The organism is Actinoplanes sp. NPDC026619, assembly GCF_040638295.1.
Taxonomy (GTDB): Bacteria; Actinomycetota; Actinomycetes; order Mycobacteriales; family Micromonosporaceae; genus Actinoplanes.
This window is the reverse complement of the sequence record NZ_JBEZYA010000027.1, coordinates 1-56168: the sequence shown is the minus strand read 5'-3', so window position 1 is coordinate 56168 and position 56168 is coordinate 1. Positions and strand designations below refer to the sequence as shown.

Below are 56168 nucleotides of genomic sequence, written 5' to 3'. Positions count from 1 at the left end.
CCAACTGGCTCTCGTGGTGCGCGCGATCATGGACTGGTCCGTCGCGCTGGCCGGCCCGACTTCGTCCGGATCTTTCCGGTACAAATTGACCCGCGGGGTAACGGTGATCACCGAGCCGGTCCTCGCTCCGGTGCGCCGGGTGATCCCGCCGCTGCGTCTCGGCGGCATGGCAATCGACCTGGCCTTCATCATCGTCTTCTTCGCGGTGGTGCTGATCCGTTCCCTGATCGCCTGAAAAAGCCCATTCTGGATCCATGACTGTCACCTTCACCGCTGACGACTACGCCCACCGGATGCGGCGGACTCTCGAGTCCGCCGCATCCGCCGGTTTGGCCGGGGTGCTGGTCGGCATCGGCCCCGACCTGGCCTGGCTGACCGGTTACCGGCCGACCGCGGTGACCGAGCGCCTGACTCTGCTCGTGCTCACCCCCGACCAGCCGCCGACGCTGATCGTCCCGGCCCTCGAACGGCCGGACGCGGCGGCCGCCCCCGGCGCGCCCGCGCTGACCCTGCTGGACTGGTACGACGCGAGCGACCCCTACCGGGTGGTCGCGCCGCTGCTGCGCCCGGCCGGCCGCTACGGCATCTCCGACTCCACCTGGGCGATGCACCTGATCGGCCTGCAGGAGGCGCTGCCCGGCACGACCTACCACGCGTTGTCGGTGTGCCTGCCGATGCTGCGTGCGGTCAAGGACGAGCACGAGCTGACCCGGATGGCCGCGGCGGGCGCGTCCGCCGACGCCGCCTACGGCGAGATCCTCGGCGCGCGTTTCGCCGGCCGCCGGGAGACCGAGGTCGCCGCCGACCTGGCCGCGCTGCTCCGGAAATTCGGCCACGAACAGGTCGATTTCACCGTGGTCGGCTCCGGCCCGAACGGCGCGAACCCGCACCACGAGGCGGGCGACCGGGTCATCGAGAACGGCGACGCCGTGGTGCTCGACTTCGGTGGCCTGCTCGACGGCTACGGCTCCGACACCACCCGCACCGTCACCGTCGGTGAGCCGGGCGACGAGGTCCGCGAGGTGCACGCGATCGTTCGCCGCGCGCAGCAGGCCGCGTTCGAGGCGGTCCGCCCGGGCGTCCCGTGCGAGGAGATCGACTGGGTGGCCCGGCAGGTGATCCGCGACGCCGGCTACGGCGAGTTCTTCATCCATCGCACCGGCCACGGCATCGGCGTCACCACCCACGAGCCGCCGTACATGGTGGCGGGGGAGAAGCAGCCGCTGGTCCCGGGCATGTGCTTCTCGATCGAGCCCGGCATCTACCTGCCCGGCCGGTTCGGGGTGCGGATCGAGGACATCGTCACGGTCACCGCGGACGGCGGCCGCCGGCTCAACAACACCAGCCGTGACCTGGCCGTCGTCGCCTGAATCCTGAAGTCGGGCCGGGAGCTGCCGATGGACGGGCGTGACGTACCTCGCCCTGCCGCGCCCGCCCGGCTTCAAACCCCGGCATGCCCGGAAGAGCAACCCCATCCGGACGTACGCCACCGCAGGCGTGGCCGCCGTCGGGGTGGTGCTGGCCGTCGGCGTCTACCGCTCGGGAACCGGCACGGCGGCCGCCGCGCAGACCCGCACCGCGGTGCCGGTGACCGGCCAGGTCAGCGGCCTGACCTGCGCGAAAGCCACCTCCTTCGGCCACCCCGCGGGCACCGCCTGGAAGCTGACTTTCATGATCAGCAACCCGGACGCCGAGAAGGCCACCTACGACGTCCACTGGTCGCTGCTCGACTCGCACGGCGCCGGCATCGCGACCGGCGTCGCCACGGTCGCGGGCGTCCAGGCGCGATCCGTGACGACCCACTCCGGCGTCTACCACCTCGACAGCGGTGAGACCTCGGCCTCCTCGCAGGCGGTCCTCGGCGAGAAGATGACCTGCAAGCTGGGCCAGGTCCAGCGCCTGGCCGGCTGACTTTCCGGGCAAGAGAAAGCCCGCCGCGGCGCTGGGGTTCCGGGCGGGCTTTCTGGCTTGCGGTACGGCCCTAGGAAGCGGCCTTCGGCTGGGTCAGGTCGTAGACGGTGCTGCCGCCCACGGTCGTTGCCGTGTAGTTGTCCGCGACCCACTGGCTGATCGACTGGCCGCCGCTGTCGCCGCCGCGGCCACCGAAGCCACCGCCACCGCCCTGGCCGCCGCCGATGTAGTAGCGGACCGCGCCGGCCTTCACGTAGGCCTGGAACTCGGCGAGGGTCGGGGACGGGTCGCTGCCGGTGAAGCCGCCGATCGCCATGACCGGCCGGCCGCTGCCGAGCTGCAGCGGCGCCGCCTGCATCGAGCCGTTCGTGGCCGCGGCCCACCGGGTGTTCGTGGCCTTGAGCAGCGCCACCACCTCGGCGCTGGCACTCTGCCCACCACCGAAGCCACCACCGGTGCGGCCGCCACCAGCACCGTTGCCACCCGGGAAGCCCGAACCGTTGCCCGGCCCACCGTTGGCCTGCCCACCACCGTTAGTGCCACTATCGTTAGTGCCACTATCGTTAGTGCCACTAACGTTAGGCGGACTAACGTTAGTGCCACTATCGTTCGTGCCAGTGCCATTCTGACCGCTACCGGTCTGGCCACTGCCGTTCTGGCCGCCGGGTGCGTTGCCGCCGCCGGGGAAGCCGCCCTGACCGTTGCGGTCGCCGCCCGGGAAACCGCCGCCGTTGCGACCGCCTCCCGGTCCGCCGCCGAAGCCGCCACCGGTCGATACTCCCGAGGGCCCCGAGGTCGGAATCGACCCGCTGTGTGCGACCCCGGCCGTGCTGACACCCCAGGCGGCCGTGGCCGCTCCGGTAGCCGCGACGGCCACGGCGGCAACCGCCACCAAGCCGGCCCGGCGGAGCAGTTTCGCTGGGATGAGCAGCGCCGCGCCGGCCACGATCCCGGCGATCAGCACGAACCAGCGCAGCCCCGGCGCCCATGAGACCCGGCCGAGCAGCACGTAGTCCCAGACGCCGGTCACCACGACCATCGCGGCGAGTCCGACGCGGGCGAGGATGTTGTCCTTCCAGCCCCACAGCACCCGGGCGCCGATCGCGACCAGCGCCGCGATGCCCGGTGCGAGGGCGACCGTGTAGTACGGGTGCACGGTGCCGCTCATGAAGCTGAAGACCAGGCCGGTGACGACCGTCCAGCCGCCCCAGATGACGGCCGCGGCGCGGGTGCGGTCGGTGCGCGGGGCCCGTGCCGTACCGATCAGGAGTGCGACCAGCGCGATCAGCGCGGCCGGCAGCAGCCAGGAGATCTCCAGCCCGAAGCTGTCGCCGAACATCCGGGTGATGCCGGTCGAGCCCCCGAAGCCGCCACCGCCGCCACCACCGCCCCGGCCGCCGCCACCGCCACCGTTGCCCTCGCCGCCGAAGATCCGGCCGAGTCCGTTGTAGCCGATCGCGAGCTGCCAGAGCGAGTTGTTGGTGGAGCCGGCGATGTAGGGCCGCGAGTCGGCCGGCCACAGCGAGACCAGCAGCACCAGCCAGCCACCGGAGACGATCAGCGCGAGACCGCCGATGAGCAGGTCACGCAACCTCTTCCAGAACGAGGTGGGCGCGGCGATCAGGTAGACCAGCGCGAACCCGGGCAGGACCAGGAAGGCCTGCAGCATCTTGGTCAGGAAGCCGAAGCCGAGCAGCACCCCGACGAGCGCGAGCCACTTCCACGACGCGGTCTCGACGGCGCGGACGGTGGCGTAGGCCGCCCCGACCATCAGCAGCACGAGCAGCGCGTCGGGGTTGTTGAAGCGGAACATCAGCACCGCGACCGGGGTGAGCGCGAGCGTCAGGCCGGCGAGCAGGCCGGCCGCCGGGCCGAACCAGCGGCGCACCGCGGCGTAGAGCAGGGCCACACTGGCCACGCCCATCAGGGCCTGCGGCACCAGCATCGCCCAGCTGTTCACCCCGAAGATCCGCATGGACAGGCCCATCACCCACATCGCGGCGGGTGGCTTGTCGACGGTGATGGCGTTGCCCGCGTCGAGGGAGGCGAACAGCCACGCCTTCCAGGACTGGGAGCCGGCTTGTGCGGAGGCCGCATAGAACTCGTTCGCCCAGCCGGAGGCGGAGAGATTCCACAGGTAGAGCACCGCGGTGCCGGCGAGCAGCACCCAGAGTGCGGGCCGGGCCCAAACGGGATCGCCGAGCCAGGAGCGGCGCCGGGGCGACGGCGGCTGCTCCTGGTTCCCGACGGCCTGGGCAGGGTCGAGGGTCAACGTCATGGTTGCCACTTTTGCCCTGAGTGCTACGCGCTCTCTAGGAGCAGGCTGTGAGCACGCTGTAGATCTCTGCTGAGGTTACGCGGGGATTACGCCCGATTTGAGGACCCGTAACGCCGTCGAAACGGTCTCGGCCATCGCCGAGCGCGCCGAGGCCAGATATCGACGCGGATCGACCAGATCGGGCTGGTCGCCGAGGGTCGCCCGGACCGTCCCGGTGAACGCGGTGTTCAGCGCCGTCCCGATGTTGATCTTCGACATGCCGCCACGCACCGCCCGGGACAGCTCGTCGTCCGGCACCCCCGACGACCCGTGCAACACCAGTGGAACCGGCACCGCCGCGGCGAGCCGCCCGATCAACTCGTGGTCGAGGCGGGCGCTGCGGGTGGTCATCGCGTGCGACGAGCCGACCGCCACGGCGAGAGCGTCCACCCCGGTCGCCTCGACGTAGGCGGCCGCCTCACCCGGGTCGGTGCGTGCGCCGAATGCGTGCGCCCCACCCTTGCCGCCGATCTCGCCGAGCTCGCTCTCCACCCACAGCCCCACCGCATGGCAGCGGAGCACGGCCGCCGCGGTCGCGGCCACGTTCTCGGCATAGGGCCGGCGGGAGGCGTCATACATGACCGACCCGAACCCGTTGGCCGCCGCCTGCGCGAGCAACTCGTCGGATTCCACATGATCGAGATGCAGCGCCACCGGCACGCCGGCCGAGGACGCGATCGCCCAGGCGGCGGCCGCGATCGGCGCGAGCCGATCGTGATGAAACCGCACGGCGTTCTCACTGATCTGCAGAATCACCGCCAGCCCGGCAGCCTCGGCCCCGGCCACGATCGCCTCGGCATGCTCAATGGTGATGACGTTGAAAGCGCCGACCGCGCCGCCTGCCGCCCGAGCGGCCGCGACCAGATCACCGGTGGGTGCCAGCACGGAAACCTCCTGATGCAGATGCCGATACGGCGGCCTGTTCGCCGTGCGACGGTGTGGTTTGTCCGCTTGGTGGCGGCGTGCCCCGGCCGTCCGAAGGCGGCGTGACCCGGCCGTCCGAAGGCGGCGTGACCCGGCCGGCTGATGCCGGCGCGGCGGACATGGTGGCCAGGGTCTGCCGGTAGACCTCGGGGTCGAAGGCGCCGGCGACCGGCGCCGCGACGGCCGCCGCGCTGAGCGCGACGGCGTCGGCGAGAAGCGCCGGCCAGGGCGTGTGGTCACGCAAACCCCGGCTGAGCGCGGCGACGCACGCATCGCCGGCCCCCGTCGGGTTTCCGTCGAGCGGCACGGGCGGAGCGCACTCCCAGACCTCGTCGTTCGCGACGGCGATGAGTCCGGCCGCGCCTCGCGACACGACGACCGGGCCGGCCGCGAGTGCACGGACGGCCTCGAGGATCGCCCCAGCGCTCGAGGCAACGATTCCGGCACCGCCCGGCCCGGCCTGGGCGGCACTTGCCGCCGCCCCGCCGGGCGCGATGGCGGCCCCGCCGGGCGCGGTGGAGGCCCCGCCGGGCGCGGTGGAGGCCCCGCCGGGCGCGGTGGAGGCCCCGCCGGGCGCGGTGGAGGCCCCGCCGGGCGCGGTGGCGGCCCCGCCGGGCGCGGTGGAGGGCCGGCTGGGTGCGATGGCGGCGAGTTCGTCGGCGTTGGGCTTGGCCAGGGTCGGGCCGGCGAGCAGGCCGTGCCGCAGGGCCGGGCCGCTCGTGTCGAGCAGGGTGGGGACGCCGGCCTGTTCGGCGAGGGCGATCAGCGACGCGTACGCATCAAGCGGCACGCCCGGCGGAAGCGAACCGCTGAGCGCGACCACCGTGGCCGGCCCGAGCAGTTCGCGGAACTCGTCGACGAACAGCGCCCACTCGGCCGCCGTGACCGTGGGGCCGGGTTCCCAGAAGCCGGTGGCGTCGCTGCCGTCGACGACCGCGACCGTGCGGCGGGTCTCGCCGCCGATCCGCACGAAGCCGGCCGGCACGCCCTCGGCGCGCAGCAGTTCGGCGACCCGCGCGCCGGTCGCGCCGCCGAGCAGCCCGGTGGCGAGAACCGGCTCGCCGAGCGTGTGCAGGACGCGGGCCACGTTCAGGCCCTTGCCGCCGGGCCGCTCGGCCACGGTGGCGACCCGGTGGGTGCCGTGCGGCACGAGCGCGTCGACGGTGTAGGTGAGATCGAGGGCGGGGTTGAGCGTGACAGTGACGATCATGATAATTGCCCCGTCTCGGGCGAAATATTGACCGAACGTGCCTGTAGTAACCAGCGATCGGCTGGGTAGCGTGCTGCGGGTTCAGGTGGACGGGCAGTGGAGGCCGGCATGGTCGAGTTCGACGTTCTGGTAGTGGGCGACGCCAACCCCGATCTGTTGCTGCGCGGCGACGTGCGGCCCCGATTCGGCCAGGCCGAGCAGTTGCTCACGGCCGCTGACCTGGTGCTCGGCGGTTCGGCGGCGATCACCGCGGCCGGCTGTGCCCGGCTCGGGCTGCGCACCGCGCTGCTGGCCGCGGTCGGCGACGACGTGTTCGGCGGGCTGGTCCGGGCACAGCTGTCGGCGCTCGGTGTGACGCTGCTGGCCGCCGACGGCCGGGGCGCGCCGACCGGCCTGACCGTGGTGCTGTCCGAACCGGACGATCGCGGGATGCTGACCCTGCCCGGCACGATCGCCGCGCTGCGGCCGGCCGATGTGACCGACGACCTGCTCACGCTGGCCCGGCACGTGCACGTGGCCTCGTTGTACCTGCAGCCGGGCCTGGCCGCCGGCCTCGCCGGGGTGTTCGAGCGCGCCCACCGGAAGAACACGACCACCTCGCTCGACACCAACTGGGACCCGGCCGAGCGGTGGGAGTCGATCGCGGCGATCCTCGAGCACACCGACGTGTTCCTGCCGAACGCCAACGAGCTGCGCGCGATCGCCGGCCTCGACGACACCGACGAGGCGGCGTCGAAGCTGGTCGCCAGCGGCACGACGGTGGTCATGAAGAACGGCGCCGCCGGGGCCAGGGCCTGGTGGCCGGGCGGCAGCTGCGACGCCCCCGGCCGCAGCGTCGACGTGGTCGACACGACCGGGGCCGGCGACAGCTTCAACGCCGGGTTCCTCACCGCGAGGCTGGCCGGCGAGAACATGGAAACCGCGATCGGCTGGGCCGCCGTCGCCGGTTCGCTGAGCACCCGGGCAGCCGGTGGAACGGCCGCCCAGGCGACCCGGGCGGACATCCTCAACCCTTGATGCCGGTGAAGGTCATCGTCGCGATGAACTTCCGCTGCGCGAACAGGAACGCCAGGATCAGCGGCATGGTGGCCAGCACGTTGCCGGCCATCAGCTGCGACCATTCGGTGCGCCGCATGCCCTGGAAGTTCGCCAGCCCGACCTGAAGCGTGAACGTGTGGTCGTCGGAGATCGCGACCAGCGGCCACAGCAGGTCGTTCCAGCTCCACAGCAGGGTGATGATGGCCAGCGTGGTGAGTGCCGGCTTGGCCAGCGGCAGCACGATGCTGCGGAACGTGCGCCACCGCCCGCAGCCGTCGATCAGCGCCGCCTCCTCGAGCTCGGCCGGCAGCCCGAGGAAGAACTGCCGCATCAGGAAGATGCCGAAGGCCGAGGCGAGCCACGGCACGTACGCGGCGGCCAGGGTGTCGACGATGCCGAGCCGGGCGAACATCAGGTAGGTCGGGATCATCAGGAGCTGGATCGGGATCATCACGGTCGCCAGGATCAGCACGAACGCGAGACCGCGGCCGGCGAACTTGAGCCGGGCGAAGCCGTAGCCGGCCATCGAGCACAGCGCCAGGTGGGAGACGACCGCGATGCCGGAGACGATCACCGTGTTGGCGAACCAGCGCAGCGCCGGCGTCTCGCTGAACAGATGGCGGTAGCCCTCGAGGTGCAGGCTGGTCGGGATCAGCTTGGGCGGGAACTGGTTGATCTCGGCGCTGGTCATGAACGAGGTGAGCAGCATCTGCACGAGCGGCAGCACGAAGATCAGCGCAAGCGGCATCAGCAGGAGGTGCCACGGCGAGAAGGGAAGCTTCCAGCGCATCAGAAAACCTCCGACCCGCGGCGCCGTGAATACCAGATGACCACCAGGCTGAGCAGCAAGGTCGTGAGGAACAGGAGGTACGCGGCGGCCGCGCCGTACCCCAGCCGCTGGGTTTGAAAGGCCAGCTCGTAGATGTAATAGACGATCGTCTGGGTGCTGTTCAGCGGCCCGCCGCGGGTGGTCGTGTAGATCAGGTCGAAGAGCTGCATCGCGGTGATCGTCTGCCAGATCGCCGCGAACACCGTGACCGGCCGCAACTCCGGCAGCGTCACGTGCCGGAACACCCGCCACTTCCCGGCGCCGTCCATCGTGGCCGCCTCGACCAGGTCCCGTGGGATGTCCTGGAGCGCGGCCAGGTAGATGACGGTGGTGAAGCCGACCTCACCCCAGAGCGCGATCAGGCAGATGATGTAGATCGCCTGGTGCGGGTTCTCCAGGAACTGCTGCTGCGGGATCCCGAGGTGGCGCAGCACGTCGTTGGCCACGCCGAACTGCGGGTTGAAGACGAAGCCGGCCAGGATGCCGGTGGCCGCCGCCGACGCCACGTAGGGCACGAAGATGCAGGTGCGGTAGAAACCGATCAGCCGGATCTTCTGGTTCAGCGCGATCGCGATGAGGATGCCGAGCACGATCGAACCCGGCACGAACAGCGCGGTCAGCAGCAGCGTGTGCTTGGTCGCCGCGATCATGTCCGGGTCCTGCACCAGCAGCCGGTAGTTGCGCCAGCCGACCTGGGTGGCCGGGGCGATGCCGTTCCACTTGGCCCGGGAGATGAAGAACGCCCAGACCGCCGGGAAGATCGACAGGCCGATGACGATCAGGGTGGCCGGCCCGGCGAAGGCCCAGCCGGTGAGGTTCCGCCGCAGAGCGCGGCCGCGAGGGCCGCGCGCCGCAGGCGTCGGAACATGGGTGCGCGGCGTGGCCGCGAACGTGAGGGCCATCAGTTCGTGATCGCGTCGACGGACTTCTTGGCCGCCTCGTCCAGGGCCGCCTTCGGCTGGGACTGGCCCTGCAGCACCTTGGCGATCGCGTCGCCGACGTTGCGGGACAGCACCTCGTAGCCGGGCGCGGTCGGCCGGGCCTGCTTGGCGTTGGCCAGGTTGGCGAAGAACTTGTCGCCGCCCGGGTAGTCCTTGACGTAGGCGGCGTACTCCGGCGAGTCCTTCTCCGACGTGCGCAACGGCAGGTTGCCGACCGCGAGGTTCCACTTCGGATCGACGGCGGCGCTGGTCAGCCACTTGGCGAAGTCGCGGGTCGCGCCGGCCCGGTTCACGTCGCCGTGATCGAACAGCACCCACAGGTCGGGACCGGAGACGGTCTGGTGATCGCCGTTGTAGCCGGGCAGGTCGGTCACGCCGTACGACAGCTTGGCCTCTTTGATCTCGAGCAGCGACCAGGGGCCGGAGAGCATCATGCCGACGTGTCCGCTGTTGAACAGCGGCGCGTACTTCTCGTCGGTCTGGTCCAGGTACATCGACTTGTCGTCGACCGCCATCTGCCGCAGCGTCTCGAGCGCGGCCACCCCGGCGTCGGAGTTGAAGGCCGGCTTGTCGCCGTCGAGGATCTTGCCGCCGTGCTGCCACAGCATCGGCCACAGGTGCCAGGTGGTGTCCTCGCTGCCGGAGACCGAGTACGCCGTACCGTACGTATTCGTCGATTTGTCGGTCAGCTTCTTGGCCGCGGCCCGGAAGTCGTCCCAGGACCACTGATCGGTCGGATAGGCCACCCCGGCCGCGTCGAACAGCTTCTTGTTGTAGATCAGCGCCAGGTTGTCGACCAGCGCCGGGATCCCGATCACCTTGCCACCCGACGTGGCCACCTCACGGGCGGCGGCCGGAAAGTCATTCCATTCAAAGGCCGGATCATTGACGTACGAGGTGAGGTCCTGCGCCTTGCCACTCGCGCCCAGGTCACCGGCCCAGTTCCCGTACGCGTAGGACATGTCCGGGTAGCTGTTGCTGGTGAACCCGGCGGACAGCTTGGTGAGCAGGTCGTCGGTGGTCGGCGCCCCCGGCGACACCTTGATCGTGACGTTCGGGTGCGCGGTGTGATAGTCCGCCGCGAGCTGTTCGGCGACCTTCTCCTGCTCCTCGGGTTGCCCCGTCCACCAGGTGATCGTGACCGCGGCCTTCGGGTCGTAGCCGGCGGCGGCGTCCTTGCCGGAGTCGGTCGTTCCGCCCATGCAGGCGGAGAGGGTCATCGCGGCGCCGAGGCCGCCTGCCAGCAGCCGGAACGACCGGCCGCGCCGAAGGTTGGTCATTTTCGAGCACCTCGATGTTCGTCTAGGGCATCAGGGGGTGAGGACGACGGATCGGGTGAGCAGTCGGGGGCGGTCAGGGTCAAGACCGCGGTGCGCGGCCATCGCCAGCGCGAAACGCTGGGCGAGAATCAGCTGAGCGAGAGGATCTTGCTTGCTTCGGTACGTCGTGGCGCCCGCCGCCTGGGCCACGTCGTCCAGCTCCCGGTCCGTCTCGCCGAACGACCAGACCAGCGAGTTGCGGCCGGCCACCGCGACCGGGCCGTGCCGGAAATCCTTGGCGGGGTAGGACTCCGAGTAGGCCTGAGCCGACTCGCGGACCTTGAGCGCGGCCTCGTGAGCCAGCCCGACGGTCCAGCCGGTGCCGAGGAACACCAGGTGCTCGATGTGCGCCGGGTCGGCCGGCAGTGCTGCCTCGAGCGCCTTTCTCCCGTCCGCGATGATCGGCTCGATGTCCTCGCCGAACGCGTGCCGGGCCAGCGCCAGCGTGGTGGTCGGGAACCGGGTCTGCACCACGCTGCGCTCGTCGGCGAAGTCGAGCACCAGCCGGCTGTCGGTGAGGTCGTCGATCGGCTCGCCGCGGACCGCGGTGATCGCGACCGTGCGGGTCGACGCCGGGATCATCCGCATCGCCTCGAGCACCTCGGTCGAGGTGCCGGAGCGGCACACCGCCACGATCCGGTCGTAGTGCCGGCGAGGGAGGAATTCCGACGCGCAGACCGCGTCGGTCTCCCCGAAGCCCGCTCGCTCGCGCAGCTCGGCGATGGCCTGCGCGACGAACCAGGACGTGCCGCAGCCGAGCAGGAGCATGCGCTCGCCGGGGGCGATCAGCTCGTCGCGGGCCTGGTCGGTCAGGGCCAGGCTTTGCTGCCAGACGTCGGGCTGGCTGGCGATCTCGGCCGCGGTGTCATTCATGTCCGAGGATTATGCTCGTTTGCTTTCGCTTCACAAGATCTGCGCATCAAACGAACATTCTCAGATGAGCGCTTCGGGCAGGAATTCGCGGTGGGCCGCGGTCAGCTCATCGCACAGCTCCCAGATCTGGTCCACAGTGAGCGTCGCCGCGGTGTTCGGGTCGACCATCGCGGCCTGCCGGACCATCCGCTTGTCGCCGGTGAGCGCGGCCTGCACGGTCAGCTGGCCGACGTTGACGAAGCTCCGGTTCACGGCGGCGCACTGGGCCGGAAGATCACCCACCCGCTCCGGCCGTACGCCGAGGCGGTCGACCACGCACGGCACCTCGACCGCGTAGCCCTCCGGCAGGTTGCTGATCAGGCCGCGGTTGGCGACGTTGCCGTGGATCCGGCGCATCGTCCCGGTGACCATGCTGTGGATGACCTGCGGGGCGTACTCGGTGGCGTCCCTGGTCAGGTCGAGCTTCTCGCCTTTCTGCAGCGCTTCGCGCGTCGCGTGGTACTCGGCCACGTTGTCCGCGCTGATCTGCAGGTAGTCGCCGACCGGGATGCGCAGCCGCTCGATCTCCTGGTCGTGGTGCAGGTACCACGGCACGTATTCCGACGAGTGCTCGCTGGTCTCGGTGGGGAAGTAGCCGAGCCGCTTGTACATGTCCATCCGCACTCGTCTTTGGAGGTCCGGGCTTCGCTGGAGGAGCTCGTCGAGCTTCGGGTAGAGCGACTCGCCGCGGTGCTCGAAGCGCAGCAGCCAGGCCTGATGGTTGACGCCGGCGCCGGTGTAGTCGATCTCGTCGAGCGGCACGTGCAGCAGTTCCGCCAGGTCGTGCACCGTCCAGAACACCGAGTGGCAGAGGCCGACCGCCTTGACCTCCGGGGCTTTCGCGGCGAGGTAGGCGATGTTCATCGCCATCGGGTTCGTGTAATTGAGCAGCCAGGCATCCGGGCAGATCTCCGCGATGTCTTTTGCTATCCCTTCCAAGACCGGAAATGTCCGGAGTGCTCGGAAGATGCCGCCGACCCCGAGTGTGTCGGCGATCGTCTGCCGCAGGCCGTACTTCGCCGGGATCTCGAAGTCGCGCACGGTCGCCGCGTGCATGCCGACCTGGATCGAGTTGATCACGAAGTCGGCATCCTCCAGGGCTCGCCGCCGATCCAGCGTCGCCTTGATCATCGGGTGGCAACCGAGCTGGTCAGCGGTCTGCCGGGCGATTGCCTCGGCCGTCGCCAGCCGCTCGGCGTCGATGTCGTGCAGGGCCAGGGTCACGTCCCGCAGCTCGGCGAAGGACAGGATGTCGGCCAGCAGCTCGCGGGTGAAGACCACGCTGCCGGCGCCCAGGAAGGCGATCACAGTCATGGGCGGATTCTTGGCGTACGCGCCAAGAACGCGCAATAGCAGTTGATGTATCGCTTGGAAACGGACTATGTTGACTGCTCGTTTGATCATTGATGACTTTGAGGGATCCATGAGTTCGCTCCGCCGGGCCGACCGGGTGTCGGCCATCCTCGAGCGGGTCGCCAGCAGCGGCTCGGTCGACGCCGGCCACCTCGCCGACGAGTTTGCGGTCTCGCCCGCCACCATCCGCCGCGACCTGCAGGTCCTCGAGGACCAACGGCTGCTGTCACGCACCCACGGCGGCGCCGTCGCGGTCGACGTCGCGTACGAGTTGCCGGTCCGCTACCGCACCGGCCAGCACCGCGAGGAGAAGGCGCTGGTCGCCAAGACCGTCGCCGCGCTGCTGCCGAAGGGCCCGCTCACGCTCGGCATGACCGGCGGCACGACCACGCATCTGCTGGCTCGTCTGCTCGCCGAGCGGGTCGACCTCACCGTGGTGACCAACGCGCTGAACATCGCGGCCGAGCTCGCCCTGCGCCCGAGACTGAAACTGATCATGACGGGCGGGGTGTCCCGCACCCAGTCCTACGAGTTGGTCGGGCCGATCGCCGATCAGGCGCTCAAGGGGCTGAACATGGCGGTGGCGGTGGTCGGGGTCGACGGCATCAGCGCCCGTGGCGGCCTGACCACCCACGACGAGATCGAGGCGAACACGAACGCCACGATGATCCGCCGCGCCGACCGGGTGATCGTGGTTGCCGACGGCTCCAAAGTGGGCAAGATCTGCCTGGCCGGCATCTGCCCGGTAACCGACGTGGCCATGCTGGTCACCGACGCGAGCGCCGACCCGGCCGGGGTGGAGGCGATCCGCCGAGTCGGCACCGAGGTGGTCGTCGCCGGCACCTCGTAACGAGGGTCATGCTCGCGGTTTGCCACGTGCTGCGCTGTACGGCGTACACAAATCGGTTGAAGCTCTTGATCGAAAAAATCGGGCAGATCGTCGACGGCGCCTCGATCCGGTACGTCGATTTCCGGACCGGCGCCGAGTCGATCTTCACGGTGTCCAGCGATTCGTCGGCCGATCACAGCGACGGCGACGACGCCTTGGTCGACGCGTTCCTAGCCGCCGTCGCCGCCGGAGACGCGTCGCTGATCCGTTCGGACGCCGCCACCAGCCTGGCCGGTCATCACGTGGTCTGGGCGGCGGAGCCCGCCCGGCGCACCGGCACCGTCGTCACGCTCGGCTAGCACCTCGGGCCGGCGCTGGGCCGGGACCGCGCCGCCCGGCGGGGCCGGGTGGTACCTCTTGGCCAGCCGCTGCCCCGGCAGCTCGATGTAGCGGTGGGTCAGCCAGGAGAGGCCGAGCAGGCCGGCCAGGAAGCCGGCCGTCGCGAGGATCTCCGCCGGGCCGTGGATGTGGTCCTGGAACCACTGGCCGGTCAGGTCGATCACCGGGACGTGGATCAGGTAGAGCGAGTAACTGACCAGGCCGATCCAGGCCAGGGACCGCGGGACGCGGCGGTGCCGGCAGGCGAAACCGATCGCGAACGAGCCGCCGATGATCAGCAGGGTGATCACCGAGCGGGTCATGTACTGCGGGGTCAGCGCGTTCAGCGACCTCAGCTCGGCGAACCAGTTGACCAGGCACGCGGCCCCGACGACGGTAGCCGCCGCGGCCGCGTGGCGCTTCGGGATCTGGCCCTTCTCGGCGCGGTAGATGGCCGTGCCGGTGAACATGACGGCCGGGATCAGCAGCCCGTCGAAAGCGTGTGACGGGTGCTGGTTGGTGATCATCAACGTCAGGACCAGGGCGATCAGGGTGACCGCGCCGGCCACGGCCACGGCCCGCCGGCGGCTCAGCAGCCCGGCCAGCCCGGCGATCAGCACGACGGCGATCGCCACCGGCAGCAGCGGGGTGACCAGTTGGCGCGGGGTCAGCGGCACCGTGAGCACCGCGGCCACTCCGAAGGCGGCCGCGATCGGCGCGCTGGCCCGGTGCAGCCGCAGCACGAACAGCGACGCCACGAGCAGGTAGAACGCCATCTCGAAGGTCAGCGTCCACATCACCGGCGTCACCAGGTCGTAGCCGGTGAACTGGGGGAGCATGGTGAGGTGCGCGACGGTGCCGGCGACCGGGTGCTTCACCAGGTAGGGCGCGACCGGCAGCACGATCACCACGGCGACGCCGACCGCCAGATAGAGCGGATAGAGCCGGGCGAGGCGCGACACCCAGAACCGGCGCAGATCGCCGTGCCGCTCCAGGGACGCCGGGATGATGTAGCCGCTCACCAGGAAGAAGAGCATCACCCCGGCGACCCCGGAGTTGATCCAGTTGGAGGTCGCCGCCCGCACCTCGGTCAGCTGGTAGTGCGTGAAGTGCGCGTAGACAACGAGCAGAGCCGCGACCGCGCGCAGCGCATCCAGCCAGGCCATTCGTTGGTGCGCTGCGGCGGGCATCCGCGAAGGATACTCAGTAACCCACTTTGAAGGTTGCGTCCTGCTTCTCGCTGGCGGTGCTGATCGGGTCGATCCGCAGCACGTAGTTGGAGTGCCGCAGGTATCGATCCGGGTAGTTGTACGAGCGGAACGACGTCCAGGAGCTGTCGGCCAGGCCGGCCACCTTGGTGAACGTCGCGTCGGCCTTGAAGGCGGCGGTCCCGTCGCTGGCCGCGAGCTGGATCGCGTAGCTGTAGTGCCGCAAGTACATGGTCGGATAGTTCACCGACTGGAACGACACCCCGGTGCTGTCGGCCAGGCCGGGCACGATCTTCCACTGCTGGTCCTGCCACTGGTCGAACGGATACTCGTCGATCCGCCCGACGTTGCTGTAGTGCCGGATGTAGCGGCCGGGGTAGTTGTACGACTTGATCCGGTTCCAGCTCGGCGTGCCGGTGGCGAGCAGATTGCTGAGCTCGGTCGCGGTAAGCGGCGTGACGCCCAGGTGCTTGGAGTTCAGCGGCTGGGTGTAGCTGCGGTCGTTGAGCAGGGTCCAGCTGCCGGTGGACAGCGCGCTGGTCGACCAGGCGAAGAACCGCCCGTTCGGGCTGTAGGTGTCACCCCACAGCGTGTACCCGTTGCCGGACAGCGCCGGCACCAGCTGCGGCGCCTCGACGCCGCGGCCCGGGTTGATCACGCTGGTGTAGGTGGTGAAGCTGCCCGGGTTGAGCGTCGACGACTTGGCGCCGAACAGGCCGCCGGTGCCGCGATAGTAGAAGTAGTTCACGCCGCCCTGGCTGACCAGGTTGCCGTCGATGACGTCGGTGCCGTTGTCGAAGAACACCTGGCCCTCGGTGGCCGTCTTGAAGTCGGACGTGTAGCTCACCATGATCACGTTGTGGCCGCCGACGACCGATGAGTAGATCACGCCGTACTGGCTGCGCGAAGCGTCCCAGAACGCCTCGGGCGCCCACGAGTGGGTGGCCAGCGAGTTGACCTTCAGCCGGCGGTAGTTGGTGAAGGTGCGCAGGTCGGTCGAGTCCCAGACGTGGATGTACTGGCTGTTGTAGGTCCAGTCGGTGCCCTTGAGGTCGGTGGCGATCACCTCGAACGTGCCGTCCTGTTTGCGCAGGATGAAGGGATCACGCAGACCGAGCGCCCCGGCCGTGGGGGTGGCGACCGGGTTGTTCTGGTTGATCGGGGTCCAGTTGAGGCCGTCACTGCTGACCGCGATATGCAGGCCGTAGTTGGCGGCGGACATGTTGGGGGATTCGGTGAAGTACGCCATGGCGTAACCGGCGTAGGTGGCTGCGGCGGCGGGGGAGGCCGAGCCGAAGACCACGGCGAGAACGACGGCGAGGACCGCGCCGGCGAGTTTCCGTGTAGAGGACATGGTGAACGTTAACAATCACCACTTTCAATGGAAAGAGCCGATGCTCTCCATCCCCGTGTCGTACCGCTTCCAGGTTCCCTTACCCGCCGACTTGGCCGCATACATCGCCACGTCCGCCCGCCGGATCACTGCCGAGACCCCGTCGCCCGGCTCCGCGCCGGCCGCCCCGATGCTGGCGTTGGCGACGATCATCGCCCCGTCGACGGCGACCGGCTCGGCCAGCGCGGCGAGCAGCCGCTGGGCGGTCTGCTCCGCCTCCGGCCCCTGGCAGTCGTGCAGCAGGATGCCGAACTCGTCGCCGCCGAACCGCGCCGGCAGATCGCCGTCGCGCACCGCGGCCCGCATCTTGTCCGCCACCGAGATCAGCAACTGGTCGCCGGCCGCGTGTCCGAACGTGTCGTTCACCTGCTTGAACCCGTCCAGGTCGATGAGCAGCACCGAGGTTCGCGCGATGTCGGTGTCCAGCGCCGCCTCGACCTGCTCGTGGAAGTGCGTGCGGTTGGCCAGCCCGGTCAGCCCGTCGGTCAGCGCCTGGTGGCGCAGCCGGGTCTCGTGCTCGCGGAGCTTCTTGATCAGGTCGGTGTTGTCGTGGAAGGCGACCAGCTGGCGCGCGGCGACCAGCGTGCAGATCACCCCGAGCCCGACGACCACGCCCCACAGCCGGAAGTCGACGCCCTGCGGCAGCACCACGATGAGGGCGCTGAACGCGATCGCGATCGCGCCGTACGGCAGCAGGCTGTAGGGCTTGCGGCGCCGCTCGGTGAACGGCGCCGGGTCGACCTTGGCGATCACCAGTTGGATGCGCGGGCCGAGCGCGATCAGCAGCGACGGCATCAGGCGGATCAGGTAGATGGAGGCGGCCAGCGCGCCGCCCGAGTCGGGGGCGACGAAGAAGCCGAGCGCGGTGAACACGGCCGCGCACATCATGGTGATCGCCGAGGCCTTCCGCATCGGCGCGTTCCCGCTGAGGATCATCTTGACCGCGGCGAAGCAGCCGGTGATGGCGGCGCCCGCCGCCGCCAGGGTCGCGGCCAGGCCGGAGAAGTCGCCCTGCCCCGGCTGGGCGGCGAAACACCAGGCCACCACCGCGCCGGCGACCAGCACCGAGGCCGAGTCGAGCCAGTACGCCAGCCGGGTCCGCCCGGTTCGTCCCGGATGTGGGTGCGCCAGCATCGCGGACACGATCACCACGAGCCCGAGCGCGAAGCAGGTGGACTGCACCAGGCCGCCGGTGGTCGACCAGGTGCCCGGCGGGTCGACGAAGGTCAGGACCGTCTGGAAGGTGTCGCCGAACAGGAACATCGACCCGACCCCGGCCAGGATCCGCCAGAACCGCCGGACCGCCCCGGTCGCGATGCGCGAGACCTGCCAGGACGAGATGACCAGCAGCGAGTCCAGCGGGAGCTGGAACGTCCAGAAGACGCGCACCTGCTGGTCGGTGTTCGAGGCGAAGAAATAGAAGAGCACCGCCGCCAGCCCGGTCCACAGGATGGCGCCGCTGAGCAACGGATCGCGAATCCAGCTCCGCAACCGCTCCGCACCCTTCACAGCCGTCCTGATCGACCGTTGAGCGCTCGGCTTGAGGAGGAGTTGTTAATTCGGATCTTTGCAAGGCCATCCAAAGCTCTGAACTGGCATTAGTCACAGCCGCCACACAGGTTCTGCAAGATCTTTCAGAAACTCATTGACGTATTTGAAACCTTCGAGCATTCTCGTCGTAACTTCCTTCGTCCCCCGGCACCCCTGAGGAATCCCCCATGAAACGAAGCCTGCGCGTGATTGCCGCCGGCGCCGTTCTCGCGGCGAGCGGACTGGTCGCATTCACCGTCCAGACCGTCACTGCCAGCGCGGCCGTCTCCCTCAACAACAGCGATGTGACCGCCAACCTGTGGAGTTGGAACTGGAACTCCATCGCCAAGGCGTGCACCGACCAGCTCGGCCCGGCCGGTTACGGCGCCGTCCAGGTCGCCCCGCCGGCCGAATCGATCAGCCTCGCCACCAGCGACAACGGCGCCCACCCGTGGTGGGAGATCTACCAGCCGGTGTCGTACAACCTGACCAGCCGGTTCGGCACCCGCGCACAGTTCTCGACCATGGTCAGCACGTGCCACGCGGCCGGCGTCCGGGTCTACGCCGACGCGGTCATCAACCACACCGCCGGCTCGAACAACACACTGACCACGACGTACGGCGGCAGCACCTTCAGCCCCACCGGCTACACCTACCCGGCGGTGCCGTATTCGTACGACGACTTCCACCACGCGAACGACGGCTACTGCAGCGATGACGACGCCGTGATCGACGACTGGAACAACACGTCCGAGGTCCAGAACTGCATGCTGCTCTCGCTGTCCGACCTCAAGACGCAGAGCAGCACGGTCCGCACGAAGATCGCCGCCTACCTGAACGACCTGATCGGGCTCGGCGTCGACGGCTTCCGGGTGGACGCGGCCAAGCACGTCGCCAAGGCGGACTTCGCGGCCATCCTCGCGCTGCTCAACAAGACCACCGCGGAGAACAAGGCGCCGTACGTCGCTCAGGAGATCTTCACCGGCGCGACCAACAGCGAGCTCCTGCCGTCCGCCTTCACCTCCAACGGTGACGTGCTCGGCTTCTCCTACGCGATGGGCCTCAAGACCCAGTTCAACAACGGCACGCTGAGCAACCTGTCGACCCTCCCGTCGTGGAGCCTCGACGCGACCAGCGACCAGACCGCCGCGATGGTCACCAACCATGACCTCGAGCGGGACGCCACCACGCTGCGGTACATGGACGGCACCAAGTACACGCTCGCCAACTACTTCCTGCTGGCCTACCCGTACGGTCAGCCGTTCGTCTACGACGGCTTCACGTTCCCGACCTCGAACACCGGTCAGTCCCCGCCGGCCGACTCGAGCGGTTTCGTCACCGACACCAACTGCACCAACGGCGCCTGGCAGTGCATCACCCAGTCGACCGGCGTCAAGGGCATGGTCGGCTGGCACAACGCCACCGCCTCGGTCACCACCGCCTCCGACTTCACCAGCACCAACAGCAACGTGATCGGCTTCCACCGCGGCTCGCTCGGCTGGATCGGCCTGAACAACTCCAGCAGCGCCTCCACCGCCACCTACACCACCGGCCTCGCCAACGGCACCTACTGCGACGTGATCACCGGTGGCGCCACGAGCACCGGCTGCGCCGGCACCTCGGTCACGGTTTCCGGGGGTACGGCGTCGGTGACGATCCCGGCCGGCAGCTCGGTCGCCATCCACGTCAACGCCAAGTCCGGCGGCGGCTCCACCACCTCACCCACCACCGCGCCGACGACCTCCACGCCCACCACGTCGCCGACCACCGCCCCGACGACCAGCCCCGCCTCGGTCGCGACGACCTTCAACGAGTACGCCACCACCACCTGGGGCACGAACGTCTTCGTGGTCGGCAACGCCGCGGCCCTAGGCAACTGGAACACCGGCAGCGCGGTCGCGCTCTCCTCGGCCGGTTACCCGACCTGGTCGGTCACGCTGAACCTGCCCTCGGGCACCGCGATCGAGTACAAGTACATCAAGAAGGACGCCTCCGGCAACGTCACCTGGGAGTCCGGGAGCAACCGGACATTGAACACCGGTGCGGCGGCGACGTACATCGCCAACGACACCTGGAAGTAGCCGGATCTGCCCGCCGGTCGTGGCGCAGTCGCCCACGACCGGCGTGGCCTGCAGTGCGGCGAGCGCATCAAAATTAATGAAGGGTTATTGTGACCGCATGCGTGCACGTCTCTCGGATATCGCCCGACAGGCGGGCGTCAGCGAGGCGACGGTTTCGCGCGTCCTCAACGACCGTCCCGGCGTCTCGGCCGACACCCGCCAGGCCGTCCTTACCGCCCTCGACGTCCTAGGCTACGAACGCCCCGAACGCCTCCACAAGCGCAGCGCCGGCCTGGTCGGCCTGATCGTCCCCGAGCTGGAAAACCCGATCTTCCCGGCGTTCGCCCAGATCGTCGAGTCGGCCCTGGCCCAGACCGGCTTCACCCCCGTGCTCTGCACCCAGACCCCGGGCGGCGTCACCGAGGACGAATACCTCGAGATGCTCCTGGACCGGCAGGTGAGCGGCATCGTCTTCGTGGCCGGCCTGCACGCCGACACGACCGCCGACCACGACCGCTACCAGCGCCTGATCGACCGCCCGCTGCCGATCGTGTTCGTCAACGGTTACGCCGACGGGATCTCCGCCCCGTTCATCTCCTGCGACGACAAGCAGGCGGCCGAGTCGGCGGTGTCGCACCTTGCGGCCCTCGGACACGAGCGCATCGGTTTCGTCTCCGGGCCGGAACGCTTCCGTGCCGTCCAGCGGAAGCTCGACGGGTACCACAGCGCTATGCGTCGGCACGTTCCTTCCTATAACCATCGCGCCCCTGACGAGTTGGTGGCGTTGACGCTCTTCGGCGTCGAGGGGGGCGAGGTGGCCGCCGGCCAGTTGCTCGACCGCGACGTGACCGCTGTGGTCTGTGGTTCCGATCTGATGGCTCTGGGTGCGATCCGGGCCGCGCATCGGCGTGGCTTGCAGGTTCCTCGGGACATCTCGGTGGTGGGCTTTGATGATTCGCCGTTGATCGCGTTCACCGATCCGCCGCTTACCACGCTTCGCCAGCCGGTTGCCGCGATGGGCAACGCCGCGGTCCGGGCCCTGGTGGATGAGATTCATGGTCATGCGGCTCCGCGCTCCGAATACGTCTTTCCGGCTGAGTTGGTGGTTCGCGGCTCCACCGCCGCCGCGCCGGCCCGGCGGATCACCAAGCAGGCCCAGATCCCGGCCGCTTAGGACCCTGGGGCGCTGCCCCAGACCCCGGCCACGCGCTGCGGAGATCAATCTCTGGCTGGCGTGCGTCTGGGGATGAGCTGGGATTCCGCATGATCAGAATCGGGTAGGACAAGCGGTGGGGACGGCACCCGATGGCGGTTGGGTGCCGTCCTCCCCCTCCTTGAGTGCGGTCCTTGGTGGGTCAGGTGAAGCGGGCGGCGATCCAGGTGGCTACCGCGTCGGCGGAGAGGATTACCGCTGAGTCGTGGGTGGCGCCGGCCAGTTCGGTGTAGGTCACTGGCTGGGTGTAGGCCTGCAGTTCTGGCAGCAGCAGGTCGTGGGTGATGAACTGTGGCACTGCCTCGTCGTCGCTGCCCTGGACCACCAGGATGGGGGCGCTCGGCGCGGTCTGGGCGGGGTTGTCGTAGTGGGCGAGTTTGGCCACCACCGCGGCCGGCAGGGCGCCGCCGGTCAGGAGTTGGGTGGCGGTCAGGTTCTGGTAGGAGGCGAGGATCTCCATCAGGCAACCCGTGGTGAGGACCGAAGTCTTCGTCTTTGCCTGGGTGGCCAGCACCGTGTTCGGGTTGAAGGTGGGGTCGACCGCGGACAGGCCGTAGAGGCCCATCACCAGGTAGCCCTGGCCGGGGGTGCCGGGGATCAGGGGCGCCAGTGCGTCGACGTTGGACACCGGGGCGATCGTGGCGGTGCCCTTCAGCACCAGGTTGCCGTCGTAAGACGGGGCCAGCTGGCTGGCGAACAGCGCGCCCTGGCCGCCCTGCGAGTGGCCGTCGATCGCGTACTGGGTGGAGAGGGCCGAGTCCTGGTTGCGGGCGGCCTTGACGCTGTCGATGATCGAGCGGGCCACGCCCGCACCGACCAGGTAGGGGTGGGACTGGGGGGTGCCGAGGCCGGGGTAGTCCGGTGCGGCCACCGTCCAGCCGCGGCTGAGCAGCGCGGCGACCGCGGTGCGGGCCTCCGGCCAGAACACGTTCTGGTTGGTCGACGGGGCGCACTGGTCGGCCAGGCCGGTAGTGCCGTGCGCCCAGGCGACCGTTTTGTTCTTCTTGCCGGTTTTGGGGGTGAGGATCAGGCCGGTGGCGGGGATGAGCGTGCCGTTGGCGTCGGTGGTGAGGTACTGGATGCGCTTGCCGGTCGCCAGTGGCGTCAGCTCGGGCGGCAGGGTGGCCGTCGCCGAGGTGAGCACCATCCCGGGCAGGGAGGCGGCGGAGGCCGCTCCGGCCGGTGCGGCGACGCTGCCACAAACGGCCAACAATGCGACCAGTAGTAAGCGCGGACTTGTTTTCACGCGTCTTCCATTCCCGTGAGTAGGGCTGATGATCAGAGCCGGGCCAAAGCGTATGGGGATTACCGACGCCGGTTGAAGTACGCAGATGCGTAGTCCTTCTGGTACTGGTCTCCGAGTACTGATCGGGAAGCCGACCGAAAACCGAAACGATTGCCCCCGGATCACCCAAACCATTCCGAGTTATTCGGGCCACCTCAAATTCAAGATCAAAACACTTGAGGGGTACGTCGTGAGCCCGCACTTTCGCAGGCCGGGCCGCTGCTCGGCATCCCCGCGAAGATCGTTGAACGGCCGTCGCGAACGGCCACCCAGTGTCCTCATTCTGTCGTCTCGTGACTGCCGAGTACGACCGATTCGGATAAGTGGCCCGGTGGGCCGGCCGAGGACCCGCACATCCCCCGCTAGCTGCCCGGACCTTCCCTCCGCACGGTGCGTAGCGGCCGGAGCGTCGCCAAGGATGCATTTTGATCGACCGCCGGTGACCGCGCTCGAAGTGACGTTGAGTGCACGCACGCATCTTCGGTGCCGAAACGGGGTGATTGGCGTGCTTTCGCGCTCCGCGAAAAGCTGCGTGGCCGCCGACGAACGCACCTTTGTGCAGGTGGTGGGGGTGCGGATCCGGATGATCGTCGGGTTAGGACGGCGGGGCCTCGTCGCGCCGGCCGCGCAGCTACCGTACGGGCCGATGGGCGCCCGTCGACGGTGCCTCCGGCGCTGAGCCGGGCAAGAGAAAGTCCCAGGTAAATAGCATCGCCGGCCGCTATCGAGGCGGCCGGCGACGGTTGCTTTCAAGATCTTTGCCGGAAGATCCCTGGGTCAATTGATCACCACTGATTGATCTCTGTGAGGTGGCCCGAAATCGTCGTCGGGAGGCAATGGAGGGCGTGGCAACAATTGGTCGCCGCCCCGCAACTTGCACGGTTCAGAGCACAGTGGAGCCTGCTTCCGACGATTGGCACACCAAAATCGTCGAACACGGATTGTGTTTGCGGCGTCACTGTTCGTACTCTGTTGGGCACTAGATCATTGATCGGTATGAGTGCGAGCAAGCGGGCCGTGTCCCGCGGGGGAGCAGAACATGCTTATCAAAGTCGTCGACCAGATCGTGGATGAAGATCTGCACAGCGCTGCGTGGCGCCTGTACCAAGACGCGTTCGACGAGCTGAACACGCTCGCGGTACAGCGGCACATGATGTTCCCGTCGGAGTTCGACGAGGTCATGCTCGACAGTCGCGTCAGCAAGTATCTGGCTCTCACCGACGAGGGCCAACTGTGCGGTGTCGCCACGTACACCAACGATCTCGATGCGGTCCCACTGATCGCACCTCAGTACTTCGAACGGCACTGGCCCGAACACTACGCGTCGCGGAAGATCTGGTACATCGGCTTCGTCGCCGTTGGTCCGGAGCACCAGGGGCGCGAGGCGTTCGCGCAGCTGGTGGAGCAGATGTACCTCGTGGCAGCCACCCAGAACGGTCTGGTCGGCCTGGACATCTGCAGCTACAACGACGATGTCCGCCACATGTCCCGTATCTTCCGGCTCATGATCAGCCGGGTCACGGACAACATGCGGTTCAGCCGGATCGACCAGCAGTCCTTCTGGCTCTACGAATTCCCGACCGCCGCATAAGCGTCTGTCGGCCTCAGTCCATCGGCGGCCTCCACATCGTCCAGAGCGGCGGCCCGTCGGGTAGGTCGATCACGGACCGGACCTGGTATCCGTGTCGCAGGTACAGCTCGCGGTTGCGTGGGTCGTTCGCCTCGAGATAGGCGGGCAGCCCGGCCGCGTCGAGCCGGCGGTGATGCCGGCGGAGAAGCGTGCTGCCCAGCCCCTGATTCTGCTGATCGGGGCGGACGGCGAGGAAAGCAAGATAGTGGTGCGGCGTGGTGGGGTGTTCCGCCTCCAGCGTCGCGTCCAGCAGACACATTCGATCGTGCGCCTCGCCGGCGATCTCCTTGAGCCGGCGCTCGTAGTCGATCGGCGACGGCAGCGCGGCCGTGAGCGGGAACCACAGGGCGGCACCGGTCAACCGGCCGGTGCCGTCCTTGGTCGCGTAGACCTCGCCCCACCGCAGGGTGTGCTCCACGAAGATCGTGAAGTACTCGGGGCTGGCCGCGTGGCGCACGCCGTCGTCGGGTTGCAGCCATCGGGCGACCGGCCCGTCGTGCATGGCGGCGGCGACAAGATCGGTGAGCTCGCCGGCGTCGACGAGTGCGACACTGCGGATCACCAGATCATGGACGGCGTGTGTCATTGCGCGCTTCTCCTTACTAATAGGGGTAACCACGAGCGCCGACCGGGTCGCCGTGCAGCTGCTTGGTGGGCCACTGGATGTCGGAGAGGATGCTCGTCCGGCCGTCGGCACCGCGGCCGATCTGGGCATAGACCTCTGGACGGGCGGCCCGCATGATCGCGGCCCAGATGAAGCCGAGTGCGGCCACACCTAGATAGAGCACCGGGATCAGCCACTGGAACGGTGAATCGCCGTCGACCTGAAGCAGTTCGCCGAAGCCGATCACCGTGGCGGTCAGCACGACGGACAGGAGCAGGAAGGACATGAACGGCGCGAGGTAGGCGCGCCACACGTTCTCCGACCTCCGCCCGCGAGCGAAGAAGCCGATCACCGCGGCCGACGTCGCCCACATCAGGATCAGCACGCCGAGGCCGCCGATCGTGGTGAGCCACGCGAACACGTAGACGAGGGGCTCGGCGCCGGCTATCGCATAGGCGCTCAGCACCACGATGGCCAGCACGCTCTGGGTGATCGAGCCGGCCAGCGGCGCGCCGGTGCGCGGGTGGGTGCGACCCCACACGGCCGGCAGCACGCCCTCACGGCCGAGCGCGAACTGATAACGGGACACCGCCGCGTGGAACGCGAGCAGCGCGGCCAGCACGCTGGTCAGGAACAGCAGGTAGCCCATGTCGACCAGCGCCACCGGCAGATGCTTGCTGACCAGGAAGAAGACCAGGTCGGTCTGATGCTGGGAGGCGGTGGCGGCGATGTTGGCCGGGCCCGTGGTGACGGACATCGCCCAGGCCGAGACCGCACACAGCGCGCCGGCCAGCAGCACCGCCCAGTGGGTGGCCCGGCCGATCGTCTTCTTCGGGTCCTTGGTCTCCTCGGAGAGGACGACCGTGGCCTCGAAGCCGACGAAGCCGGCGACGGCCAGCACCAGCAGGGTGCCGACGACCGGAGTGAACAGTGGCTCCGGATTGAAGGGGGAGAAGTCGACGTGCCCGCCGGCCGGGTGCGCCACCATCACGACGTCGTAGAGCACGACGATCGTGATCTCGGCGACCAGCAGGACGGCCAGCACCTTGCCGCTCAGGTCGACCCACAGCAGGCCGAGCACCGCGACCACAAGCCAGGCGGCGATCGCGCACACGTACCACGGGGTGACCAGGCCGAACTCGGCGAGGATGCCGGAGGCGGCCGAGCCGAAGAGACCGAACAGGCCGATCTGCATCAACGAGTACGCCGGGAGGGCCACGAACGCGGCGCCGACACCGATCACCCGGCCGAGCCCGTGGCTGATGTAGGAGTAGAAGGCGCCGGAGTTGACGATGTGCCGGCTCATCGCGACGAATCCGACCGTGAACAGGGAGAGAATCCCGGCTACCGCCACGTACGCGATCGGCACCGCGGTGCTACCGATGATCGCGTAGATGGCCGAGATCGCTCCGATGATCACAGTCAGCGGCGCAGCTCCCGCCACTCCGAAGAACACCACGGACGGGACGCCGAGCCGGTTCTTGGCCAGCGCCCGCGCCACGATGTCCGGCTCGGCGGGTTCCTTCTGCAGCATTAACATCCTCCCGGCCCATTGATCTGAGTTGTTGCGCCGGAGGTGGTGCCGCCCGATGGCGCTCACCGCCGACCGACGGTCAGGACCGAGCCGACGGAGGCCTCGGTGAATTCGATAAGGTCGCGTAGGTCGCCGGAGAGCGCGTTGACCGCGTTCGGCAGCGAGTGGAAGGCCTGCCGGTGCATCTCGAAGTCGTAGAGCACGTGCCGGGTCAGCCCGGTCGCGGCCACGAGTCCGACGAGCACCCGGTCGGTCAGGCTCAGTTCGATGCCCCGGACCAGCAGGTTGGCCAGACGGGCGGGTGCCCAGGCGGCCGCGTTGCGCTGTTCGGCGCTGTTCGGTAGATAGACGGTTTCGGTGGAGAGCATGCGCCGGCGGGTGATCAGATCGACCGCTCCCAGGCGAACGAGCCGCTCGCCGACCCGGACTTCGGCGTCCTGCGAGAGGAACGCGAGCCAGGTGCGGACATCACGGTGTTGCGGCTGGGCGATGAGCAGGTCGAGAATGTCGTGCGCCAACGCGTCGGCCGGGGGGTGTCGATCGAGGATGATGAGGTCGCCTTCGGCGATCCCTATCCGTCCTTCGAGGATCAGCTCGCCCAGCAGCGCTGCGGCGAGCCCCAGGCCCGTCGCGCGCGGGTGGAGTCGGGACCGGCCTGTCCGGTCTTGATGTGCGATCAAGAAGTACTGGTCAGCCAACACGCTGCCACGCCCCTTAGACCCGTGTAGACCCAAGCTTTGAGGGATCACTGTGAGTACAGGAAGTCAATACTCGATGTCTGCCGCATCATGTACCCAACATCAAGGTCAATACAAGAAGTACTAGACTTCTTGTTCAGGGCTCGAGTCCACGTTGGATCATGGGTCGGCCGGTCATAGGATCGGTTACCTGAGGAAACCTGAAGGCCAAGGGGAGTCCAGGTGTCCGTTGACGAAGGTCCCACGCTGCGACGGCGGCGACTGGGCGCAGAGTTGAAACGGTGTCGCGAAGCGGCCGGATTGACGCAGGAGAATGTCTCGCGTCATTTCGAGTGGCATGCTGCCAAGGTCACGCGGATCGAGACCGCGCGCGTCGCGGTGACCGCACGCGACGTGCGCGATCTGCTCGATCTCTATCACGTCCGGGACGAGGCCTACCGCGAGGCGCTGATCGAGCTTGCCCGCATGTCCCGCGAGCGCACCTGGTGGAGCGACTACCGCGATGTCATCCGGCCGGGCAACTTCGTCGGCTTGGAGGCGGGCGCCTCCTCGATGCTGACCTGGGAGCCGAGCATCGTGCCCGGCCTGCTGCAGACCGAGGCCTACATCCGGGCGCTGATGCGCACCGGGCGCTCGTTCGACCCGCCGCACGAGATCGACCGCCGGGTGGCGTTGCGGATGACCCGGCAGGGCCGGCTGACCGAGCGCCGCCCGCTGGAACTCACCGCGCTGGTCGACGAATCGGTCGTGCGCCGCGTGATCGGCGGTTCCGAAGTGATGGCGGAACAGCTACGTCATCTAATCGAAATGGCTCAATTACCGAATGTAATCTTGCAGATCCTGCCGTTCGGTTCTGGAGAACACGCGTTCCTCGGTGGACCGGTGGCGCTATTGGAGTTCCACGGCGTAGACGCGCAGATGAACCATGGGATATCCAGAGCGGAAACCACCCATCTGGATGTTGTCTATCTTGAAGGTCTTGCGGGAGACTCTTACGAAGAGCAACCGGCCGAGGTTGCCCGTTACCGAAAAGAGTTCGAGCGATTGAGCGCGAAGGCGCTCGACCATCGCCAGACAATCAAGATGATCGAGAGCCTGCTGGTCGCTTAGGGCTCCGAGACAACCACATATCCTAAGGGGGTGCTTGAGGTTGCTCGCGCACCATCTCAACGCTGCTGTCTGGAAAAAGGGCAGTCGCAGCAACGGCAATGGCGGTAACAACTGTGTCGAGGTTGCCTTCCTCGACACAGGCGTTGCCGTCCGAGACAGCAAGGACCGGTCCGGCCCGGCTCTCATGTTCACGCAGGACGAGTGGATCGCCTTCGTGGGCTCGGCCAAGGATGGCGAGTTCGACATCGTTTCCTGACCCGAGAGCCTACCGATAGGCACGCACCGATGGGAAGTGCTTACGCAAAGTCAACTTCTCTTCGGGGCGGACCTAGCGGGGATGCTGCAGCGCCCCTCACGGGGCGTTGCAGCGCCGATACTTGACGTATTTGTGGAGCCCATTTGCCGAGGTCACGGCGACTTGGCAGGTTCACTGTGTTCAAATTGACAGACTCAGATGGCCGAAATTAACGCGAGAGAGCTTTCGGAGACGCTCTCGCGAAACTAGGTTTCTCCATGTGGAGCTGGAGCTGCGCCATCTTCGAATGGTGCTTGCCATCGCCGAAGCGGGCAGTGTGACCAAGGCCGCTGCGGCGCTCGGTCTCGCCCAACCGGCCCTGACCACCCAGCTTCAGCGCATTGAGCGGATCCTTGGCGGAGCTCTGTTCACCCGCGACCGCCGTGGCGTCCTGCCGACGCCGCTCGGCGATCTCGTGCTGGCTCGCGCGCGGGTGCTCATCCCGGCCGTGACCGGCCTTCACGACGAGGCCAGCGAGCTCATCACGTCCGGCGGCACGGCCCGATACCGGGTCGGAGCCACCAATGGGCCGATCGTGGCCGGCCTGGTCCGGCGGCTCAACGACGCCCATCCCGGCGGCCCGGTCTCGATTCGCTCGACGTCGTCGGGCAACGAGATCGCCCAGTCGGTGGTCGAGGGGCGACTCGACTACGTCGTGGTCGGTGCGTGTGCCAACCCGCCCGCGCTCCTACCGCCCGGCCTCAACTGGCAGGTCGTCTCCGTCGACGCGGTCTGGGTGCTGATCAACGACCGGCACCCGCTGGCCGGCCGGGACGAGATCGCGCTCAGCGAGCTGGCCGATGAGCAGTGGGTCGGCGCGCCCGGCGACGGATGCTTCTACGAGTGTTTCGCGGCCGCCTGCGCCCGCGAGGGCTTTGCCCCCAAGGCGCCGACCGAGATCGCCGTCAGCAGCGCGTTCGACCTGGTCGCATCGGGGGACGCGGTCGCTCTCAGCCAGGGCACGGTGCGTTCGCTCGAGGGCGCCGTCGCGGTTCCGCTCGCCGGGGTGCCGCTGCGCTGGCGGCATCTGCTCGGCTGGGACCCGGAGGCCCAGGCGGCCGGGCAGGCGGCCGAGCTCTATGGGTACGCCGTGGAGACCTACCTCGAGGTGCTCCGCAAACGGCCCCGCTACGCGCGCTGGCTGGCCATGCACCCGGAACTCGGCGTGCAGAAGTCGGTTTCGCTCTTCCCCGGAACGCGGCCGGGTCGCCCCGGCCTCAGCGGCCGGAGCGACCCGAAGATCGCCTAGCAGTTGCTCAGCAGGTGCCGAGCATGCTGGTCAGCGCCGTCTTCTCGGCGCTCGTGACGGTCAGCGCCCAGACGTACTTCACCCGGACCCAGGCCCGCGCGTAGGTGCAGTAGTAGCTGCTCAGTGGCGGCTTCCAGGAGTCCGGCGACTGGTCGCTCTTGGACTGGTTCACGTTGTCGGTGACCGCCCACAGCTGCGGGTCGGTGAGGTCGTTCGCGAACGACTCGCGCTTCGCGGTGGTCCAGCCCCAGGCGCCGGAGATCCAGGCGTTCTTCAGTGGGACCATGTGGTCGATGTCGACGTCCGACGCGGCCGTCCAGGTCGCGCCGTCGTACGGGCTGTACCACTTGCCCGAGGTGGCGGCGCAGGCCGAGCTGACCACGACACTGGTTCCGTCCCGCTTGAGCACGGTCTCCCGGGTGTTGCAGGTGCCGGAGATCGTGTCCCAGGTCGGGAACAGGTCACGGTCGTACGTGGTGGTGTGCGTCCAGGCGGCCACGGTCAGGCCGGCGAGCTGAGTCTTGGCCGCCGAGGCGGTCGGGATACCGGGCGGGGTGGCGAACGCCGGGCTGCTGCCGAACCCGAACTGGAGCAGGGTGGCCAGCAGCGCGGTGGCGAGAGCCGAACGAAGGAAGGTCTTCAACGGGGGATCCTCCGGGTTGGTCGCTGTTGACCAGGAGTCTCGGCCCAGAGATCGACCACCGTCTAATACCAAATCATATATTCAAGAACAACTATGGGACGGGACGACGACGCTCGAATGCAGGCCGCATTCACCCGTTGGGGTGTAACCACCAATCGGCTGACACCAATTCGGCAACCAGGGTCTCGGTCAACAGGCGTACCCGGGAATCGTCGTCGTGCCGGAAGCGGACCGCGGTGGCCGCACCGGGTGCCTCGCCACCTACCGCCACGATCGTGGAACCGCGACTGTGCAGCCATTCCAGAGCCTGATCGTCATAACGTGAACCGGGGAACAACAGCGCCCGGTAACGCAGAGTCTTTGTCAGATATACGTCTACGTGTGCCCAGTCGCCGGTCTCGCAACCGTCGGCCGCGACCCGCGGGCCCTCGCGGAACATCAGCGCCGACTGCAGGGCCGAGGAGATCCGCTCGACCGGGGCCATCGGGTAGATGCCGTCGCCGCCGCCGAGGAGCTCGTGGCAGCGGGGGAGCCAGGTGTCGCGGCGATCCAGCAGATCTTCGGTAGCCTCGGCGGCCCGGACGACCAGGGCCGCGGTGTCCGCCGACCGGCCGCCGGTGAGCCGGCCGGCCAGGGCGTCGAGCAGCGCCTGGGTGTGCTGGAAGGACCGGCAGGCCACGCCGCCCGCCTCGACCCCGGCGACCATGTCCACGAGGTGGGTCGCCTGTTCGGCGAGCGGCGATGACGGATCGTTCGTCATCGCGACGAATCGCGGCAGGCCGGCCACGGCGTCGAGCGTCTCGCGGCTGGTCCCGGACGCGGAGATCGCCACGATCAGCGTGTCGTCATCCGGATAGTGGAAGCCGCCCGCTGCCGACGCATACTCCGCGGCGGCGTCGATGCCAGCCGCGCGCAACCGGCGGGCCGTCACCTGGGCCGCATAGCGTGAGCTGCCCATACCTAGGAAGACCACGCGCCGGGCCGGGCCGAGGAAGGACCATGGATCGTCGGTCGCCAGCCGGTCGGCGAGCGCGCGCAGCGATGCCGGCTTGGCCTCGAGGTCGGCTTTGAACAGTGCCGGATCCAACGTGATCACCCGTACCAGGATCGGAGGACGCCCATGGGCGCGTATCGCCAGCGGGGCAGGAAGCGGGCCGCGTAGATCAGCTCGCGGCACTCCTGCTCGATCTCGAACGGGCGCAGCAGAGTCTCGTCGAGCAGGTGCGCGAAACCGTGCCCGGCGAGACCGGCTCGGTACGCGATGAGCAGGGAGTCCGCGGCTTCGCGACCCCAGTCGAGGAGAGCCGCGCGGTGGCGGCCCTCGGTGCGGCGGTTCGCGATCTCGGCGACGTGCAGGACGCTCGTGCGCAACTGGGCGAGGTCGCGGACGACCGGCTCGGGACGCGGTTCGACTGTCGGATTTCCGTCGAAGTCGGTCACCGCGTAGCCGCCCCGCCAGCGCAGCACCTGCCCGACATGGAGATCGCCGTGCAGCTCGATCGAGGGCGCCGGGCTGACGTAGCCCGATAAAGCGGAAATGTCGGTTCGGATGCGCGGCGCGACCGAGCGGAGCCAGCCGCCTTCGGCGTCATCACCCACGCAGGCCAGGGCCTCAGCAAGAGAGGAGGGCGCAGCAGCGGGCGGTGCACCGGTAAGGACAGACGGGATCGCCGGGGTGGCCAGGGCGGCGTGCAGGTCGGCGGTGAGGGCGCCCAGGTCGGGGGCGAAGTCGGCTGGTGGGCCGCCGTCCAGCCAGGAGAGCAGGGCGTTCGTGCACCAGTCCCAGCCGTCCTCGGCCTGCGGCAGGAAGCCGGTGACCAGGGCGACCAGCGCGCCGTCGGCGAACAGGGCGGCGTGCGGCGGGGGCATCCGGGTGAAGCCGGCCGCGGCCAGGTGGGCCAGCAGGCGCGGGGCCCGGGCGGCGGGCTGCGGCGTGCGCATCCACTTGACCACCACGCGCTCGCCGACCACCACCGAGACGTTGGTCTGGTCGACGGTGATCGGCCGCTCGTCGCCGGGGACCGGGTCGAGCGGCAGATAGATGCGCAGGTCATGGCCGGGTGGCGCGACGCCGGCCACGATCGCGTCGACCAGGCCGGCCGACGCGCCCGGAGCGACCTTCACGCGGCGGCTCGCAGTGGGTTGCCGGTGACCTGACGGGCGTACGACAGGATCAGCTCTTCCGCCTCGCCGGTGCGCAGGGTGGGATGGCGGGCGACGATGCGATAGCCGTACGCGTCCTCCAAGGCGACCAGGTTGCGCGCCAGCGTGAGCGAATCGGCGGTGAGGGCGAAGGCGCCGTGCGCCGAGCCGGTCTCGAGGATCGTCTGGTACATCGACACCTGGCGGTCGAAGAGCGACGTGAGCAGCGCGGCGTAGACCCGGCTGCGGCCGGCCAGGCCGCCGAGCTCGCACAGCAGGCGCACATCGGCGTCGTCCGAGTCGACCGGCAGGCCCGAGCGGATCGTCACGACGAGCTTCTCGGCCGGATCGGTCAGGCCGGCGATGCGCCGCATCCGCGCCTCGTAGAAGCGCTCCATCCCGGCCTGGTTCGCCTCCAGCAGCAGGTCGCTGAGGTCGGGGTAGTGGTAGAGGACCGCGCCCGAGGTGAGGCCGGCCTGCTCGGCGACCTGGTTGAGCAACACCCCGTCGGGCCCGTGCCGGAGCATCGCGCGCTGGGCCGCCTGGATCAGGTCGGCCCGCCGTTCGGTGCGGGTCTTGCGGGTGGCCATCTCTCACCTCCTCGTCAACAAGGGTGCATCACCATAGGCTCTGCATATTGACTCTGCGCAAGGGCGCTTGTTGAATTCACCTTCAACAAGCGGAGCCCGGGGAGAGTCGATGTCGCTGACGGTCCTGTTCATGCCCGAGAGCGCCTACGGGCCGACCAACAACTGCATCGGCATCGGCGACGTGCTGCGCCGGCGCGGGCACCGGGTCGTGTTCGCCGCCGAGGCGTCCTGGGCGGGCAAGCTCACCGCGCTCGGCTTCGAGGAAGATCTGGTCAACCTGGCTCCGGCGCCGGACGAGCCGCAGGACGCCGGTCAGTTCTGGAAAGACTTCATCCGGGACACCGCGCCGGAGTTCCGCAAGCCGACCATCGACCAGCTCGAGACCTGGGTGAAGCCGGTCTGGCAGGAGCTGATCGACGGCGCCCGCTACTGCCAGCCGCAGTTGCTCGACATCATCGCGCGGGTCAAACCGGACGTGATCGTCGAGGACAACGTGGTCGCGTTCCCGGCGCTGAACACGGCGGGCGTGCCGTTCGTGCGGATCGTGTCGTGCAACCCGCTCGAGGTGAAGGGGCCGAACATCGCGCCGGTGTTCTCCGGCTACCCGGCCGACGACCGGAGCGAGTGGGCCGACTTCCTCGCCGAGTACGACCGGACGCACCGGCCGATGTGGGAGCAGTTCAACGACTGGGTGGTCGAGCAGAGGGCGCCGGAGCTGCCGGACCTGGAGTTCATCGGGGAGGGCGACCTCAACCTGTACGTCTACCCGGAGGTTCTCGATTACCGGAAGTCGCGGCGGCTCGGGACCAACTGGCTGCGCCTGGAGTCGTCGGTGCGGGAGACCGACGATTCCTATCAGTTGCCGGCCGGTTTTGCCGACGGCCACAAGCTGATCTATTTCTCGCTCGGGTCGCTGGGCTCGGCCGACGTCGAGCTGATGCGGCGGGTGATCGCGGCGCTCGCTGCCACCGACCACCGGTACATCGTCTCCAAGGGGCCGCTGCACGCGGAGATCGAGCTCGCCGACAACATGATCGGGGCCGAGTTCCTGCCGCAGACGTCGATCATCCCGCTGGTCGACCTGGTGATCACGCACGGCGGCAACAACACCACCACCGAGGCGATGCACTTCGGCAAGCCGATGATCGTGCTGCCGCTGTTCTGGGACCAGTACGACAACGCCCAGCGCGTGCACGAGACCGGCTACGGCATCCGGCTCGACACCTACGGCTTCAGCGACGCCGAGCTGCACTCGGCGATCGACCGCCTGGTCGGCGACGACGCTCTGCGGGTCCGGATCTCGGCGGACGGCGAGGCCATCCGGGCTGCTGACGGAGTACGCGTGGCAGCCGACGCGATCGAGAAGCTCGGACTGGAGAGCAAGTGACGGCGCTGGTCAACCCGGCTTCCGGCGTACACCTGGAAGAAATCCCGGACAGTGATGTCGCCGATGTGGCGAAAGCGGTCGGCCGGGCTCGCGTTGCCTTTGAGCAGTGGCGGGAGGCCACCCCGGGGGAGCGGGCGCGGGTGCTGTTGCGCGTCGCCGACCTGGTGGAACGGGACGCTGCCGACCTGACCCGGATGGAGATCGAGGAGACCGGGAAGCCGCTTCCGGTCATGCGCGACGGCGAGTTGACCTTCAGCGTCGACAACCTGCGGTTCTTCGCGGGGGCGGCCCGGTCGCTCGACGGGACCGGGGCCGGGGTGCTCTCGTCGGGGTACACCTCGATGCTGATCCGGCGGCCGATCGGCGTCGTCGGGTCGATTGCGCCCTGGAACTTTCCGCTGGTCATGGCGGTCTGGAAGATCGGTCCCGCGGTCGCGGCCGGCAACGCTGTGGTGATCAAGCCGGCGCCGCAGACGCCGCGGTCGACGCTGGCGCTGGCGCGTCTCTTCGAGGAGGCCGGGGCGCCGGCCGGGCTGGTCGGGGCGGTCACCGGTGGTGCTGCGGTCGGGTCGGCGCTGGTCCGGGACGAGGGCGTCGACATGGTCAGCGTGACCGGGTCGACCTCGACCGGGCGGGAAGTGATGCGGGGCGCGGTCGACGGCCTGAAGCGGGTGCACCTGGAACTCGGCGGCAAGGCCCCCGCGATCGTGTTCGGCGACGCCGACCTGTCGGAGATGGCGGGCGGGGTGGCGATGGGGGCTACCTACAACACGGGACAGGACTGCACGGCCGCGACCCGCGTTTATGTTGAAAAATCGGTCTATAAGGATGCGGTGGCGGCGTTGGAAAATGCGCTGCGGCGGATTCGGCCGGGCGATCCGTGGGCTGCCGACACCGACATCGGGCCGCTTGTCTCCGCCGTACACCGTGATCGGGTTGCCGGTTTCGTCTCTCGGGCCGTGGCTGCTGGGGCTCGGGTGGCGGTCGGCGGGCGCATTTCCGACGGACCGGGATTTTTCTACCCGCCTACGCTGGTGCTCGACGCCGACCAGCGCAGCGAGATCGTGCAGGACGAGATCTTCGGGCCGGTGATCGTGGTGGTGCCGTTCTCATCCGAGGACGAGGCGGTGCGGCTGGCCAACGACACGCGGTACGGGCTGGCCTCGTCGATCTGGACCCGGGACGTGGGCCGGGCACTGCGTGTGGCGCATCGGCTCGATGTGGGCGTGACCTGGATCAACGATCATCTGCCGATCGCGTCGGAAGCGCCGCACGGCGGGGTGAAGGGGTCCGGCTTCGGCAAGGACATGAGCCAGGAGTCGCTCGGGGAGTACTCCGTGACCCGGCACCTGATGATCAAGCACGCGGCGCCGGCGGCCCGGGACTCGTTCCGCCCGGCCTGACCTTCCCTCGGGAACCTGACGACTTTTCCCTCTGAAACGGGAACGGCCGGTGCCCGCCAGCACCGGCCGTTTTCCTGTTCGTTTTGTCAGATGCGACCGAAGTCCTGGGTCCAGTACGGGGCGCCGCCGGCGGTGTAGGCGACGCCGACACCCACCGCGATGCTGCCGCAGTTGAGGATGTTGGCGCGGTGGCCGGAGCTGTTCATCCAGCCGGTCACGACCTGCTGCGGCGTGCGGTAGCCCCAGGCGATGTTCTCGGCCGAGGCGCCCCGCTTCGGGTAACCGGCGGCCACCTCGCGGGCCACGAACGTGCTGCCGTTCGAGCCGACGTGGTCGAAGAAGTGCTCGGCGACCATGTCGGCGCTGTGCGCCCGGGCCGCCTTGGTCAGCCGGTCGTCGGTGCGCAGGGCCTTGCAGCCCCGGGCGGTGCGCTGCGCGTTGGTCAGCTGCACGACCTCCGCCTCGTACTGCGCCATCGTCATGGCCGACACCTTCTTGGCCGGAGCGTGCTTGGTCTCGGCGGCGAAGGCCGGCGCACTCGCGAACAGGGGAAGGGCGACAAGAGCGGCGATGACGGCGAAGCGCTTCAAGTGGTGACTCCTTCTGCGATCGGTGACTGCCGCCATTCCGATCGGGGCGAAGCACGCCGCGATGAGCCGGTAAACCGACCCGCACCCGCGGCTCACCAAGCCGCAACCCGCCGCCGTTTCAGCCTTCCGCCGGGCCCTCCTTCGGAGGCTCTTCCGGGTAGGAGAACCAGCCGGTGGTCGGGCGGGGCGCGGGTGGTGGGGGCGTGGGCTCATCAGGCGGTTGCGGGGGCCAGAGTTGCTCGCTGCGGCCGGCGGCGGCGCGGATGGCCGTGCCGTCGACCTCGGTGCGGATCTCCGCCATGCCGAAGGACGGCCAGGACAGCACGAACGTCACCGGCCCCGCGGGCGGCAGCGGGGACACCCAGTAGGTCTGATCCACGCTGGTGTCGCCGCCGCCACCGCTCTGCTGGGTGAACAGCAGCTGCTCGTCGTCCGGCGCCGAGCCCGGGCCTTCCGCTCGCCGGTCGCGTAGCGTGTCGGCCCGGCGCCCGTCGGCGTATTCGAGACCGAGCAGCAGCCGGCTCGCCGGCGGAATCGCCACGCCCGGGTGAACGTGCGCGCTGAGCAGCCCGAACAGCCCGCCCCGGGCGAACTCGGGCCGCGGCCGCCGCAGCCGGACCGCCAGCGTGAACCGGAACCCGGTGGAGAACCCGGCGAACTCGCCGATCCCGACGGCCGCGTCGGCGGTGCGCCCGAGCAGCGCCGAGATCCCGGCGCTGCCGGGGAACTCGTTCTCCGGCGCGGACATCCGCTGCTGCCACCGCTCGAACTGACCATCGGCCCACATGTGACGTCATCCCTTGCCATCGCTGTGCTGTTCCGGGTTGGGTCCACCATATGGCTCTCATCGCGTACGACCAGGGGGACGCCGCGGCGTTCGAGGCGACCCGGCACCTGTCGGACGACGGGCTTGCCGGCTGGCGCGCGGCGATCACCCGGCACCTCGACCCGGGTCCGGGCGCACGGCTGCTCGACCTCGGGTGCGGCACCGGCAGCTGGGCAACGGCGTTCCAGGGCTGGTGGCCCGACGCGGAGATCCTCGCGGTGGAGCCGTCGGCGGCGATGCGGGAGCGGGCGGTGTTCCGGCCGGTGCTCGCCGGCGACGCCGGGCACATCCCGCTGGGCGACGCGAGCCTCGACGCGGTGTGGCTCTCCACCGTCATCCATCACGTTCCCGACCTGGAGGCCGCCGCCCGCGAGCTGCGCCGGGTCCTGAAGCCGGGCGCGCCGGTGCTGATCCGCTCCGCCTTCGCCGGTCGGCACGGGGGGATCACTCTGTTCCGCTTCTTCCCGGAGGCGGTCGCGGTGCTCGACCGCTACCCGAGCGTCGCCGGCGTCGAAGCGGCGTTCGCCGCCGCCGGCTTCACCACGGCGGGTCTCGAGCCGGTGCCCCAGACCAGCGCGCCGTCGCTGGCCGACTTCGCCACCCGCCTGCGCCGCGCGGCGCACACGCCACTGCAGCTGATCAGCGACGACGCGTACGCGACGGGCGTCGCCCGCCTCCACGAGGCCGCTCGAACCGATGTCGGCCCGGTCATCGACGCCCTCGACCTGCTCGTGCTGCGCTGAGGCCGCCGGTCTAGGGCTAAGCGTCGGCGGTGGGCTTGGTGGGGCAGCCGTTCTTCTTCTGCCAGGCCTTCACCGCGGCGACCGGGGACTTCTGGCCGTCCTTCGCCCACGAGTCCAGGTATGGCCAGGGGTAGAGGGTGCCTCGCTGGTTCCACCAGTCGCCCTGCTTCGCGCACGGCGGGGAGATGCCGAAGTGCAGGTGGCAGGCGCTCGCGTCGCCGGAGTCGCCGGTCTTGCCGAGGTCCTGGCCGGTTTTCACGCGCACGCCGGGGTTGATGCCGGCGGTGACCACGGACAGGTGCGAGCCGTAGTAGCGCACGCCGTCGTCGCCCATGATGGACACTGACAGGCCGCCTCGGGTGGCGCCGTCGTTCTTCTTGGCCGTCCACGTGTCCTTGCGGGTCACGGCCAGGACGACGCCGCCGGTGACGGCGACGAACCGGTGGCCGCACGCGGTGATCACGTCGGACGCCGGGTAGTCGTGGTGGGTGTGGGCGTAGCTGTTCTTGCCGATCACCGGGAACGTGTAGGTGATCTTCGTGGCGGACGCCGACGGTGACGCGGAGGCCGAGGGCGTGGCCTTGGGGGTGGCGGACGCGATCGGCGGCGGCGCCGCGGCCGAGGTCTGCAGGCCCTGCGTCGAGCCGGCCCAGATCGGCTGGCCCTCCGGTTTGCCGGAACAACCGGCTGCCGCGGTGAGGGTCAGGCCGACGATGACGCCGCCCAGGACGATTTTCCGGATAAAGGGAAGCAAAACCACATCTTCCTGCTCGGGAACCGACGGCCAAATATAACCAGGCCACCGCACGGCGCAACCCGGCCGGACGTCACCGCCCGGCCGGGGGCGACTCAGGCCACTGACTTCGGGGACAGGGGTGCGATCGCGGTCGACGGGGGCGCCGGGTGCAGGCCGGCGCGGATCGTGTCCAGCATCGTCATGCCCTGCGCGGCCAGCGACGCGACCACACTGTTCAGGCCCTCGGCGCCGTCGAGCACCGTGACGTTGGCGCCCTGCAGGCCCTCGGCGGCGGCCCGCAGCATCTCCGGCAGCTTTTCGATGAGGGCCTGGTCGAGAGCGATGCGGCCCTGCGCGGCGGCCGCCTCGGCGGACAGCTTGGTCGCGTCGGCCTCGGCGCGGGCCAGGGCGCGGATGCGCTCGGCCTCGGCCTCGGCCGGGCGGACCACCTCGGCGATCAGCTGGGCCTGGCGCAGCTCGGCGTTGCGCTGGGCGACGACCGCCTGCTCGGCGAGCACGTCCTGCGCGGCGCGGGCCGAGGCGAGCGGGCCGGCCTGGGCGGACGTCTGCTGGGCCTGGTCGATCTCGGCCTGATATTGAGCCTTGGCGATCGCCGTCTGCCGGGCGTACTCGGCCTGGTGGCGGGCGCTCTCCTGAACGGCCATCGCGCTGGCCCGGTCGGCCTCGGCGTAGGCGATCTTCGCTTCCTGGTTGACCCGGGCCTCGTGCACGGCGGCCAGCGCCTTGATGTAGCCGGCGCCCTTGTCGTCGATGCTGCTGATCTGCAGCGAGTCGACGGCGAGGCCGATCCGGGCCATCTCGGTCTTGCTGGCGTCGACGATCGCGTCGGCCAGGGTCTGCTGCTCCCGGATGATCGACTCGACCGTCATGCTGCCGATGATGCTGCGCAGATGGCCGGAGAAGATGCGGCCGACCAGGGTCGGCATCTGCGACTGGTCGCCCTGGAAGCGGCGGGCCGCGGCGGCGATCGACTCGTGGTCGTCGCCGACCTTGAACGCGATGACCGACTGCACCGCCAGGATGATGCCCTGCTTGGTGTAACAGTCCTCGATGACCTCGGCCTCCTGCATGGCCAGGGTCAGCCGGGTGGCCTTGGAGAAGATGGGCGCGACGAACACGCCGTGCCCTGTGACGATCTTGAACGGCAACGCGTCCGCACCCCGCTGCTTGCGACCGCTGATCAGCAACGCCTCGTTGGGGGCGGGCACCCGATAACCGAACATTCTTACGACCCTCCTACGACGGGCCATGGCTCCACGTCGACCTGGCGCGCGCCACGGTTGTGAATGACGAGGACCTCGGCGCCCGCGGCGATAGCCGTCGCGGCGTATGCCAGGTAGTAGTGCGCCAAGCCGTCGACCAGCACGCGCACCTCCCCCGCGCGCTCGCCGCCGCGGATCGCGGTGATCACCGTGCCCACTTTGCCGACAAGCGCCTGACTCGCCACGACTGCATTGTGCGCTCGTTGCGCTAGATCGGCTGCCCGGCGTGCTGGAGATCAAACGACAGTTAGCCGACACCATCGGCGGCCGCCGGGGCCTACCGTCGCTGCCATGGGAGATCGGCTTCGCGCGGCGGCGGAGGAAGCGGCGGCGGATCCGGCGCCGGCTGCGCCGATCATCCGGCCGGCTGCGCCGGGCAATCGGGAGATGGCTGACAAATTGGGCGCCGGCCCGGTGGGCAAGGATGATGTCGCGGGTCTGTCCGGCTCGGCGGGCAACCGCGCGGTGGCGAATTGGCTGGGCTCCTCCGGGAGTACGCCGTCGGCCGCCCCGGCGACTCCGCAGATGCTCGGGGCCGGGACCTCCGGCGTTACCCAGGCCGGCCCGGCTGGACCCGTACACCCGGGGCCTGTTCCCGCCGTACCGGAAAAAGTGCCGGCGGCGGGACCGCAAGCGCAAGCAACGACGTCTCCGCCGAAGGCGGTGGTTGCGCCGCCGCCGACCGACTGGATCGAGGCGCTGCCCGGGCACATCAAGCAACAGATCGACAACTTCCAGCCGGAGCAGACCAAGGCCGCCGACGCCGGTGACAAGAAGTGGCTCGACGTGCGGGCGCGGAACCGGGTCACGTTCATGGAGACCATGCGCTGGGCGATGGGCAACGACGACGCCGTGATCCAGAAGCACTTTCAGGAGATCGCGCCGATCGACGTCGGCAGCGGCGGGGAGTTGTGGGCGCACATCTCGACCCGGGAGCGGCTGCTCGAGGTGAAGGCCGAGCTGGAGACGCAGGGGGTGCCGATGCCGCAGACCACGGTCGGTCTCGGCATGCGCGGCGATCACCTGGCCCGGGCGGACAAGGGGCGCGGCTGGTTCACGCATGCGGTCGGGTTCGCGGTGGACTGGCGGGCCTATCAGACGCCGAAGATCGCCGACCAGAAGCTGATCACCCTGTTCGAGATGGTGACCGGCGGCCGGCCGGACATGAAGACGAGCGTGGAGAGCGACAAGCGGATCGACCTCGAGATCAAGATGGGGCAGGGCACGGCCGACGCGGCCGAGTCGAAGAAGCTGCTCGACTCGGTGGAGTCGGAGTACAAGCGGCTCACCGAGGCGTCCGCGAAGTTCAAGACCGACCTGCTGCCGGCGGAGGCGATGGACCGGCTGCGTGCGCTCGAGAAGGCCCGCGTCGCGGTGCAGTCGGCCCAGCGCAAGCTGACCACCCTGAAGAAGCGGCGGGCGCCCCAGGCGCAGATCGCGGCGGCCGAGACGGCGCTGGCCGCGGCCAGGGAGCCGTACGAGAAGCTGAAGGCCGCGATCACGGCCGACCTGCCCAAGATCTTCGAGCCGTGGGTCAAGAAGATCGACGACAAGATCGCCGTGATCGACCAGCACTTCGCCGATGCAAACGTCGACGTCGGCCTGCTGACCAGCGACTACGGCTTCAAGGAACGGGGCGAGACGGTCGCCCGGCTGAAGCGGGCGAACGTGGTCGCGGCCGGGAAGGCCGGCCCGGACGAGGGCCGGCTGCGGCAACTGCACCAGGACGCGCTCGCGCTGCAGGCCCGGATCGAGGCGGTCAAGGCGGGCGGACTGTCCGATCCCGACCTGGACCGGGCGGCGGAGGCCACCGAGGCGGTGCTGCACGGCATGGAACCGCTCGAGGACGCGATCGGCGAGCTGCTGCCGAAGGCGAAGTTCGAGATGAAGCCGGCCAAAGCGGGAAGTGGCAAGGACACCGCGGCGGCGCTCAAGGTGGCCGCCGACAAGCTCGGGCCGCGCTTCCTCGACCTGGCGAAACGCATCGTGCCGGCGGCCGCGACCTATGACCAGAACGCGGCCGACATCCCGGCCACCCAGGAGGACATCGCGAACCGGCGGAAATATCGCGACGAGAAGACCGCGGCCCTGGGCAAGAAGAAGGTCGACGCGCTGATCGACGAGAAGTTCGACCTGCTCAACCTCAAGGCGCTCAAGGACGGGCTGCTCACCAACGCGGGTGGCTTCGTCTTCCGGGACGGCATCGACGTCAACGACCCGGCGCTCGACCAGCTGATGGGCCTGATGCCGGAGAACAAGGGCGGCTTCTTCACCCCCGATGAGGAGGGCGGTGAGAAGGAGGCCAAGGCCGGCACGTTCAGCGGCTCGCACGGTTACGGGCTGACCTTCATCTCCACGATGGTCGCGCACGGCTTCGAGGCCGGCATGGCCTGGCGCGGCGGGTCCGACCCGATGCACTTCGAGCTGGCCGAGGGCCGCAAGTTCCTGACCAGCGCGGGCGCGAGCCCGGTCGTGGCCGGCGCCGACCTGAGGGCCGAGGAGGAAAAGAAAGCGGAGGGCCGACGCTGACCACCAGCGCCGGCCCTCCGTGTGTCAGCCTCAGCTCACGTTGAGGGCGGTGTTGTCGAGCTGGAACGAGGTCGCGAGGGAAGAGTCCTCGACGCCGCTGAAGGCCAGCGTCAGGGTCTGGCCCTTGTAGGCGGCCAGGTTGAAGGACTTCTGGGCCCAGGTGGCCTTGTTCAGGTTGGAGTAGGTCGCCAGGGTGGTCGAACCCACCTTGACCGTCAGCTTGTCGTACGCGCTGGTCGTCGTGGTTTCCGACGACGTGATCTTCAGGTAGAAGCTCAGCGTCGCGGTGGTGCACGTCGACGGGATGGTCACCGACTGGGACAGCGTGTCGGTGTGGGCGGAGCCGTACCCGTCAAGCCAGGCGAAGTAGGTGCCGGCGTACGGGGTGTTGGTGCCGGAAGCGGTGGAGATCACGCCGGACGTCTGGGTCCAGGTGGTCGCGCCGCTCTCGAAGCCGTTGTTGCCGAGCAGCTGCGCCGAGGTGCAGGTGCCGCTGGTCGGGCCGGTCGTCGGCGGAGTGGTGGTCGGGCCGGTCGTCGCCGGGGTCGTGGTCGGCGCGGTGGTGGTGCCGGAGCAGGTCGGGTCGGCCGTCTGAGCCGGCACGCTGACCGCGGTCCAGGCCGCCTTGACCGTGTTGAACGCGGTGCAGTCGCCCGGGTACAGGCTCTTGGCCGCGGTGAGCGTCCAGGTCCGGTACTTCAGGTACGAAGACGACGAGGTCTTCAGCAGCATCGCGTTGTACATGATGGTGATCGCCTTCTGGATGCCCAGACCGGTGATCGTGGTGCTGTTACAGGTCGTCGACGCGGGCTGGCCGTTGCCGCTGGTGCCCTGCGCGAGCAGGTAGAACCAGTGGTTACCGGGACCGGCCGCGGCGTGCACCTCGTCGTTCGGCGTGCTGCTGGAGTAGCAGTTGTCGTCGCCGAGCGCCGACGGGTTGTACATGTTGCGGATCGGGCCGGAGCCGACCAGGTTGACCTCTTCACCCACGAGGTAGTCGGGGGCGTCGTTCGGGTTGTTGATGTACGCCTCGGTGGCCGCGCCGAAGGTGTCGGCGACGAACTCCTGCGTACCGCTGCCCGAAATGCCACCGGGGGTGGTGTCGTCGATGCCGTGGCCGAGCTCGTGGCCCAGCACGTCCGCCGACGAGATCCACTGACCGGCGGTGTTCTTGCCGATCTGGACCTGGGTGCCGTCGTAGTACGCGTTCTGGTCGTTCAGGCCGACCCGGATCGGCCACGCGCCGCCCGAGCCGTTCTGGCCGTTGCGGCCCAGCCACGCCGAGAGCATCTTGGTCTGGCCTTCACCCACGTAGAGGCCGTCGACGCAACCGGTCTCCTTGCTCGTGCCGACCCCGGTGCCCCAGACGTTGTCGGTGCCGCTGAACGTCGTGTTGGTCGACGCGTCCTGGCACTGCATCGTGGCCTGGGTGGAGGACTTCATCGAGTACGTCGAGCCGGACAGCGTGGTGTCGATCGACACCGAGCCGTTGATCCATCCCGTGCCCGTACCGGTCACGTCGGCGACGTGCTCCTGGGTGCTGACCACCTTGCCGGTGATCGCGTCCACGTAGACCGTCAGACGGCTGACGCCGTCGGCGCCGATGCCGTTGACCGTGGTCGCCCAGGCCAGGCGCGCGGCCTTGCCCTCATCGGCGACGACGGTGAGGTTGGTGCCCTCCACCTTGGACACCGACTTGAGCTGAGTCTTGGCCGTGGCCAGGGCCGCCGTGTCGGAGATCTTCGGGGTGGTGGACAGCTCGCCGATCGGGCTGCTCTGCGCGACCGAGGTGTACTTGGTCGCGCCGCTCGCGTCGGACATGACGACGAAGTCGCCACCCTTGACGGGCAGGCCCTTGTAGGTACGGGTGAAGGGGGTGTAGTTGAGGCCGTGCGAGGACTGCACGGTGTGACGCTGGAACGTGTCGCTCGCGCTGGCCTGGAGGAAAGCAGGCTTGCTGGCGACGAGTGCGTCGGCCTTCTCGGCGGCGAGTTTGACAGAGGCCGCTGGATCGATCGGCTCTGCGGTGGCCGGCCCGGCCACCGCGACCAGCGCGCCGGCGACCGCAGTGCCTGCGGCCAGCGCGATGATCAGGGGGGTTCGACGGTTCACGCGGGTACTCCTTTTTCTGCCCGGGGGTTTGGGCAGGCTCAAGGTCCGGTGGACGATAAGTCACACCAGGACGACTTGAGGTGAGACGCTAGGCATCGATGGGTATCTCCGAAACAGGGAAAACCCTTGCGCCCGGCGTGGGAGCGCTTTCCTGGGCATACTCCCTAGGTCGTACTGCCGATGTAGCCCCAGGTCGGACGACACTGCGAAGCGTGGGCGGGACGATGCCGTCATGACTGAGCGTGAGTTCCGATTCGGGGTCGTCGCGGGGCGCGCATCGTCCGGCGCGGAGTGGATTACCACCGCACGAAGAGCCGAGGAGCTGGGGTACGAGACCCTGCTCGTACCCGACACCCGGCACACCTATGCGCCGTTCCCGGCACTGGCCGCGGCGGCCGCCGTGACCACCACGTTGCGGCTCGGCACCTACGTGCTGAGCGCGCCCAACCGATCCGCCGGACTGGTCGCCTGGGAAGCCTCCTCGCTGCAGGAGCTCAGCGGCGGCCGGTTCGAACTGGGCATCGGAGGCGGGCGACCGGACGCGTCGTCCGATGCGGAGGCGCTGGGAGCCGAGTTCGGCACGCCCGGGCAACGGCTCGACCAGGTGACCGCGACGATCGAGGCGGTCCGCAAGATCGAGAACGCACCGCCGGTGCTGGTCGCCGCCAGCCGGCCGCGGATGCTGCGACTGGCGGCGGAGCACGCCGACATCGTGGCGCTCGGGCTTCCGCCGCAGACCACGGAGCCGGTGCTCGCGCGTACCGTCTCGCAATTGCGCGACGCCGCGGGCGAGCGATTCGACCAGCTCGAGTTGCACCTGAACGTCGCGGCCGTGGCCGCGACCGTCGACGCCATCCCGTCCTGGCTGTCGCGGATGGTCGGCGGGGATCCGCGGGACATGGCCTGGAACGGGGGGATCGCCTTCCTCGTCGGCTCGGCAGAGCGGATCGCTGACCTGCTCTGCCGGCGCCGCGAGGAGTTCGACGTCTCCTACATCGGGGTGAGCAGCCTGTTCATGGAACAGTTCGCCCCGGTCATCAAGCTGCTCCGCTAACCGAGCCGGAAGTCGTCGCCGAGCAGGGTGCGCAGGCGGGCCAGCGCCCGGGCATCGCGCATCTTGACCGCCGACACCGAGATGCCGAGGATCGTGGCCACCGTGTCGACGCTGTGGTCCTCGGCATGCCGCAGCACCCGATTCGGTCACACTCAGCAGTTCGCGTGGCAGTTGACCAGGGTGCGCAGCGACTGGTGGAGAGCGGCGAGCTGAGCCGCCGGCAGCGAACCGGCCGTGTTGTGCAGCTGTTCGGGATCCTTGGCGTGGTCGTAGTACTCGCGTGACCCGTCGGCATATTCGACGTACGTGTAGGCAGTCGTGCGGATCGCCTCGTACGTCGGCGGGTTGCCGCTGCCCTTCGCCGGAAAGTCCGGATCGGTGGGGTCGACGTCGGGGCCGTGGTGCTCGATCAGCGCGGTGGTACGCCAGTCGCCCGTGCCCTCGAGCAGCGGCCGCAGGCTGCGGCCGTCCACCGAGGCGGGCGCCGTCGTGCCGGCCAGGTCGGCGAAGGTGGGGCGCAGGTCGATGTTCTCGGCCGGGCCGGTCACCGTGGCGCCGGGTCGGATGCCCGGACCGGCCATCACCAGCGGCACCCGCACGTCGGTGTCGAAGGCGGTCTGCTTGCCGGGCGTGAGCCGGTGCTCGCCCATGTGGTAGCCGTTGTCCGAGCTGAACACGACCACCGTGTGATCGGCGACGCCGGCCTTCTCCAGCGTCTGCCGCAGGTCGCCGATCATGCGGTCGACGGCCTGCACCGACTGCGCCCGCTTCCGGAACGCGGTGTCGATGTCCCTCTTCTCGGCGGCGGTGAGCGGCGGCTTGCCGGCCAGCCACGTCGGCGGTTCGATCGGCAACGTGTCGAAGGCCGGGGTGCGCGGCGCGGTCAGGCCGGGGAACTTGTCTTTGTCCTCATCGGCCGGGGTGTACGGCGCGTGCGGCGCGAACGTGGCCAGCTCCACCAGGAACGGCTTGTCCGCCTTGGCTGACGCGGTGATGAAGCCTTGCGCCTTGGCGCTGATCACGTCGGTGAGGTAGTCGTGGCCGTAGTGCACGACCTTGCCGTTCTCCAGCAGGTTGTAGTTGTACTCGCCGTAGCCGTTGCCGGCCACGTCCCACTCGTCCCAGCCCGGCGGCACGTACGTGTCCTTCGGCAGATAGCCGTTGAGGTACTTGCCCATCATCGCGGTGCGGTAGCCGGCGTCGTGCAGGTCAGTGGCGAACGTCGACGCCTCCTCGCCCTTCTTCTTGAAGGTGTCGAAGCCGCCGTCGGCGCCGCCGTTGGTGAAGATGCCGGTGTCGTGGGGGAACTCGCCGGTGAACAGCGATGAGCGGGACGGGCAGCACAGCGAGTCGGTCACGGTGTAGTTGGCGAAGGACGTGCCCTCCTTCGCCAACTGCTGGACCTGCGGAAGGTACGGCAGGAGATTGGTGGACAGGTCGTCGGTGAGGACGAAGACGAAGTTGTACTTGTCTTCGGACTTCTCCGCTTTTACCGGGGCCGCACAACCCCCGGCGGTCAACAGCGCCAGGAGAGCGGCAAGCGAGCGACGAATCATGCGGCGGACGCTAGGGCGCTTGGCGGCGCCCCAGCGTTCGGGCCGCGTAAGAGTTCGGTCAGCTGTGGCTGACAGTGAGGCTGTAGAACTTCACCTTCGCGCCGTTGCTGGTGCTGTCCGACGAGGACTGGTTGTACGACCCGGCCTTGAAATACTGCTTGTACGGGTTGAACGAGCTCGGGATCGAGTAGCTGGTCTTCGTCCCGTTGACGGTCAGGTTGATCTTGTTGCCGGTCACGTTGATGACGTAGGTCCACTTCACGCCGAGCGCGACGTTGCCGACCTTGTGCAGCGTCTGCCCACCGTCCGGCGAGTTCTCGGTGCCGAGGTAGATGTCGCCGTTCGGCCGGTAGTAGAGCTCCAGCAGCGGCTTGGTCGACGAGCCGCCGGTGCCGAGGTGCACCTGGCCGACGCAGACGTTCTTGGTGACCGACGGGATGCGCAGCTGGGCGCTGAGCGTGTGGTTGCCGGCCAGCGTCCAGTTGGCGGCGCTGCCGTCACGGTTCATCTCGCGCAGCTCGGAGCGGGCATAGTTGGAGTTCGGCGTGGTCACGCCCTTCTCCGGCGCCCAGAACGTCATCGAGCCGTCGGTCTTGTCGGTCCAGAAGTAGGCCGGGTTGCTGTAACCACTGGCGCCCTTGAGCTTGGCCGGGGAGATCGTGTCCGGGCTGCCCGCCGAGCCGGTGGGCAGCTGGAGCTGCCAGATGGCCAGGTCGAAGTTGCCGCCGGGCGGCAACGCCGGGTCGAGCGCGGCGGCCGATGCGTTGGTGATGCCGAGGACGCCGAGCGCGCCGACCACCACGGTGGACAGTGCGACCGCGAGCAGCTTCCGCTTGTGCATGGGGGATACCTCTTAGCCGTCTCGGGGGTAATTGGCAAGGCGGCTAACAGTAAGACGATGCATCGACGCCCGTCCTTAAACAACCTTAAATCCGTAAACTGATGCCGATGGCCCGCACACAGCTCTACCTGGTCCGCCACGCCGAAGCCGAACCGCACGACGGAGACCTCTCCGCGCATGGCCGCGAGCAGGCGGAACGGCTCGGCCGGCGATTACGCCCGGTGCCGTTCGCGGCGATCCACCACAGCCCGCTGCCCCGGGCCGCGCAGACCGCCGACCTCGTCGGCGGCCACCTGCCGCAGGTGCCGAGGCATGCCTGCGCGCGGCGGTCGACCACTTCGGCGTCGTCGGCGACCACGATCGGCAGGAACTGCTGATCACCCACAACTTCGTGATCGGCTGGTTCGTCCGGCACGTGCTCGATGCGCCGGAATGGCGGTGGATGGGCCTCGACCAGGACAACTGCGCGACCACCATCGTGCAGTGGGAGACCGGCCGGCCCCCGACCCTGGTCAGCTTCAACGTCCCGGCATGAGGGTGGCCGCCTGCCAGACCCCGGAGATCCTCGGCGACGTGGACGCGGCGGTGGGGGTCGTCCTCGACTTCGCTTCGCAGGCCCCCGACGCCGATCTCCTGCTGTTCCCGGAGTGCTTCCTGCAGGGATACCTGGTCACCGACCAGCACGTCCGGGAGCACGCGCTCGAACCGGCCGAAGTCCTGGACCGGCTCGGCGCGGTCCGGCCGATGCTGGTGCTCGGCATCATCGAGCGGTCCGGCGACCGCTTCCACAACACGGCGCTGGTCATCGCGGGCGGCCGGCTCCTGGGCGCCTACCGCAAACGGTTCCTGACCGCCGGCGAATCGGTGTTCACCGCGGGCGACAGCGCGCCCGTCTTCGACTGCGCGGGCGTCCGATTCGGCATCAACATCTGCTACGACGCCCAGTTCCCCGAGGCGGCGGCCGCGGTCGCGGCGGGCGGCGCCCAGGTGCTGCTGTTGCCGGCGCAGAACATGATGCCCCGCGACAAAGCCTTGTGGTGGCAGGACCGGCACAACGAGATCCGCCGCCGCCGAGTCCAGGAAACCGGCATGTGGCTGATCTCCGCCGACGTGACCGGCAACCGCGACGACCGCCTGGCCCTCGGCCCGACCTGCGCCATCAACCCGGCCGGCCAGGTGGTCGCCCGGGTCCCGCCGGGCACGATCGGCATGGCCGTCGCCGACATCTGAGCCGACGACTACGCGGCGTGGCCGCGGACGGCCCAGGCGGTTGCGGTCAGGGCTATCGAGCCGTCGGGGCGGCGGGGGAGGCGGGCGTCGAGCAGGTCGCGGATTTCCCAGCGGCGGTGTGGGGCCAGGCGGGCGAGGTAGGCCGGGGCCGCGCCCTGGCCGCCGAGGAAGGGTTGCCAGTAGTCGTCGAAGTCGGTGAAGAGCGTCGGGACGGTGATCGCTCGGGTCTCCACCTCGTGCAGGCCGGCGTCGGTCCAGGCGGCGGCCAGGCCGGTGGGGCTGCAGATCGGGAAGCGCACGGCCTCGTCCACCTCCGCCGCGGCCGGGTCGACGGCGCGGGCCGCGTCCCAGAACCAGCGCATCAGTTGCATGCCGTCGGCGTAGTCCCAGACGTACGAGGCCACCGTTGCGCCGGGGGTGGCCACCCGGGTGAACTCGGCGACGGCGCGGGCCGGTTCGGGCACGAAGTTCAGGGCCAGGCCGCTCACCACCGCGCCGAACGAGGCGGGCGCCAGCGGCAGGGCGGCCGCGTCGGCGTTGACCCAGGCCGCGCCGTGCAGCGAACCGAGGAAGCTCAGTGACATGTCGGCGCCCACCAGCTGTGCGGGTGCGGCGGCCGTGCGGATCGCGCCGGTCAGGGCGCCGGTGCCGCAGCCGGCGTCGAGCCAGCGCCGGCCGGGCGCGACGGCGAGCCAAGCCACGAACGAAGCGGCCACCGGCCGGCTCCACCGGCCCACGTACGCCTCGTAAGCGCTGCCGACGCCCCACACGTCACCGCCCATACCCGGCAGGATATGTGTGTCGCCCACACTGCGCCTCTCCTGCCGGCGGTGGGAGGCTTCGGCGATGGAAGAGGTCACCGTCGCCGTTCGCGGCATCTCCCTCAACGTTCTGGTCGACGGTCCGGTCGACGGCACTCCGGTGCTGCTCGTGCACGGCAACTGTTCGTCCGCCGCCTTCTGGCAGCCACTGCTCCGGCAACTGCCGGCCAACCTCCGGATCGTCGCCCCGGATCTGCGCGGTTACGGCCGCTCGGAGGCGGCGCCGGTCGACGCGACTCGCGGTCTGAGCGACTTCGCCGACGACATCTCGGCAATTATCGACAATCCAGAAATATTCGGACAGAGCGGCAGGAAGATCACGCTCGCCGCCCACTCGATGGGCTGCGGCGTCGCCATGCAGCTGCTGATCGACAATCCGGGCCGGTTCCGGGCCGTCCTTCTCGAGGCCCCGGTCAGCCCGTACGGCTTCGGCGCCACCCGGGACCTCGACGGCACCCCGACCACCCCGGATTTCGCCGGCGCCGGCGGTGGTGGCGCCAACCCGGACTTCGTCCGCCGCATCGTCGAGGGCGACCGGGCCGACGACGGGCCGACCAGCCCGCTCGCCGTGCTCCGGACCGCCTACGTGGCCGACCCGTCGAGCCTCGGCGACGACGAGCAGTTGCTGCTCGACACCGTGCTGAGCACCGCGATCGGCGACGACAACTACCCGGGCGACAGCAAGCCCAGCGACAACTGGCCGGGCGTCTCGCCGGGCGACCGGGGCGTGCTGAACACCATGGCGCCGAACCACTTCAACGTGGCCGAAGCCCTGGTCGCCGTCAAAGAGAAACCACCGATCATCTGGGTACGCGGTGACCGCGACGCGATCGTCTCGGACACCTCGTTCTTCGACCTCGCCTACCTCGGACAGCTCGGGGTGGTGCCGGGCTGGCCGGGCGAGGAAGCGTGCCCGCCGCAGCCGATGGTCGGCCAGACCCGCGCGGTGTTCGAGCGCTACGGCCCGTACACCGAGGTCGTCTACGAGAACTGCGGCCACTCGCCGCACGTGGAGCGCCCGGCCGAGGTGGCCGCGGAGCTGCTCAAGCTCCTGCCCTAGCCGCGAGCGCAACCACTGGGCGGATCCGGGCCGCCAGGCCCGGAACCCTAGATCTGGCGGTCCCGGCCGGCGTAGATGCCGGCGATCATCTGCGGGATCATCAGGAAGATCATCAGGGCCAGGGGTACCCGCCAGCCGTCGGTGTGGTCGTGCAGCAGACCCACCAGGATCGGTCCGGGAATGGCCAGCAGGTACCCCACGCTCTGGGCGAACGCGGAGAGCCGCACCACCGTCGCCGGTGAGCTGCCCCGCAGGCCGATCATCGTCAGGACCAGTGGGAATGCCGTGTTCACGATGCCCAGCAGCACCACCCACAGCCACGGCGCGGCGGCCGGGTCCCACCACAGGCCGGTGTAACCGGCGATGCCGAAAACGGCGAGGGCCGCGGCGATGCCGCTCTGGCTGCGGATCCGGCCGGCCAGCGAGGAAAGAAAAAGACCGAGGGGTACGCCGAGCAGTGACGTGGTGGCGAACAGCAGCCCGGCCTCGTCGGCGGACAGACCGGCGTCGCGGTAGATCTGCGGGAGCCAGCCGATGATCACGTACGCCGAGGTGGACTGCATGCCGAAGTACACGGCCAGCGCCCACGCGACCGGGTGCCGGCTCACCCGTACCACATCATCGGTCTGGGTCTGTGGCCTTGCCTGAGGGGCCGACCGGGTCAGCGGGATCCAGGACGGCAGCGCGACCACCGCCAGCACCGCCCAGCAGGCCAGACCCAGTTGCCAGTCGCCACCGAACGCGTTCGTGAGCGGCACGGTCGCGGCCGCCGCAACGGTGGCGCCGAGGTTGAGGGCGACCGAGTAGAGGCCGGTCATCGTGCCGACCTGGGTCGGGAAGTACTCCTTGACGATCACCGGCAGGAGCACGTTGACCACCGCGATGCCGGCCAGCGAGATCAGGCTGAACAGCAGGAAAAACGGGACGCCGGGGACGTACGGGCGCAGCGCCAGGCCGACCGCGAGCACGGCCAGGCCGACGATGATCACCCGGGTGGCGCCGAACCGCCGGGCCAGGCGGGGCGCGGCCAGGCCGACGGTGGCGAAACAGAAGACCGGCACCGAGGTGAGCAGCCCGGCGACCGTCGAGCTCATGCCGAGACCCTCGCGGATCTCGTGCAGCACCGGGCCGATGCTGGTCACCGCGAGCCGCAGGTTGAGCGCCGCCAGCAGGAGCGCGACCACCGCGACGGTCTTGCGGCGGCGCGCGAGCGCGGATTCGGTCAGCTGCTGTTCGGCGGTCACCACTTACACATCATCGGTGTTACCAGGTGGAAACGCGCGGCCGAGTGCCTGCGATCACGTCTCCTGCTCGTGCTCCACCTGCTGGTTCCACTCGCGCTTGGAGGTCTGCCAACCGTCCTCGTTGAGGCCGCGCCGCCAGTAACCGGAGATCGACAGCTGGTCGAGCGGGATCGCGCACTCCTTGCGCAGGAACGCGCGCACGTCCTTCACGAAGTTGGCCTCGCCGTGCACGAACGCGTGCACCTTGCCGGGCGGGAACTCGGTGGCGCGGACGGTCTCGGCCAGCAGCTCGCCGACCGGCCGGGCACCGCGGTGCAGCCAGACGATCTCCGCCTCGGTCTCCACTTTTTGCTCCTCGTCGGGGCCGGCGACCTCGACGAACGCCCGCACGGTGGCGCCCGGCGGCATCTGCTCCAGGGTGGTGGCGATGGCCGGCAGCGCGGCCTCGTCACCGGCCAGCAGGTGCCAGTCGGCCTCCGGGCTCGGCGCGTAGGCGCCGCCCGGGCCCATGAACAGGACCCGGTCGCCCGGCTTCGCGCCGGCTGCCCACGGGCCCGCGATGCCCTCGTCGCCGTGCACCACGAAGTCGATCCACATCTCCGGGATCTCGGGAAGCCAGCGGCGGATCGTGTACGTCCGGACGACCGGCCACGCCTCGCGCGGCATCGTCTCGCGGACCGCACCCATGTCGAACGGCTCCGGGTAGGCGAAGCCGGGCTGCTGGAAGATCACTTTCACGTAATGGTCGGTGTACGTGCCCGCGTCGATCGCTCGCAGCCCCTCGCCGCCGACGACCACGCGAACCATGTGCGGGGTGAGCTGCTCCACGCGGGTGACGACCGCTTGGTGGGCAGGTCGCGCCGGCCTGTTCGGCATGCTGTTCCTCTTCCGCTCGTAATCCTTGGTAAGGCTACCCTCACTCGTCACGTAACCCGCACACAGCAAGCGGCCCGCTTCGAAACCGAAGCGGGCCGCCGTGCAAAGGAGCGGGTTACTGCCAGGGCGTTCCGGGCCGGCGGCGCCGGGTGAGCGCCATCAGCGAGAGGCCCGCCAGCATCATCACGACCGCGCCGCCGAGGAAGGCGACCGTGTTGGTGCCGGTCAGGGCGAGCACGCCGCCCTTCTTCTCGGTGGTGGTCTGCGCCGCTGCGACCTGGTCGATGATCGGCGCCTTCTCGCCCGAGTTCAGCACGCCGTCGTCCTGCGAGTAGGTGTAGTCGCCGGCGGCGGCCGCTTCGGTGCTCTTGCTCGCCTTCGGCTTCGCGGTCTCCTCCGGCTCACTCTCGGTGGTGTTGCTTTCGCTGCTGCTTTCCTCGGTGCTTTCGGTGGTACGGGTGGAGGAAGGCTTGGTGGTCTTCGTCGACGTCGCCGGCTTGGTCGTCGTCGTGGTCGCCGGCTTCGTCGTGGTGATGGTCGCCTTCGGCGTGAAGTCGCTCTTGGTGTCGGGCTGAGCGGCGGTGCCGGTGGCGGTCGGGGCGGGCGCGGTGGTCGGCGCCGTGGTCGGTGCGGTAGTCGGTGCGGTCGTGGCGTTGCCGCCGTTGTTGCCGCCGCCGTTGTTGTTCCCGCCCTGCTGGCCGCCGTTGTTCTGGCCGCCGCCGTTGTTGCCGCCTTGCTGGCCGCCGTTGTTGCCGCCGCCTTGCTGGCCGCCGTTGTTGCCGCCCTGCTGGCCGCCGCCGTTCGCGGTGACCCGGATGCGGACGGCGTCGATGGCCGGGGTCTCGTTGGCCCGCTCCATCATCGGCACGCGGTGCGAACCGTCACCGGCCCACGAGGCGCACTGAGCGGTGCCCTCCTGCGGCAGGCCCGCGACCTGGATGGTCACGGTGTCCGGGGCCTTGCCGCCCTTCTTGTCCTCGGTGGCCACGAAGAACGCGGGCACCGGCGACGGGTCGGGCGCCTCCTTGGTGGAGGTGAGCATCCGGCACGCGGTGTGGAAGTGGCCGCGCTCGATGCCGCCGGCCAGCACGGAGCTCTCCACGTAGTAGCCACCGGCACCGGCCGCGAGGAAGCGGTCGCGGATCAGGTTGCGGGTGCTGACCTTGAGCGTGAAGGGCGTGTTGACGTTGACCGTCTGCGGCGACTGCGTGATCAGCAGCGACGAGTTGTTGGCGGCGCTGGAGACCTCACCGAACTCGGTGGAGACACAGCGGTCGCCCTTCTGGAAGCCGTCGTGCGGCGTCAAGTTGGAGTCGACGCAGGTGTCGGTGAGGATCACCTGTCCGTTGACGACCTTGCCGGCGCCACTGCCCGCGGGCTTGTCGTTGGTGGCGGCGCTGGAGATCGTGGTGACACCGACGACCAAGCCGAGCGCGGCGATCACCGCGCCGACCGCGATGAGTCGCCGGTTGCTGCCGGATGGCGCGGCAGCACGGCGGTAAGCCGACCTACGCATGCGCGATACCTCTTCTTCGACGAATCTGCCCGGTCCCCTGACGACCGGCTCCCAGACGGTAAAAGGAAGCGCGCGTAATAGCAATTAAACAAGCGAATTTGATGAATTCTTGGCCGAGTCTTAAAGAAAAGATATGGGTCGGCCCTCGAACCCCGAGCATCCTCCGAACGGACGATGCTCGGAGTTCAACAAGATCACGATAAATTCCGCTGACCTGGGCACTTAGAAGATGATCTCTGAAGTGCCGCCGCAGGCCCCGGCTCGCCCCAGAAATGTAAACCATTCGCGACCGGGTGAACCTGAGAAGTAGCTATGAGTGTTAACGCGGCACCATTTCGGTGGCTATTACGTCAGGAATTCGGCCATTGATTGCGGGCGGCATAGGTGTCGCGCAGCGCGGTCAGGTCGTCGGTCATGATGCCGTCCACGCCCAGGTCGAGCAGGCGATCGATCTCGGCCGGCGAGTCGATCGTCCAGACGTGCACCTGCAGGCCCGAGCGGTGGCAGCAGCGCAGGAACGCGCGGTCCACCACCCGCAGGGCGCCGTGCCGCACCGGGACCTGGGCGGCGACCACCGACTCCGGCAGGCGGACCCGGAGGCCGGCCAGCGACGCCAGGCGCACGCGGGCCACCCCGCGCATGCCGAGAGACGTGGCCACCGACGGGCCGGCCAGGCGGCGCAGCGTGGCCAGCCGGGTGTCGTTGAAGGACGCCAGCAGGACCCGGGACATGGCGCCGGCGCGGCGGATGCTGTCCACCGCGGGCGCGGCGCCGGAGTCGGCCTTGACGTCGATGTTGAACCGGATCTCCGGCCACGACGCCAGCACGTCGTCGAGGCGGGGGATCGCGGCCGCGCCGGCCACCCGGATGCCGGCCAGGTCGGCCCAGCGCAACTCCTCCACCCGGCCCGGGTGGCCGGTGAGCCGTCTCAGGGTGCGGTCGTGGAAGACGACCGCCACGCCGTCGGCGGTGGCGTGGACATCGGTTTCGACGTACCGATAGCCGAGCTTGACCGCCCGCTCGAACGCCTCGGCGGTGTTCTCGTCGCCGGCCGCGGCGCCGCCCCGATGGGCGAACGCGATCGGGGTCGGTGCGTCCAGGTACGGGTGCACCCCCGGATTCTAAGCCCCTGGCCAGTGTTCTTTCCCGTAACCCTCGGGTAGCCAGGGTGTGGTCCACGGCGCTGCGGTGGCCAGGTTCTGGGTGTTGGTCCGGT

52 protein-coding genes and 1 pseudogene (1 of these 53 running past the window's edge) are annotated in these 56168 nt (G+C 69.1%); 20 read left to right on the top strand and 33 right to left on the bottom strand.

Annotated elements, in window-relative coordinates; translation table 11 throughout:
- The 3 genes in view from AB0E90_RS40985 to AB0E90_RS40975 are tightly spaced (at most 37 nt apart) and all read left to right on the top strand, a layout consistent with a single transcriptional unit that may run on beyond the window.
- Positions 1 to 235, top strand: partial view of a YggT family protein gene (locus AB0E90_RS40985; protein ID WP_360417706.1) — the 3' portion only. The gene continues 35 nt to the left of window position 1, outside the view; the window shows 235 of its 270 coding nt (coding positions 36-270); its start codon lies beyond the left edge, outside the window; it ends in the stop codon at positions 233 to 235.
- Positions 236 to 254: 19 nt separating this feature from the next.
- Positions 255 to 1370: an aminopeptidase P family protein gene (locus tag AB0E90_RS40980; protein ID WP_360417705.1), complete on the top strand. Its 1116-nt coding sequence runs from the start codon at positions 255 to 257 to the stop codon at positions 1368 to 1370.
- A 37-nt stretch (positions 1371 to 1407) separates the two neighbouring features.
- Positions 1408 to 1911, top strand: a complete 504-nt coding sequence (locus AB0E90_RS40975; RefSeq protein WP_360417704.1) for a hypothetical protein — start codon at positions 1408 to 1410, stop codon at positions 1909 to 1911.
- Between the two features lie 70 nt (positions 1912 to 1981).
- On the opposite strand, the gene AB0E90_RS40970 is transcribed toward AB0E90_RS40975, so the two are convergent.
- The 3 genes from AB0E90_RS40970 to AB0E90_RS40960 all read right to left on the bottom strand — a co-directional run bounded on the left by AB0E90_RS40970 (position 1982) and on the right by AB0E90_RS40960 (position 6362).
- On the bottom strand, positions 1982 to 4189 hold the full coding sequence (locus AB0E90_RS40970) for a glycosyltransferase family 39 protein (protein WP_360417703.1): 2208 nt from the start codon (positions 4187 to 4189) through the stop codon (positions 1982 to 1984).
- Between the two features lie 75 nt (positions 4190 to 4264).
- Positions 4265 to 5113: a class II fructose-bisphosphate aldolase gene (locus AB0E90_RS40965; RefSeq protein WP_360417702.1), complete on the bottom strand. Its 849-nt coding sequence runs from the start codon at positions 5111 to 5113 to the stop codon at positions 4265 to 4267.
- Positions 5094 to 6362, bottom strand: a complete 1269-nt coding sequence (locus AB0E90_RS40960) for a PfkB family carbohydrate kinase (RefSeq protein ID WP_360417701.1) — start codon at positions 6360 to 6362, stop codon at positions 5094 to 5096. The genes AB0E90_RS40965 and AB0E90_RS40960 overlap by 20 nt, the downstream gene beginning before the upstream one ends.
- Positions 6363 to 6470: 108 nt before the next feature.
- Between AB0E90_RS40960 and AB0E90_RS40955 the strand changes: the two genes are divergently transcribed.
- Positions 6471 to 7379, top strand: coding sequence for a sugar kinase (locus AB0E90_RS40955; protein ID WP_360417700.1), 909 nt, complete (start codon positions 6471 to 6473; stop codon positions 7377 to 7379).
- Here the strand turns inward: AB0E90_RS40955 and AB0E90_RS40950 are convergent.
- From AB0E90_RS40950 to AB0E90_RS40930, 5 genes are read right to left on the bottom strand one after another with little or no spacing between them, the layout of a single operon-like run.
- A complete protein-coding gene (locus AB0E90_RS40950) occupies positions 7369 to 8190 on the bottom strand; it encodes a carbohydrate ABC transporter permease (protein WP_360417699.1) in 822 nt (273 codons plus the stop codon). The two genes, AB0E90_RS40955 and AB0E90_RS40950, sit on opposite strands and share 11 nt — an antisense overlap.
- On the bottom strand, positions 8190 to 9131 hold the full coding sequence (locus AB0E90_RS40945; RefSeq protein ID WP_360417698.1) for a sugar ABC transporter permease: 942 nt from the start codon (positions 9129 to 9131) through the stop codon (positions 8190 to 8192). The genes AB0E90_RS40950 and AB0E90_RS40945 overlap by 1 nt, the downstream gene beginning before the upstream one ends.
- Positions 9131 to 10450: an ABC transporter substrate-binding protein gene (locus tag AB0E90_RS40940; RefSeq protein ID WP_360417697.1), complete on the bottom strand. Its 1320-nt coding sequence runs from the start codon at positions 10448 to 10450 to the stop codon at positions 9131 to 9133. Before AB0E90_RS40940 ends, AB0E90_RS40945 begins: the two co-directional genes overlap by 1 nt.
- Before the next feature lie 30 nt (positions 10451 to 10480).
- Positions 10481 to 11362 (bottom strand): sugar isomerase, encoded by an 882-nt coding sequence (locus tag AB0E90_RS40935; protein WP_360417696.1) that lies wholly within the window; start codon positions 11360 to 11362, stop codon positions 10481 to 10483.
- A gap of 60 nt (positions 11363 to 11422) precedes the next feature.
- Positions 11423 to 12715 (bottom strand): alpha-glucosidase/alpha-galactosidase, encoded by a 1293-nt coding sequence (locus tag AB0E90_RS40930; RefSeq protein ID WP_360417695.1) that lies wholly within the window; start codon positions 12713 to 12715, stop codon positions 11423 to 11425.
- A gap of 109 nt (positions 12716 to 12824) precedes the next feature.
- Between AB0E90_RS40930 and AB0E90_RS40925 the strand changes: the two genes are divergently transcribed.
- On the top strand, positions 12825 to 13604 hold the full coding sequence (locus AB0E90_RS40925; protein ID WP_360417694.1) for a DeoR/GlpR family DNA-binding transcription regulator: 780 nt from the start codon (positions 12825 to 12827) through the stop codon (positions 13602 to 13604).
- A 209-nt stretch (positions 13605 to 13813) separates the two neighbouring features.
- On the opposite strand, the gene AB0E90_RS40920 is transcribed toward AB0E90_RS40925, so the two are convergent.
- Genes AB0E90_RS40920 through AB0E90_RS40910 form a run of 3 tightly spaced genes read right to left on the bottom strand, consistent with a single transcriptional unit; the run spans position 13814 to position 18053 of the window.
- Positions 13814 to 15151: an acyltransferase family protein gene (locus AB0E90_RS40920; protein ID WP_360417693.1), complete on the bottom strand. Its 1338-nt coding sequence runs from the start codon at positions 15149 to 15151 to the stop codon at positions 13814 to 13816.
- Positions 15152 to 15164: 13 nt separating this feature from the next.
- Positions 15165 to 16523: a glycoside hydrolase family 43 protein gene (locus tag AB0E90_RS40915; protein ID WP_360417692.1), complete on the bottom strand. Its 1359-nt coding sequence runs from the start codon at positions 16521 to 16523 to the stop codon at positions 15165 to 15167.
- 24 nt (positions 16524 to 16547) lie between these two features.
- Entirely contained in the window at positions 16548 to 18053 is a 1506-nt protein-coding gene (locus AB0E90_RS40910; RefSeq protein WP_360417691.1) for a GGDEF domain-containing protein, read from the bottom strand.
- 227 nt (positions 18054 to 18280) lie between these two features.
- Between AB0E90_RS40910 and AB0E90_RS40905 the strand changes: the two genes are divergently transcribed.
- Both AB0E90_RS40905 and AB0E90_RS40900 read left to right on the top strand, forming a co-directional pair.
- Positions 18281 to 20173 carry a carbohydrate-binding module family 20 domain-containing protein gene (locus AB0E90_RS40905; RefSeq protein WP_360417690.1) on the top strand — a complete coding sequence of 631 codons (1893 nt, stop codon included), beginning with the start codon at positions 18281 to 18283 and terminating at the stop codon, positions 20171 to 20173.
- Between the two features lie 97 nt (positions 20174 to 20270).
- Positions 20271 to 21326: a LacI family DNA-binding transcriptional regulator gene (locus tag AB0E90_RS40900; protein WP_360417767.1), complete on the top strand. Its 1056-nt coding sequence runs from the start codon at positions 20271 to 20273 to the stop codon at positions 21324 to 21326.
- Positions 21327 to 21507: 181 nt separating this feature from the next.
- On the opposite strand, the gene AB0E90_RS40895 is transcribed toward AB0E90_RS40900, so the two are convergent.
- A complete protein-coding gene (locus tag AB0E90_RS40895) occupies positions 21508 to 22611 on the bottom strand; it encodes an alpha/beta fold hydrolase (protein ID WP_360417689.1) in 1104 nt (367 codons plus the stop codon).
- 1078 nt (positions 22612 to 23689) lie between these two features.
- Between AB0E90_RS40895 and AB0E90_RS40890 the strand changes: the two genes are divergently transcribed.
- On the top strand, positions 23690 to 24241 hold the full coding sequence (locus AB0E90_RS40890; RefSeq protein WP_360417688.1) for a GNAT family N-acetyltransferase: 552 nt from the start codon (positions 23690 to 23692) through the stop codon (positions 24239 to 24241).
- 13 nt (positions 24242 to 24254) lie between these two features.
- On the opposite strand, the gene AB0E90_RS40885 is transcribed toward AB0E90_RS40890, so the two are convergent.
- From AB0E90_RS40885 to AB0E90_RS40875, 3 genes are read right to left on the bottom strand one after another with little or no spacing between them, the layout of a single operon-like run.
- Positions 24255 to 24866 carry a GNAT family N-acetyltransferase gene (locus AB0E90_RS40885; protein ID WP_360417687.1) on the bottom strand — a complete coding sequence of 204 codons (612 nt, stop codon included), beginning with the start codon at positions 24864 to 24866 and terminating at the stop codon, positions 24255 to 24257.
- A gap of 16 nt (positions 24867 to 24882) precedes the next feature.
- Positions 24883 to 26424: an APC family permease gene (locus tag AB0E90_RS40880; RefSeq protein ID WP_360417686.1), complete on the bottom strand. Its 1542-nt coding sequence runs from the start codon at positions 26422 to 26424 to the stop codon at positions 24883 to 24885.
- A 56-nt stretch (positions 26425 to 26480) separates the two neighbouring features.
- The gene (locus AB0E90_RS40875) at positions 26481 to 27119 is read right to left on the bottom strand and encodes a GPP34 family phosphoprotein (RefSeq protein WP_360417685.1); all 639 of its coding nucleotides are present in this window, start codon (positions 27117 to 27119) and stop codon (positions 26481 to 26483) included.
- A 219-nt stretch (positions 27120 to 27338) separates the two neighbouring features.
- Between AB0E90_RS40875 and AB0E90_RS40870 the strand changes: the two genes are divergently transcribed.
- From AB0E90_RS40870 to AB0E90_RS40860, 3 genes are all read left to right on the top strand, one after another.
- Complete coding sequence (locus tag AB0E90_RS40870) at positions 27339 to 28226, top strand: helix-turn-helix transcriptional regulator (protein WP_360417684.1); 888 nt, start codon at positions 27339 to 27341, stop codon at positions 28224 to 28226.
- A gap of 40 nt (positions 28227 to 28266) precedes the next feature.
- Positions 28267 to 28482, top strand: coding sequence for a DUF397 domain-containing protein (locus AB0E90_RS40865; protein ID WP_360417766.1), 216 nt, complete (start codon positions 28267 to 28269; stop codon positions 28480 to 28482).
- 259 nt (positions 28483 to 28741) lie between these two features.
- On the top strand, positions 28742 to 29770 hold the full coding sequence (locus tag AB0E90_RS40860) for a LysR family transcriptional regulator (protein ID WP_360417683.1): 1029 nt from the start codon (positions 28742 to 28744) through the stop codon (positions 29768 to 29770).
- A 7-nt stretch (positions 29771 to 29777) separates the two neighbouring features.
- On the opposite strand, the gene AB0E90_RS40855 is transcribed toward AB0E90_RS40860, so the two are convergent.
- The 4 genes from AB0E90_RS40855 to AB0E90_RS40840 form a co-directional block, all read right to left on the bottom strand.
- Positions 29778 to 30377, bottom strand: a complete 600-nt coding sequence (locus tag AB0E90_RS40855) for an HNH endonuclease family protein (protein ID WP_360417765.1) — start codon at positions 30375 to 30377, stop codon at positions 29778 to 29780.
- 166 nt (positions 30378 to 30543) lie between these two features.
- Positions 30544 to 31509, bottom strand: coding sequence for an SIS domain-containing protein (locus AB0E90_RS40850; protein WP_360417682.1), 966 nt, complete (start codon positions 31507 to 31509; stop codon positions 30544 to 30546).
- Positions 31506 to 32537, bottom strand: coding sequence for a hypothetical protein (locus AB0E90_RS40845; protein ID WP_360417681.1), 1032 nt, complete (start codon positions 32535 to 32537; stop codon positions 31506 to 31508). Before AB0E90_RS40845 ends, AB0E90_RS40850 begins: the two co-directional genes overlap by 4 nt.
- The gene (locus AB0E90_RS40840) at positions 32534 to 33145 is read right to left on the bottom strand and encodes a TetR/AcrR family transcriptional regulator (protein ID WP_360417680.1); all 612 of its coding nucleotides are present in this window, start codon (positions 33143 to 33145) and stop codon (positions 32534 to 32536) included. Before AB0E90_RS40840 ends, AB0E90_RS40845 begins: the two co-directional genes overlap by 4 nt.
- Positions 33146 to 33254: 109 nt before the next feature.
- On the opposite strand from AB0E90_RS40840, the gene AB0E90_RS40835 reads away from it, so the two are divergent.
- Positions 33255 to 34532, top strand: a complete 1278-nt coding sequence (locus AB0E90_RS40835; RefSeq protein WP_360417679.1) for a glycosyltransferase — start codon at positions 33255 to 33257, stop codon at positions 34530 to 34532.
- A complete protein-coding gene (locus AB0E90_RS40830; RefSeq protein ID WP_360417677.1) occupies positions 34529 to 35935 on the top strand; it encodes an aminobutyraldehyde dehydrogenase in 1407 nt (468 codons plus the stop codon). Before AB0E90_RS40835 ends, AB0E90_RS40830 begins: the two co-directional genes overlap by 4 nt.
- Before the next feature lie 86 nt (positions 35936 to 36021).
- On the opposite strand, the gene AB0E90_RS40825 is transcribed toward AB0E90_RS40830, so the two are convergent.
- Positions 36022 to 36525: a CAP domain-containing protein gene (locus tag AB0E90_RS40825; protein WP_360417676.1), complete on the bottom strand. Its 504-nt coding sequence runs from the start codon at positions 36523 to 36525 to the stop codon at positions 36022 to 36024.
- A 118-nt stretch (positions 36526 to 36643) separates the two neighbouring features.
- Entirely contained in the window at positions 36644 to 37312 is a 669-nt protein-coding gene (locus AB0E90_RS40820; RefSeq protein WP_360417675.1) for a hypothetical protein, read from the bottom strand.
- Between the two features lie 50 nt (positions 37313 to 37362).
- Between AB0E90_RS40820 and AB0E90_RS40815 the strand changes: the two genes are divergently transcribed.
- Positions 37363 to 38094 (top strand): methyltransferase domain-containing protein, encoded by a 732-nt coding sequence (locus AB0E90_RS40815; protein ID WP_360417674.1) that lies wholly within the window; start codon positions 37363 to 37365, stop codon positions 38092 to 38094.
- Positions 38095 to 38110: 16 nt separating this feature from the next.
- Here AB0E90_RS40815 and AB0E90_RS40810 read toward each other — a convergent pair whose 3' ends face one another.
- From AB0E90_RS40810 to AB0E90_RS40800, 3 genes are all read right to left on the bottom strand, one after another.
- Positions 38111 to 38848 (bottom strand): peptidoglycan DD-metalloendopeptidase family protein, encoded by a 738-nt coding sequence (locus AB0E90_RS40810; RefSeq protein WP_360417673.1) that lies wholly within the window; start codon positions 38846 to 38848, stop codon positions 38111 to 38113.
- Positions 38849 to 38943: 95 nt separating this feature from the next.
- The gene (locus tag AB0E90_RS40805) at positions 38944 to 40074 is read right to left on the bottom strand and encodes an SPFH domain-containing protein (protein WP_360417672.1); all 1131 of its coding nucleotides are present in this window, start codon (positions 40072 to 40074) and stop codon (positions 38944 to 38946) included.
- Positions 40075 to 40076: 2 nt separating this feature from the next.
- Complete coding sequence (locus tag AB0E90_RS40800) at positions 40077 to 40298, bottom strand: hypothetical protein (RefSeq protein ID WP_213007542.1); 222 nt, start codon at positions 40296 to 40298, stop codon at positions 40077 to 40079.
- Between the two features lie 106 nt (positions 40299 to 40404).
- On the opposite strand from AB0E90_RS40800, the gene AB0E90_RS40795 reads away from it, so the two are divergent.
- Complete coding sequence (locus tag AB0E90_RS40795; protein WP_360417671.1) at positions 40405 to 42642, top strand: hypothetical protein; 2238 nt, start codon at positions 40405 to 40407, stop codon at positions 42640 to 42642.
- A 30-nt stretch (positions 42643 to 42672) separates the two neighbouring features.
- Here the strand turns inward: AB0E90_RS40795 and AB0E90_RS40790 are convergent, their stop codons facing one another.
- Positions 42673 to 44754 (bottom strand): M4 family metallopeptidase, encoded by a 2082-nt coding sequence (locus tag AB0E90_RS40790; RefSeq protein WP_360417670.1) that lies wholly within the window; start codon positions 44752 to 44754, stop codon positions 42673 to 42675.
- Between the two features lie 232 nt (positions 44755 to 44986).
- Between AB0E90_RS40790 and AB0E90_RS40785 the strand changes: the two genes are divergently transcribed.
- The gene (locus tag AB0E90_RS40785; RefSeq protein WP_360417669.1) at positions 44987 to 45808 is read left to right on the top strand and encodes an LLM class flavin-dependent oxidoreductase; all 822 of its coding nucleotides are present in this window, start codon (positions 44987 to 44989) and stop codon (positions 45806 to 45808) included.
- On the opposite strand, the gene AB0E90_RS40780 is transcribed toward AB0E90_RS40785, so the two are convergent.
- From AB0E90_RS40780 to AB0E90_RS40770, 3 genes are read right to left on the bottom strand one after another with little or no spacing between them, the layout of a single operon-like run.
- Positions 45805 to 45945 carry a sigma factor-like helix-turn-helix DNA-binding protein gene (locus AB0E90_RS40780; RefSeq protein ID WP_360417668.1) on the bottom strand — a complete coding sequence of 47 codons (141 nt, stop codon included), beginning with the start codon at positions 45943 to 45945 and terminating at the stop codon, positions 45805 to 45807. The genes AB0E90_RS40785 and AB0E90_RS40780 overlap by 4 nt on opposite strands.
- A gap of 15 nt (positions 45946 to 45960) precedes the next feature.
- Positions 45961 to 47364 carry a sulfatase gene (locus AB0E90_RS40775; RefSeq protein WP_360417667.1) on the bottom strand — a complete coding sequence of 468 codons (1404 nt, stop codon included), beginning with the start codon at positions 47362 to 47364 and terminating at the stop codon, positions 45961 to 45963.
- Between the two features lie 58 nt (positions 47365 to 47422).
- A complete protein-coding gene (locus AB0E90_RS40770; protein WP_360417666.1) occupies positions 47423 to 48205 on the bottom strand; it encodes a polysaccharide lyase family 7 protein in 783 nt (260 codons plus the stop codon).
- A 107-nt stretch (positions 48206 to 48312) separates the two neighbouring features.
- On the opposite strand from AB0E90_RS40770, the gene AB0E90_RS40765 reads away from it, so the two are divergent.
- Genes AB0E90_RS40765 through AB0E90_RS40755 form a run of 3 tightly spaced genes read left to right on the top strand, consistent with a single transcriptional unit; the run spans position 48313 to position 49435 of the window.
- A complete protein-coding gene (locus tag AB0E90_RS40765; protein ID WP_360417665.1) occupies positions 48313 to 48582 on the top strand; it encodes a histidine phosphatase family protein in 270 nt (89 codons plus the stop codon).
- Between the two features lie 14 nt (positions 48583 to 48596).
- Positions 48597 to 48740, top strand: a complete 144-nt coding sequence (locus AB0E90_RS40760; protein ID WP_360417664.1) for a hypothetical protein — start codon at positions 48597 to 48599, stop codon at positions 48738 to 48740.
- Positions 48737 to 49435, top strand: a complete 699-nt coding sequence (locus AB0E90_RS40755; RefSeq protein WP_360417663.1) for a carbon-nitrogen hydrolase family protein — start codon at positions 48737 to 48739, stop codon at positions 49433 to 49435. Before AB0E90_RS40760 ends, AB0E90_RS40755 begins: the two co-directional genes overlap by 4 nt.
- An 8-nt stretch (positions 49436 to 49443) precedes the next feature.
- Here the strand turns inward: AB0E90_RS40755 and AB0E90_RS40750 are convergent, their stop codons facing one another.
- Positions 49444 to 50217, bottom strand: a complete 774-nt coding sequence (locus AB0E90_RS40750) for a methyltransferase domain-containing protein (RefSeq protein WP_360417662.1) — start codon at positions 50215 to 50217, stop codon at positions 49444 to 49446.
- 64 nt (positions 50218 to 50281) lie between these two features.
- Between AB0E90_RS40750 and AB0E90_RS40745 the strand changes: the two genes are divergently transcribed.
- A complete protein-coding gene (locus AB0E90_RS40745) occupies positions 50282 to 51316 on the top strand; it encodes an alpha/beta hydrolase (RefSeq protein ID WP_360417661.1) in 1035 nt (344 codons plus the stop codon).
- Positions 51317 to 51363: 47 nt separating this feature from the next.
- On the opposite strand, the gene AB0E90_RS40740 is transcribed toward AB0E90_RS40745, so the two are convergent.
- From AB0E90_RS40740 to AB0E90_RS40725, 4 genes and pseudogenes are all read right to left on the bottom strand, one after another.
- Positions 51364 to 52563 carry an MFS transporter gene (locus AB0E90_RS40740; RefSeq protein WP_360417660.1) on the bottom strand — a complete coding sequence of 400 codons (1200 nt, stop codon included), beginning with the start codon at positions 52561 to 52563 and terminating at the stop codon, positions 51364 to 51366.
- 51 nt (positions 52564 to 52614) lie between these two features.
- Positions 52615 to 53436, bottom strand: a complete 822-nt coding sequence (locus AB0E90_RS40735; protein WP_360417659.1) for a siderophore-interacting protein — start codon at positions 53434 to 53436, stop codon at positions 52615 to 52617.
- 808 nt (positions 53437 to 54244) lie between these two features.
- Positions 54245 to 54772: pseudogene (locus tag AB0E90_RS40730) on the bottom strand (hypothetical protein); the annotation flags it as partial.
- Between the two features lie 530 nt (positions 54773 to 55302).
- On the bottom strand, positions 55303 to 56064 hold the full coding sequence (locus tag AB0E90_RS40725; RefSeq protein WP_360417658.1) for a glycerophosphodiester phosphodiesterase: 762 nt from the start codon (positions 56062 to 56064) through the stop codon (positions 55303 to 55305).
- Positions 56065 to 56168: the final 104 nt, after the last annotated feature.

Bases quoted from the DNA above. Each gene is read 5' to 3' on its own strand.
- AB0E90_RS40980 (WP_360417705.1), top strand. From the start codon at position 255: ATGACTGTCACCTTCACCGCTGACGACTACGCCCACCGGATGCGGCGG.
- AB0E90_RS40970 (WP_360417703.1), bottom strand. From the start codon at position 4,189: ATGACGTTGACCCTCGACCCTGCCCAGGCCGTCGGGAACCAGGAGCAG.
- AB0E90_RS40960 (WP_360417701.1), bottom strand. From the start codon at position 6,362: ATGATCGTCACTGTCACGCTCAACCCCGCCCTCGATCTCACCTACACC.
- AB0E90_RS40955 (WP_360417700.1), top strand. From the start codon at position 6,471: ATGGTCGAGTTCGACGTTCTGGTAGTGGGCGACGCCAACCCCGATCTG.
- AB0E90_RS40950 (WP_360417699.1), bottom strand. From the start codon at position 8,190: ATGCGCTGGAAGCTTCCCTTCTCGCCGTGGCACCTCCTGCTGATGCCG.
- AB0E90_RS40945 (WP_360417698.1), bottom strand. From the start codon at position 9,131: ATGGCCCTCACGTTCGCGGCCACGCCGCGCACCCATGTTCCGACGCCT.
- AB0E90_RS40940 (WP_360417697.1), bottom strand. From the start codon at position 10,450: ATGACCAACCTTCGGCGCGGCCGGTCGTTCCGGCTGCTGGCAGGCGGC.
- AB0E90_RS40935 (WP_360417696.1), bottom strand. From the start codon at position 11,362: ATGAATGACACCGCGGCCGAGATCGCCAGCCAGCCCGACGTCTGGCAG.
- AB0E90_RS40930 (WP_360417695.1), bottom strand. From the start codon at position 12,715: ATGACTGTGATCGCCTTCCTGGGCGCCGGCAGCGTGGTCTTCACCCGC.
- AB0E90_RS40925 (WP_360417694.1), top strand. From the start codon at position 12,825: ATGAGTTCGCTCCGCCGGGCCGACCGGGTGTCGGCCATCCTCGAGCGG.
- AB0E90_RS40920 (WP_360417693.1), bottom strand. From the start codon at position 15,151: ATGCCCGCCGCAGCGCACCAACGAATGGCCTGGCTGGATGCGCTGCGC.
- AB0E90_RS40915 (WP_360417692.1), bottom strand. From the start codon at position 16,523: ATGTCCTCTACACGGAAACTCGCCGGCGCGGTCCTCGCCGTCGTTCTC.
- AB0E90_RS40905 (WP_360417690.1), top strand. From the start codon at position 18,281: ATGAAACGAAGCCTGCGCGTGATTGCCGCCGGCGCCGTTCTCGCGGCG.
- AB0E90_RS40900 (WP_360417767.1), top strand. From the start codon at position 20,271: ATGCGTGCACGTCTCTCGGATATCGCCCGACAGGCGGGCGTCAGCGAG.
- AB0E90_RS40890 (WP_360417688.1), top strand. From the start codon at position 23,690: ATGCTTATCAAAGTCGTCGACCAGATCGTGGATGAAGATCTGCACAGC.
- AB0E90_RS40885 (WP_360417687.1), bottom strand. From the start codon at position 24,866: ATGACACACGCCGTCCATGATCTGGTGATCCGCAGTGTCGCACTCGTC.
- AB0E90_RS40880 (WP_360417686.1), bottom strand. From the start codon at position 26,424: ATGTTAATGCTGCAGAAGGAACCCGCCGAGCCGGACATCGTGGCGCGG.
- AB0E90_RS40840 (WP_360417680.1), bottom strand. From the start codon at position 33,145: ATGGCCACCCGCAAGACCCGCACCGAACGGCGGGCCGACCTGATCCAG.
- AB0E90_RS40835 (WP_360417679.1), top strand. From the start codon at position 33,255: ATGTCGCTGACGGTCCTGTTCATGCCCGAGAGCGCCTACGGGCCGACC.
- AB0E90_RS40820 (WP_360417675.1), bottom strand. From the start codon at position 37,312: ATGTGGGCCGATGGTCAGTTCGAGCGGTGGCAGCAGCGGATGTCCGCG.
- AB0E90_RS40815 (WP_360417674.1), top strand. From the start codon at position 37,363: ATGGCTCTCATCGCGTACGACCAGGGGGACGCCGCGGCGTTCGAGGCG.
- AB0E90_RS40805 (WP_360417672.1), bottom strand. From the start codon at position 40,074: ATGTTCGGTTATCGGGTGCCCGCCCCCAACGAGGCGTTGCTGATCAGC.
- AB0E90_RS40795 (WP_360417671.1), top strand. From the start codon at position 40,405: ATGGGAGATCGGCTTCGCGCGGCGGCGGAGGAAGCGGCGGCGGATCCG.
- AB0E90_RS40785 (WP_360417669.1), top strand. From the start codon at position 44,987: ATGACTGAGCGTGAGTTCCGATTCGGGGTCGTCGCGGGGCGCGCATCG.
- AB0E90_RS40775 (WP_360417667.1), bottom strand. From the start codon at position 47,364: ATGATTCGTCGCTCGCTTGCCGCTCTCCTGGCGCTGTTGACCGCCGGG.
- AB0E90_RS40770 (WP_360417666.1), bottom strand. From the start codon at position 48,205: ATGCACAAGCGGAAGCTGCTCGCGGTCGCACTGTCCACCGTGGTGGTC.
- AB0E90_RS40765 (WP_360417665.1), top strand. From the start codon at position 48,313: ATGGCCCGCACACAGCTCTACCTGGTCCGCCACGCCGAAGCCGAACCG.
- AB0E90_RS40755 (WP_360417663.1), top strand. From the start codon at position 48,737: ATGAGGGTGGCCGCCTGCCAGACCCCGGAGATCCTCGGCGACGTGGAC.
- AB0E90_RS40750 (WP_360417662.1), bottom strand. From the start codon at position 50,217: ATGGGCGGTGACGTGTGGGGCGTCGGCAGCGCTTACGAGGCGTACGTG.
- AB0E90_RS40745 (WP_360417661.1), top strand. From the start codon at position 50,282: ATGGAAGAGGTCACCGTCGCCGTTCGCGGCATCTCCCTCAACGTTCTG.
- AB0E90_RS40735 (WP_360417659.1), bottom strand. From the start codon at position 53,436: ATGCCGAACAGGCCGGCGCGACCTGCCCACCAAGCGGTCGTCACCCGC.